The sequence below is a fragment of the Microbacterium sp. NPDC055665 genome, from assembly GCF_053618035.1.
Genome location: NZ_JBSHGY010000015.1, coordinates 1 through 41,657 on the forward strand (window position 1 = coordinate 1; position 41,657 = coordinate 41,657).

The 41,657-nt window shown below is 68.4% G+C and carries 44 protein-coding genes, 1 tRNA gene and 1 pseudogene; 21 read left to right on the plus strand and 25 right to left on the minus strand.

Annotated elements, in window-relative coordinates; all coding sequences use genetic code 11:
• Positions 1–37: 37 nt before the first annotated feature.
• On the minus strand, positions 38–502 hold the full coding sequence (locus tag ACWGO6_RS18270; protein ID WP_136042031.1) for a hypothetical protein: 465 nt from the start codon (positions 500–502) through the stop codon (positions 38–40).
• A gap of 66 nt (positions 503–568) precedes the next feature.
• Entirely contained in the window at positions 569–1,675 is a 1,107-nt protein-coding gene (locus ACWGO6_RS18275; protein ID WP_136042032.1) for a COX15/CtaA family protein, read from the minus strand.
• A 233-nt stretch (positions 1,676–1,908) separates the two neighbouring features.
• Here ACWGO6_RS18275 and sufB point away from each other — a divergent pair, with 233 nt between their 5' ends.
• The 7 genes from sufB to ACWGO6_RS18310 all read left to right on the plus strand — a co-directional run bounded on the left by sufB (position 1,909) and on the right by ACWGO6_RS18310 (position 8,584).
• The gene (sufB, locus tag ACWGO6_RS18280) at positions 1,909–3,327 is read left to right on the plus strand and encodes a Fe-S cluster assembly protein SufB (protein WP_136042033.1); all 1,419 of its coding nucleotides are present in this window, start codon (positions 1,909–1,911) and stop codon (positions 3,325–3,327) included.
• Positions 3,327–4,532: a Fe-S cluster assembly protein SufD gene (sufD, locus tag ACWGO6_RS18285; RefSeq protein ID WP_136042034.1), complete on the plus strand. Its 1,206-nt coding sequence runs from the start codon at positions 3,327–3,329 to the stop codon at positions 4,530–4,532. Before sufB ends, sufD begins: the two co-directional genes overlap by 1 nt.
• Positions 4,529–4,855 (plus strand): non-heme iron oxygenase ferredoxin subunit, encoded by a 327-nt coding sequence (locus tag ACWGO6_RS18290; protein WP_017830403.1) that lies wholly within the window; start codon positions 4,529–4,531, stop codon positions 4,853–4,855. The genes sufD and ACWGO6_RS18290 overlap by 4 nt, the downstream gene beginning before the upstream one ends.
• A 3-nt stretch (positions 4,856–4,858) precedes the next feature.
• Positions 4,859–5,629, plus strand: a complete 771-nt coding sequence (gene sufC / locus ACWGO6_RS18295) for a Fe-S cluster assembly ATPase SufC (RefSeq protein WP_136042035.1) — start codon at positions 4,859–4,861, stop codon at positions 5,627–5,629.
• Positions 5,630–5,638: 9 nt separating this feature from the next.
• Positions 5,639–5,968 (plus strand): metal-sulfur cluster assembly factor, encoded by a 330-nt coding sequence (locus ACWGO6_RS18300; protein WP_021200756.1) that lies wholly within the window; start codon positions 5,639–5,641, stop codon positions 5,966–5,968.
• Positions 5,969–6,062: 94 nt separating this feature from the next.
• Positions 6,063–7,217, plus strand: coding sequence for a MalY/PatB family protein (locus ACWGO6_RS18305; RefSeq protein WP_452327573.1), 1,155 nt, complete (start codon positions 6,063–6,065; stop codon positions 7,215–7,217).
• Positions 7,214–8,584, plus strand: a complete 1,371-nt coding sequence (locus ACWGO6_RS18310) for an MFS transporter (RefSeq protein WP_136042037.1) — start codon at positions 7,214–7,216, stop codon at positions 8,582–8,584. The genes ACWGO6_RS18305 and ACWGO6_RS18310 overlap by 4 nt, the downstream gene beginning before the upstream one ends.
• Here the strand turns inward: ACWGO6_RS18310 and ACWGO6_RS18315 are convergent.
• On the minus strand, positions 8,547–9,131 hold the full coding sequence (locus tag ACWGO6_RS18315) for a TetR family transcriptional regulator (RefSeq protein ID WP_136042038.1): 585 nt from the start codon (positions 9,129–9,131) through the stop codon (positions 8,547–8,549). The genes ACWGO6_RS18310 and ACWGO6_RS18315 overlap by 38 nt on opposite strands.
• A 69-nt stretch (positions 9,132–9,200) precedes the next feature.
• Here ACWGO6_RS18315 and ACWGO6_RS18320 point away from each other — a divergent pair, with 69 nt between their 5' ends.
• Together ACWGO6_RS18320 and ACWGO6_RS18325 are read left to right on the plus strand one after the other, a co-directional pair.
• A complete protein-coding gene (locus ACWGO6_RS18320) occupies positions 9,201–9,899 on the plus strand; it encodes an energy-coupling factor ABC transporter ATP-binding protein (protein WP_136042039.1) in 699 nt (232 codons plus the stop codon).
• On the plus strand, positions 9,896–10,489 hold the full coding sequence (locus ACWGO6_RS18325; protein WP_136042040.1) for an energy-coupling factor transporter transmembrane component T: 594 nt from the start codon (positions 9,896–9,898) through the stop codon (positions 10,487–10,489). The genes ACWGO6_RS18320 and ACWGO6_RS18325 overlap by 4 nt, the downstream gene beginning before the upstream one ends.
• 2 nt (positions 10,490–10,491) lie before the next feature.
• Here the strand turns inward: ACWGO6_RS18325 and ACWGO6_RS18330 are convergent, their stop codons facing one another.
• The 4 genes from ACWGO6_RS18330 to ACWGO6_RS18345 form a co-directional block, all read right to left on the minus strand.
• Positions 10,492–11,802, minus strand: a complete 1,311-nt coding sequence (locus ACWGO6_RS18330; RefSeq protein ID WP_452327574.1) for an acyltransferase family protein — start codon at positions 11,800–11,802, stop codon at positions 10,492–10,494.
• 98 nt (positions 11,803–11,900) lie between these two features.
• The gene (locus ACWGO6_RS18335; protein WP_136042042.1) at positions 11,901–12,572 is read right to left on the minus strand and encodes a response regulator; all 672 of its coding nucleotides are present in this window, start codon (positions 12,570–12,572) and stop codon (positions 11,901–11,903) included.
• Complete coding sequence (locus ACWGO6_RS18340) at positions 12,569–13,834, minus strand: sensor histidine kinase (protein WP_136042043.1); 1,266 nt, start codon at positions 13,832–13,834, stop codon at positions 12,569–12,571. Before ACWGO6_RS18340 ends, ACWGO6_RS18335 begins: the two co-directional genes overlap by 4 nt.
• A 5-nt stretch (positions 13,835–13,839) precedes the next feature.
• Positions 13,840–14,457 (minus strand): DedA family protein, encoded by a 618-nt coding sequence (locus tag ACWGO6_RS18345; RefSeq protein WP_136042044.1) that lies wholly within the window; start codon positions 14,455–14,457, stop codon positions 13,840–13,842.
• A gap of 163 nt (positions 14,458–14,620) precedes the next feature.
• Here ACWGO6_RS18345 and abc-f point away from each other — a divergent pair, with 163 nt between their 5' ends.
• The 4 genes from abc-f to ACWGO6_RS18365 are packed head-to-tail and all read left to right on the plus strand — an operon-like array spanning position 14,621 to position 18,026.
• A complete protein-coding gene (gene abc-f, locus ACWGO6_RS18350) occupies positions 14,621–16,219 on the plus strand; it encodes a ribosomal protection-like ABC-F family protein (protein WP_136042045.1) in 1,599 nt (532 codons plus the stop codon).
• A 45-nt stretch (positions 16,220–16,264) separates the two neighbouring features.
• Complete coding sequence (locus ACWGO6_RS18355; protein ID WP_452327575.1) at positions 16,265–16,933, plus strand: HAD family hydrolase; 669 nt, start codon at positions 16,265–16,267, stop codon at positions 16,931–16,933.
• Between the two features lie 44 nt (positions 16,934–16,977).
• The gene (locus ACWGO6_RS18360) at positions 16,978–17,595 is read left to right on the plus strand and encodes a pyridoxamine 5'-phosphate oxidase family protein (RefSeq protein ID WP_452327576.1); all 618 of its coding nucleotides are present in this window, start codon (positions 16,978–16,980) and stop codon (positions 17,593–17,595) included.
• The gene (locus tag ACWGO6_RS18365) at positions 17,592–18,026 is read left to right on the plus strand and encodes a cupin domain-containing protein (RefSeq protein WP_452327577.1); all 435 of its coding nucleotides are present in this window, start codon (positions 17,592–17,594) and stop codon (positions 18,024–18,026) included. The genes ACWGO6_RS18360 and ACWGO6_RS18365 overlap by 4 nt, the downstream gene beginning before the upstream one ends.
• 15 nt (positions 18,027–18,041) lie before the next feature.
• Here the strand turns inward: ACWGO6_RS18365 and ACWGO6_RS18370 are convergent, their stop codons facing one another.
• The 4 genes from ACWGO6_RS18370 to ACWGO6_RS18385 are packed head-to-tail and all read right to left on the minus strand — an operon-like array spanning position 18,042 to position 20,118.
• On the minus strand, positions 18,042–18,854 hold the full coding sequence (locus ACWGO6_RS18370; protein WP_452327578.1) for an SURF1 family cytochrome oxidase biogenesis protein: 813 nt from the start codon (positions 18,852–18,854) through the stop codon (positions 18,042–18,044).
• A complete protein-coding gene (locus ACWGO6_RS18375; protein WP_136042050.1) occupies positions 18,851–19,045 on the minus strand; it encodes a hypothetical protein in 195 nt (64 codons plus the stop codon). Before ACWGO6_RS18375 ends, ACWGO6_RS18370 begins: the two co-directional genes overlap by 4 nt.
• Entirely contained in the window at positions 19,042–19,389 is a 348-nt protein-coding gene (locus ACWGO6_RS18380) for a DUF3099 domain-containing protein (protein ID WP_136042051.1), read from the minus strand. The genes ACWGO6_RS18375 and ACWGO6_RS18380 overlap by 4 nt, the downstream gene beginning before the upstream one ends.
• A gap of 51 nt (positions 19,390–19,440) precedes the next feature.
• The gene (locus tag ACWGO6_RS18385) at positions 19,441–20,118 is read right to left on the minus strand and encodes a DUF4190 domain-containing protein (RefSeq protein ID WP_452327579.1); all 678 of its coding nucleotides are present in this window, start codon (positions 20,116–20,118) and stop codon (positions 19,441–19,443) included.
• Positions 20,119–20,282: 164 nt separating this feature from the next.
• Here ACWGO6_RS18385 and ACWGO6_RS18390 point away from each other — a divergent pair, with 164 nt between their 5' ends.
• Positions 20,283–20,993 (plus strand): beta-ketoacyl-ACP reductase, encoded by a 711-nt coding sequence (locus tag ACWGO6_RS18390; RefSeq protein ID WP_029261772.1) that lies wholly within the window; start codon positions 20,283–20,285, stop codon positions 20,991–20,993.
• 15 nt (positions 20,994–21,008) lie between these two features.
• Here ACWGO6_RS18390 and ACWGO6_RS18395 read toward each other — a convergent pair whose 3' ends face one another.
• The 4 genes and pseudogenes from ACWGO6_RS18395 to glgC form a co-directional block, all read right to left on the minus strand.
• A complete protein-coding gene (locus ACWGO6_RS18395) occupies positions 21,009–21,314 on the minus strand; it encodes an alpha/beta fold hydrolase (RefSeq protein WP_452327586.1) in 306 nt (101 codons plus the stop codon).
• Between the two features lie 92 nt (positions 21,315–21,406).
• Positions 21,407–21,703: pseudogene (locus tag ACWGO6_RS18400) on the minus strand (alpha/beta fold hydrolase); the annotation flags it as partial.
• A gap of 45 nt (positions 21,704–21,748) precedes the next feature.
• The gene (serB, locus tag ACWGO6_RS18405) at positions 21,749–22,384 is read right to left on the minus strand and encodes a phosphoserine phosphatase SerB (RefSeq protein ID WP_136042054.1); all 636 of its coding nucleotides are present in this window, start codon (positions 22,382–22,384) and stop codon (positions 21,749–21,751) included.
• Positions 22,385–22,433: 49 nt separating this feature from the next.
• Entirely contained in the window at positions 22,434–23,675 is a 1,242-nt protein-coding gene (gene glgC / locus ACWGO6_RS18410; protein WP_136042055.1) for a glucose-1-phosphate adenylyltransferase, read from the minus strand.
• Between the two features lie 46 nt (positions 23,676–23,721).
• Between glgC and glgA the strand changes: the two genes are divergently transcribed.
• The 3 genes from glgA to ACWGO6_RS18425 all read left to right on the plus strand — a co-directional run bounded on the left by glgA (position 23,722) and on the right by ACWGO6_RS18425 (position 26,058).
• Positions 23,722–24,906 (plus strand): glycogen synthase, encoded by a 1,185-nt coding sequence (gene glgA, locus ACWGO6_RS18415; RefSeq protein ID WP_136042056.1) that lies wholly within the window; start codon positions 23,722–23,724, stop codon positions 24,904–24,906.
• 17 nt (positions 24,907–24,923) lie between these two features.
• Positions 24,924–25,709: an ABC transporter ATP-binding protein gene (locus ACWGO6_RS18420; protein WP_452327580.1), complete on the plus strand. Its 786-nt coding sequence runs from the start codon at positions 24,924–24,926 to the stop codon at positions 25,707–25,709.
• A gap of 91 nt (positions 25,710–25,800) precedes the next feature.
• Positions 25,801–26,058 (plus strand): type B 50S ribosomal protein L31, encoded by a 258-nt coding sequence (locus tag ACWGO6_RS18425; protein WP_028501712.1) that lies wholly within the window; start codon positions 25,801–25,803, stop codon positions 26,056–26,058.
• 76 nt (positions 26,059–26,134) lie between these two features.
• Here the strand turns inward: ACWGO6_RS18425 and ACWGO6_RS18430 are convergent, their stop codons facing one another.
• From ACWGO6_RS18430 to ACWGO6_RS18440, 3 genes are read right to left on the minus strand one after another with little or no spacing between them, the layout of a single operon-like run.
• Positions 26,135–26,416 carry a hypothetical protein gene (locus ACWGO6_RS18430; RefSeq protein ID WP_136042058.1) on the minus strand — a complete coding sequence of 94 codons (282 nt, stop codon included), beginning with the start codon at positions 26,414–26,416 and terminating at the stop codon, positions 26,135–26,137.
• Between the two features lie 55 nt (positions 26,417–26,471).
• Positions 26,472–27,725 carry an alpha/beta fold hydrolase gene (locus ACWGO6_RS18435; protein WP_452327581.1) on the minus strand — a complete coding sequence of 418 codons (1,254 nt, stop codon included), beginning with the start codon at positions 27,723–27,725 and terminating at the stop codon, positions 26,472–26,474.
• Complete coding sequence (locus ACWGO6_RS18440) at positions 27,722–29,725, minus strand: DUF262 domain-containing protein (RefSeq protein WP_452327582.1); 2,004 nt, start codon at positions 29,723–29,725, stop codon at positions 27,722–27,724. The genes ACWGO6_RS18435 and ACWGO6_RS18440 overlap by 4 nt, the downstream gene beginning before the upstream one ends.
• A gap of 176 nt (positions 29,726–29,901) precedes the next feature.
• On the opposite strand from ACWGO6_RS18440, the gene ACWGO6_RS18445 reads away from it, so the two are divergent.
• Positions 29,902–30,675, plus strand: a complete 774-nt coding sequence (locus tag ACWGO6_RS18445) for a hypothetical protein (protein WP_136042061.1) — start codon at positions 29,902–29,904, stop codon at positions 30,673–30,675.
• 172 nt (positions 30,676–30,847) lie between these two features.
• The gene (locus tag ACWGO6_RS18450) at positions 30,848–31,351 is read left to right on the plus strand and encodes a DUF3145 domain-containing protein (protein ID WP_136042062.1); all 504 of its coding nucleotides are present in this window, start codon (positions 30,848–30,850) and stop codon (positions 31,349–31,351) included.
• Positions 31,352–31,502: 151 nt separating this feature from the next.
• Here the strand turns inward: ACWGO6_RS18450 and yczR are convergent, their stop codons facing one another.
• Positions 31,503–32,906 (minus strand): MocR-like transcription factor YczR, encoded by a 1,404-nt coding sequence (gene yczR / locus ACWGO6_RS18455; protein ID WP_452327583.1) that lies wholly within the window; start codon positions 32,904–32,906, stop codon positions 31,503–31,505.
• Between the two features lie 95 nt (positions 32,907–33,001).
• On the opposite strand from yczR, the gene yczE reads away from it, so the two are divergent.
• Positions 33,002–33,664, plus strand: coding sequence for a membrane protein YczE (gene yczE / locus ACWGO6_RS18460; RefSeq protein WP_136042064.1), 663 nt, complete (start codon positions 33,002–33,004; stop codon positions 33,662–33,664).
• Between the two features lie 93 nt (positions 33,665–33,757).
• Here the strand turns inward: yczE and ACWGO6_RS18465 are convergent, their stop codons facing one another.
• The 6 genes from ACWGO6_RS18465 to aceE all read right to left on the minus strand — a co-directional run bounded on the left by ACWGO6_RS18465 (position 33,758) and on the right by aceE (position 41,373).
• On the minus strand, positions 33,758–34,996 hold the full coding sequence (locus ACWGO6_RS18465; protein ID WP_091036792.1) for a beta-ketoacyl-[acyl-carrier-protein] synthase family protein: 1,239 nt from the start codon (positions 34,994–34,996) through the stop codon (positions 33,758–33,760).
• Between the two features lie 93 nt (positions 34,997–35,089).
• Positions 35,090–35,338 carry an acyl carrier protein gene (locus ACWGO6_RS18470; RefSeq protein ID WP_017202249.1) on the minus strand — a complete coding sequence of 83 codons (249 nt, stop codon included), beginning with the start codon at positions 35,336–35,338 and terminating at the stop codon, positions 35,090–35,092.
• Between the two features lie 68 nt (positions 35,339–35,406).
• A complete protein-coding gene (locus ACWGO6_RS18475; RefSeq protein WP_136042065.1) occupies positions 35,407–36,408 on the minus strand; it encodes a beta-ketoacyl-ACP synthase III in 1,002 nt (333 codons plus the stop codon).
• Positions 36,405–37,325 (minus strand): ACP S-malonyltransferase, encoded by a 921-nt coding sequence (locus ACWGO6_RS18480; RefSeq protein ID WP_452327584.1) that lies wholly within the window; start codon positions 37,323–37,325, stop codon positions 36,405–36,407. The genes ACWGO6_RS18475 and ACWGO6_RS18480 overlap by 4 nt, the downstream gene beginning before the upstream one ends.
• A gap of 93 nt (positions 37,326–37,418) precedes the next feature.
• Positions 37,419–38,615, minus strand: a complete 1,197-nt coding sequence (locus ACWGO6_RS18485; RefSeq protein WP_136042067.1) for a PucR family transcriptional regulator — start codon at positions 38,613–38,615, stop codon at positions 37,419–37,421.
• Positions 38,616–38,646: 31 nt separating this feature from the next.
• Positions 38,647–41,373: a pyruvate dehydrogenase (acetyl-transferring), homodimeric type gene (gene aceE / locus ACWGO6_RS18490; protein WP_452327585.1), complete on the minus strand. Its 2,727-nt coding sequence runs from the start codon at positions 41,371–41,373 to the stop codon at positions 38,647–38,649.
• A 154-nt stretch (positions 41,374–41,527) separates the two neighbouring features.
• Here aceE and ACWGO6_RS18495 point away from each other — a divergent pair.
• Positions 41,528–41,600 (plus strand) — tRNA-Val (locus tag ACWGO6_RS18495).
• The last annotated feature ends 57 nt before the right edge of the window (positions 41,601–41,657 follow it).

Here is a 41,657-nt window from a genome sequence, read left to right on the forward strand (position 1 = left end):
CCTCGGCGCCGCTCCGTCGTTCTTTCCGCTCGGAAGATCAGCGGGTGATCGTCGAGTCGTCCGGCTTCGCGTCGGAAGGGGCAGCTGCGTCGTCCGCGTCGGCGGCGGGGACCACGTCGACCGCGGCGGCCTCGGATGCCGGCGCTGCCTCGGAGGATGCGGCGGTCTCGGACGTCGGCGTCTCGGTCGGAGCCTGCTCCGGCGTCGCGGTCCAGTCGATGGCCTCGACGACGGTCGGGGCCGGGGCAGGCACGAGCGAGCGAGCGGCGACGAGCCCGAGGGTGAGCAGGATGCCGACGATTCCGGCCGCGAGGACGCCTGCGCCCACGACGACGAGCGACTGGCCGACATACACCTCGACGCCCGTGGCCGTGCCGTCGAGCAGCGTGGTCGTCATCGTCCCGATCTGACCGGAGATGAGCCATCCACCGACTGCCGTCGTGGCGAGGGACACGACCAGGAGGAGCCAGAATCCGATGCTGCGTGAGAGTGACTTGTTCATGTCATCCACGATCGCGGACGCGCTGATGAGTCGGCGATGTGCGAGCTGTGGATCGCCTGTGCGGGATCAGTCCTCGACGGGGACGGCGCGCTTCAGGTGCAGCACGACCACGGTGTAGGTCGCGGCCGAGAGAGACGCGAGCACCATGTGGATGCCGACCAGCAGCGGCGGCAGTCCTTCGCGCGCCTGCCAGACCCCGACGCCGACCTGCACCAGGATCGCGAGCACGAGCACGAGCAGCCAGCGCCGCGGTTCCAGGCGCAGCGCCCAGGCGGCGACCGTGAGGAACAGCACCAGCGCAGCCAGGATGTAGCCGGGCCACGAATGCACATGGGCGAGCACGGTCGCGTCGAAGCCGTGCCGCAGCACATCCGCGTCACCGGAGTGGGGCCCCGATCCGGTCGTCAGCACACCGAAGACGATCGTCACCGCGAGTGCGAGGCCGGTCAGGTGGGTGACGGCCGCGAACCACGCGGGAACCGCGCGCTCACGGGGCCCGCCGTCCTGCTTCAGGCGCACCAGGAACGCCGCCGTGATGCAGACGAGCAGCAGGGACGAGGTGTAGTGGAAGCCGACGATGAAGGGGTTGAGGCCGGTCAGCACGGTGATGCCGCCGACGAGCGCCTGTGCCACCACACCGATGAGCACGAGCCACGCGAGCAGGACGAGGTCGCGTCTGGCGGGAGTCGTGCGGACCGAGCGGACGGCCGCCGCGATGACGGCGATCAGGAGCACACCCAGCGCGATGGGGGAGGCCGGGAAGTGCAGGGGGGCGGCGATGGCGAACGCGGCGACGGCCGCGACGATGCCGCCGGCGGCGAACCAGAGCGCGGTGACCAGGCCGCGCTTCCCGCTGAACAGGTGCAGGACCAGCAGCACGACGGCCAGCGCGATGATCCCCACCACGCCCGTCATCAGCCGGTTGCCGAACTCGATGATTCCGTGGATGCCCTGCACTTCGAGGATCGGCACAAGGGAATCGGGCGTGCACAGCGGCCAGTCCGAGCATCCGAGGCCGGAACCGGTCAGGCGCACCGCGCCGCCGGTGCCGATGATGATGGTCTCGCTGACGAAGGAGAGCCAGGCGAAGACCGTCAGCACCCGTCCCCACGGAGCAGAACGGGGTGGAGCCGTCCGCGTCGGAGTGGAGGCGGGGATCGTCGTCTCGGGCATTAGTCCTCCGGACCGCGCTGGAACCGGCGGGCATGGCCCGTCTGTCAGGCGGAACCTGTAGAATCGGATTGTTGCGATGAGCGCTGACAGCGCTGCAGCATCGTCAACAGTTTAGGCGCGATGGAAGCGCCGGTGATGAGGGCCCACCAACGGCACCCGCTCCCGCAGACTCGACGGGGATCAGGTGTGTCGGGGCGGATGACACCGTTTGGGACCTGTGAGGAGAGTGTTGGATGTCGGATGTACTGATCGACCGCCCGGAGCTTGACGGTCTGGGGGTGTACGAATTCGGCTGGCACGATGAGGACGCCGCCGGCGCCATCGCCAAACGCGGGATCTCGGAAGAGGTCGTGCGGGGGATCTCCGCCCTCAAGAACGAACCCGAATGGATGCTGAAGACCCGTCTCAAGGGATACCAGCTCTTCGGCCGCAAGCCGATGCCGACCTGGGGTGCAGACCTCAGCGAGATCGACTTCGACAACATCAAGTACTTCGTCCGCTCCACCGAGAAGCAGGCGCAGACGTGGGAAGACCTTCCCGCCGAGATCCGCGAGACCTACGAGCGCCTCGGCATCCCCGAGGCCGAGCGCCAGCGGCTCGTGGCCGGCGTCGCGGCTCAGTACGAGTCCGAGGTCGTGTACCACCAGATCCGTGAGGACCTGGAGCAGCAGGGTGTCATCTTCATGGACACCGACACGGCGCTGCGCGAGCACCCCGAGTTCTTCGAGGAGTACTTCGGCACCGTCATCCCCGCCGGCGACAACAAGTTCGCGGCGCTGAACACGGCCGTCTGGTCGGGTGGCTCGTTCGTCTACGTCCCCAAGGGCGTGCACGTCGAGATTCCCCTGCAGGCATACTTCCGCATCAACACCGAGAACATGGGCCAGTTCGAGCGGACCCTGATCATCGCCGATGAGGACAGCTACGTCCACTACATCGAGGGCTGCACCGCCCCGATCTACAAGTCGGACTCGCTGCACTCGGCCGTCGTCGAGATCATCGTGAAGAAGAACGCCCGCGTTCGCTACACGACGATCCAGAACTGGTCGAACAACGTCTACAACCTGGTCACCAAGCGCGCCGTGGCATACGAGGGCGCAACCATGGAGTGGGTCGACGGCAACATCGGCTCCAAGGTGACGATGAAGTACCCGTCGATCTACCTGATGGGCGAGCACGCCAAGGGAGAGACCCTCTCGGTCGCCTTCGCCGGTCCCGGTCAGCACCAGGACGCCGGCGCGAAGATGATCCACATGGCCCCGTACACGCAGTCGTCGATCGTCTCGAAGTCGATCGCCCGCGGCGGAGGACGTGCCGGGTATCGGGGTGAGGTCCGAGTGGACGCCGCGGCTCACCACTCCGCGAACACGGTGCGCTGCGACGCCCTGCTCGTCGACACGAAGTCTCGCTCCGACACCTACCCGGCGATCGACATCCGTGTCGACGACGTGCAGCTCGGCCACGAGGCCACGGTCTCGAAGGTGAGCGAGGAGCAGCTGTTCTACCTGCAGTCCCGTGGCATGCCCGAGGACGAGGCGATGGCGATGATCGTGCGCGGCTTCATCGAGCCGATCGCGCGTGAGCTGCCGATGGAATACGCCATGGAACTGAACAAGCTCATCGAGATGGGCATGGAAGGATCGGTCGGCTAGTGACCGCCGCTACGACAGCGCCTGCCGAGGCGCAGCACACGAACGCGCACATCGACCCCGCAGCCCAGGTCGCCGCAGCCGGATTCGTCCCGGTGCAGACCCGCTCCGAGCGTCCGCACTCCTTCGATCCGTCTGACTTCGGCGCCCCCACCGGGCGCGAGGTCAACTGGAAGCACACGCCGGTCGCGCAGCTCACCTCCCTGTTCGAGGTGGCCCCGCAGAACGACGGCGTGAGCTACACGGTCGACGCAGGGGAGCAGTACATCGCCGCTCCGCTCGCGATCGGCGCCGCCCCCCGCGGCGAGGTCTTCCTTGCGGAAGACGTCACCGCCGCCGTGGCCTGGCAGGGAGCTGCTGAGGCCCTGCACGTGCGGATCCCGCGCGAGGAAGAGGTCGCCGAACCCGTCTTCGTCTCGATCGCCGGTCTCGGCGCCGATCGCCGTGCCGACGCGCACATCGTGATCGAGGCGCTCGAGCACAGCTCGGCGACGGTCGTCCTGCAGCACACCGGGTCCGCCCAGTACGCGCAGAACGTCGAGATCATCGTCCGCGACGGTGCGAAGCTCACGGTCATCAGCCTGCAGCAGTGGGCGGATGATGCGGTGCACACGGCGGCGCACCAGGCGCGGGTCGGTGCGGATGCGACCCTCAAGCACTTCGTCGTCAGCTTCGGCGGTGGCGTCGTGCGCGTCAACCCGAACGTCGAACTCGCAGGCGCCGGCTCCGAGGGCTACCTCTACGGCCTCTCCTACGCCGACGCCGGGCAGCACCTCGAGAGCCAGGTCTACCTGCACCACAAGGGACCGCACACCAAGGGCGACGTCCTCTACAAGGGTGCGCTGCAGGGTCAGGGGGCGCACAGCGTCTGGATCGGCGACGTGCTGATCGGAGCCGACGCCACGGGCACCGACTCCTACGAGGCGAACCGCAACCTGGTCCTCACCGAGGGCGCCCGCGCCGACTCGATCCCGAACCTCGAGATCGAGACGGGCGACATCCTCGGAGCCGGGCACGCCAGTGCCACGGGTCGTTTCGACGACGAGCAGCTGTTCTACCTGCAGGCGCGCGGTATCACCGAGGAGGAGGCGCGGCGACTCGTCGTGCTCGGCTTCCTCACCGACATCGTGCAGCGCCTCGGCATCCCCGCCCTCGAGACCGAGCTCCTGGCGGCGATCGAGGCGGAGCTGGCCGAGGTGAGTGCATGACCGCCGAACGCGTCTGCGGAGTCGCCGACCTCGAACAGGACATGCCGTTGCGTGTCGACCCGGGCGGCGTGCCGATCACGGTGATCAAGGACGGCGAGGGAGTCATCCACGCCATCGGCGACACCTGCACCCACGGCGACATCTCGCTGTCCGAAGGCTTCGTCGAGGGCGACACGGTGGAGTGCTGGGCACACGGCTCCGCCTTCTCGCTGCTCACCGGCAAGCCCCAGAATCTCCCCGCATATGAGCCGGTCCCGGTCTACGTCGTCCAGATCGACGGCGACGACGTGCTCATCGATCCGACTGTGATTAAGGAAGTTTGAAGAATGTCTGTTCTCGAGATCCGCGACCTGCATGTGACGGTCGAGACCGATGCGGGGACCACCCCGATCCTCAACGGAATCAACCTCACCATGAACACCGGTGAGACCCACGCCATCATGGGCCCCAACGGCTCGGGCAAGTCGACACTGGCCTACACGATCGCCGGTCACCCGAAGTACACGGTGACCTCCGGTTCCATCACGTTCGACGGCCAGGACGTCCTGGAGATGACGGTCGACGAGCGCGCCCGCGCAGGGCTCTTCCTCGCCATGCAGTACCCGGTCGAGATCCCCGGCGTGACGGTGACGAACTTCCTCCGCACGGCGAAGACCGCACTCGACGGCGAAGCGCCGGCGATCCGCGGCTGGACCAAGGACGTCAAGGCGGCCATGTCGAACCTGCGCATGGACCCGAAGTTCGCCCAGCGCAACGTCAACGAGGGCTTCTCCGGCGGTGAGAAGAAGCGCCACGAGATCCTGCAGCTCGAGGTGCTGAAGCCGAAGTTCGCGATCCTCGACGAGACCGACTCCGGTCTCGATGTCGACGCGCTCAAGATCGTCTCCGAGGGCGTCAACCGCGCGAAGGAGTCCACCGGACTCGGCGTGCTCCTGATCACGCACTACACCCGCATCCTCCGCTACATCCGCCCCGACTTCGTCCACGTGGTCGTCGCGGGCAAGATCGTCGAAGAGGGCGGCCCCGAGCTCGCAGACCGGCTGGAGAACGAGGGATACGACCGTTTCCTCGACCCTGCAGCCCCCATCGAGGCGTAGGCTGATCGCATGACAGCGACCCTCACGGACGAGAAGTACGATGCGGTCACCGAGGCTCTCAAGGACGTCATGGACCCCGAGCTCGGGATCAATGTCGTCGACCTCGGCCTCATCTACGACCTCGCCTGGGATGACGAGAACGATGCTCTCGTCATCCACATGACGCTGACCAGCGCGGGCTGCCCGCTCACCGACGTGCTGGAGGACCAGACCGCTCAGGCTCTGGACAGTGTGGTCGACCGCTTCCGGATCAACTGGGTGTGGATGCCACCGTGGGGTCCGGAGCGGATCACGGACGACGGGCGCGACATGATGCGCGCGCTCGGCTTCGCCATCTGACGCGCGCCAGATCGCTGCCGCAAGGCGGCACGACGATGCGCGCGTCGGAACGGATGACACGTCGACGGCGCGTGTCGGGACCTCGGGAGGTCGAATGCTTCAGGTGAAGGCCCTGCCTCTGGCGGAGCTTCGCGAGCGCAGCAGCGAGAAGTGGCGCGAGTACCCGGCCGATGTGCTTCCGCTGTTCGTCGCCGAGACCGACTTCCCGCTCGCGCCGGCGATCTCCGCCGCGCTGCGGCGCGCCGTGGAGATCGGTGATACCGGGTATGTCGCATCGCGGACGCCGCTCGCCGAGTCGTTCGCTGCTTTCGCGAACCGCCGCTATGGCTGGCTGCCCGACCCCGCGAGAATGCGGAGCACCGCGGACGTGAGCATGGGGATCGTGGAGATCCTCCGCCGCGTGACCCAGCCGGGGGAGCGCATCGTCGTGACCCCTCCGGTGTATCCGCCGTTCTACGACCTGGTCGCCGAAGCCGGCGCAGAAGTGGAGCGAGTTCCGCTGCGTGACACGGGAACACGCTGGGAGCTCGACCTCGACGGCATCCGTGCTGCCTTCGAGGACGGAGCGACGGCGATCCTGCTCTGCAACCCGCACAATCCGACCGGCACGGTGCATGACCGCGACACCCTCGCCGCTCTGGCCGAACTGGCGGATGAGTTCGGTGCGACCGTCGTCTCGGACGAGATCCATGCACCGCTCGCCCAGCCGGGGACCGGATTCACTCCGTTCCTCGCGGTGAGCGATGCGGCCGAACGCGTCGGCTATGCGGTCGTCAGCGCCAGCAAGGCCTTCAACCTCGCGGGTCTGAAGTGCGCCCTCATGGTCACCGCCGACGACGCGACGACCGAGGTCGTGCGTGGACTGCCCGTCGAGGTGGAGTGGCGCACCGGACAGTTCGGTCTGCTCGCTGCCGTGGCGGCGTTCTCGGAAGAGAGCGACCCCTGGCTCGACGGGCTGCTGCGCTCGCTCGATGAGAACCGTGTGCTGCTCGAGGACCTGCTGGCCGCGCACCTCCCGGGTGCCCGCTATCGCATCCCGGACGCCGGCTACCTCGCGTGGATCGACCTCTCCGCACTCGGCTGGGGCGGCAACCCCGCACGACGCATCCTGCGCGATGCGAAAGTCGCCCTGCACTTCGGACCTGCCTTCGGCGCCGAGGGTGCGGGTCACGTGCGCCTGAACTTCGGCACCAGCCCGGAGATCATCACCGAGGCGATCGAGCGCATCGCGGCACTCGTGGGTCGATGACGACTCCGGCAGACGCCGCGACGATCTGGGACCGCCAACGCATCTGGGTGACGCTCGGCGCGGTCGCACTGATCTTCCTCGCCGCCGTCGAGGCGCTCGCGGTGACGACGGTGATGCCGATCGTCAGCGAGGCGCTGCACGGCGAGGCCCTCTACGCCGTGGCATTCGCCGGCACCCTGGCGACGAGTGTGATCGGCATGGTCGCCACGGGCGCATGGTCGGACACCCGCGGACCGCGCGGGGCCCTGTACGTCGCCGTCACGCTCTTCATCCTGGGTCTGCTGATCTCGGGCTTCGCGGTGACGATGGACCAGTTCCTGATCGGTCGGCTCGTTCAGGGCCTGGGTGCCGGCGGACAGACGGTCGCGCTCTACGTCGTCGTCGCGAGGCTGTATCCGCCGCACCTGCACGGGCGCATCTTCGCTGCCTTCGCCGCGGCCTGGGTCGTGCCGTCGATGGTGGGGCCGTTCCTCGCCGGTGCCGTCGCCGAGTATCTGGACTGGCGGTGGGCGTTCCTCGGTGTCGCCGTGCTGACGGCGGCCGCCTTCGTCATGATCGCGGTCCGACTGCGCGGTGTCGATCTCGGAGGAGGCGAGCCGCAGGACCGGCGCGCGCTCGTCGTCCGGCTGGTGCTGGCGGTGGTAGTGGCGGTGCTCGCCGTCGTGGTCGGCTTCTCGGCGAAGCTGGCGCCCTCGATCGGGTGGCCCGTGGCGATCGGCGCCGTGCTGGCGATCGGCTTCGCGGTACTCCCGTTGCTGCCGCGACGCACCCTCCGGGCGGGCCGGGGACTGCCGAGCGTGGTGCTCATGCGCGGTATCGCGGCGGGCGCGTTCTTCGCGGCCGAGGCCTACATCCCATACCTGCTGATGAAGAAGTTCGACTTCAGTGCAACGTGGGCGGGGGTTGCTCTCATGCTCGCCGCGCTGGCGTGGGCGGGAGCCTCGGCGCTGCAGGGACGGTTCGGTGAGCGGCTGGGGAACCACCGCATCACAGTGATCAGTCTCGGCTCACTGCTCGTCGCGATGCTGTGCGTTCTCGTCGCCGCGCTCTTCGACGTCTCAGCGGCCGTCGTGGTGCTCGGCTGGGCGTTCGCCGGCGGCGGGATGGGACTGCTCTATCCGCGATTGACCGTCCTCACGCTCGCGTACTCGGACGAGACGAATCAGGGATTCAATTCCTCCGCGCTGTCCATCTCGGACGCCACGGGCTCAGCCGTCGCCATCGCGCTGGCCGGGCTCGCGGTGGCATCCCTCGGAGGTGAGGCAGGTGCGTTCGGTGCGGTGTTCGCGTTCTGCATCGGGCTCGTCGTGCTCGCGTCGGTCCCGGGCCTCAGGCTCGGACACGCGGCGGAGTCGCCGGTGCGGTGAGTGTTCCCGCGAGCGCAGAGACCCCGAGGTCGAAGGTGCGATCGAGTCCGGCCGTGACGTCGATCTCGTCTGCGCGAGGGAGGGCGCCGTGGCTGTCGGCATGCATGCGCTGCTGCACGAGCGTGGCGTGGCCGAGGACGAAGTGCAGGATCGCCGCGCCCCGGTCCTCGGCGTCGGTCGCACCCTGCGTGCGCAATGCTGCGGTGAGCACCGACTGCGCGTGTGACGAACCGAGTTGCAGGGCATACGTGCTGAGCACCAGCTCGGCGCCGTCGCGGTAGGCGAAGAGGGCATCGCGGATGCTTCGTGCTGTGATGAGCACGTCGGCACTGCCCTGAGGGATCGAGGATGTGATCCGGTCGGCGAGTTCGGCGAGGAGCTCCTGCTTGCTGGAGAAGTGCCAGTAGAGGGCGCTGGGCTGCACATCCAGCCGGGCCGCGATGCGTCGCATCGAGAGATCGGCGAGCCCGACCTCGTCGAGGAGAGCGAGCGCGCTCCGGGCGACGCTGTCACGGTCGTGTCGTGCCTGATTCGTCTCCGGACTCATCCTCCGATTATAGTGAACGACGTTCAGGTGAACGGTGTTCAGGTCGCGTCTCGCTCGGAGGGATCCCGCATGGCAATCACCCGCGAGGCAGGTATCGGGACGATCGCCGTGGATGCGGTCTCGGTGCTGCTCGACGGACGCCCTGTGCTGCGAGATGTCTCCGTGGCCCTGACGGCTCCGACGATCGCGGTGATCGGTGCGAACGGGTCGGGGAAGTCCACGTTCGCCCGGCTGCTGAACGGACTCATCCCCCCGAGCACGGGGAAAGTGGCGGTGCACGGTCTCGACACGGTGCGCGATCGTGCCGCCCTGCGTCGCCGGGTCGGATTCGTGTTCACGAACCCGGATGCGCAGATCCTCATGCCCACCCCGGCCGAAGACCTCGCGCTGTCTCTGCGTGGTCGGAGGAAGGCGGAGGTCGCCCACCGCGTCAGAGACACCCTCGCTGCCCACGGGCTGGCAGAGCACGCCGATGTGCCCGCATCCAGCCTCTCGGGAGGCCAGAAGCAGATGCTCGCCCTGGCCGCCGTGCTGATCGCCGAACCTCAGCTCATCGTCGCCGACGAGCCGACCACACTCCTCGACCTGCGCAATTCTCGGCGCATCGGCGACCTGCTTCTCGCGCAACCGACTCAGGTCGTCCTGGTGACGCATGACCTCGAGCTGGCCGGGCGGTGCGAGACCGCGATTCTGTTCGAGGAGGGGCGAGTCGCGGCCGCCGGAGAGTCGTCCGCCGTGATCGCCGCATATCGTCGAGCGTGCGGATGATCGCGCTCTACCGTCCGGGGAGCAGCATCCTCCATCGCGCGCCGGCCGGGCTCAAGCTCGCGGCGCTGGCGGTCGGCGCACTCCTCTTATCGCTGTATCCCCATGACGCGGCGAGCATCGCCCTCTCGCTCCTGGGTGTTCTCGCGATCTACGGGCTCGGGGCGATGCCCATCCGTGTGCCGTTGCTCGAGGTCTGGCGTCTGCGCTGGCTCATCCTCGTGCTCGCTCTGGCGCTCGTGATCTTCGTCTCGCCTCTCGCCGCGTGGATCAGCACCGGGCGCGTCGTGGCGATACTCCTGCTGGCGAGCCTGCTGACGCTCACGACCCGGATGGCGGATCTCGTGGCGGTGATGCAGCGGATCGTGCGGCCGCTCCGTCGATTCGGTCTCGATCCCGCCGCGGTGGCGCTGACGATCTCACTCACGATCACGACGATCCCCGTGATCGCCGGATTCGCTGATCGCGTGCGGGACGCTGCACGGGCTCGCGGTGTACGGTTGGGCGTGCGTGGGGTCGTGCCGCTGCTCGTCCTCTCCCTGCGGCACGCCGACGAGGTCGGCGACGCGCTGGCGGCACGGGGCCTGGGCTGACCCTACGCGGGAACAAGGGTGCGCGCGCCGACAGGCGGCAGCGGCATCGTGCGCGACGAGAGCCGGAGCGCCGCGAGGATCAGGGCGACCGCGATCAGGGCCGTCGCGACGGACGTGCCCAGCACCAGGAGCATCACGACGCCGATCAGCCCGCTCAGTGCTCCGACGACGAGCCGCGGCACGGAACCGGTGGCCTGCGGCGCCGGCTGCGACTCGAACCGGGTGAAGGCAACGGCGACGACCGCGGACAACGCGAGCGCCATCGCGAGCCAGAGCGGGCGGCCCGCCCACCAGTCCGCGCTGTCGAGCGTCGGCAGCGCCACACCGGTGACGAGGGCGTAGACGGCGGTGGCGCCGGCCATCACCAGCAGGACGGGCATGTGCCACAGGTAGATCGTCATCGTGCGCACCGTCACGAACGCCGTGAACGCGGCGACACGCGGCCGACGGCTGAACCGCTCGATGCGTTCGCGGTGCAGGGAGAGCAGGCTGGTGTGCGCGACGCCGACGAGGAGGAGGGCCGCGGTCGGCGGGTTGATGTTCGCGATCAGATCGGGGGAGTAGACCCCGGTCAGGAACGTCGCGACGAGCAGGAGCAGAGCGGCGATGCCCGCTGCCGCACGCACGCGGCGGCTGAGACGCCCGATGCGTCCGTCGGCGAGGAAGAACCCGAGCTGCTGCAAGGTCATCCACACGAAGGCGAGATTCAGGAAGCCGAGTCCTTCGAGCCCGGTCGCGGCGCGCAGCACGTCGACGGCGATCGACGCGGTGACGAGAACGCCGATCGTGCGGTACGGGGCGCGCTCGTGGGCGGCGGCGAGTGCGGGCAGCAGCGCCTGGCACAGCAGGAAGACGCCGAGGAACCAGAGCGGCTGTCCGTACCGGAAACCCGCGGTCGCGATCAGATCGGCAGGCACGCCGAAGACCGTGAGCAGCGCCAGTCCGATGCCGACGATGGCGATCGTGAAGACGGCGGGTCGCAGCAGACGATGCAGTCGTCCGGCCACGAAGCCGACGGCGGTCCCGCCGCGCTCCCGCATCCGTCGGTAGGCGAGGAGTCCCGAGAAGCCTCCGATCACGAAGAACAGCGGCATCACCTGCAGGAGCCAGCTGAGCGGCGCGATCCACGCTGTGCCGTCGCTGGCGTTCGTGAAGACGGGACCGGACGCGTCCACGGTGACGCCCACCATGATCGAGTGGAGCAGGACGACGCCCAGGACGCAGAGCGCCCGGACGAAGTCGATCCCGGTGTCGCGGGACGCGCGTTGCGGAGGCGCGATGATGCCGGCAGTGGGTGCCTGGACGGTGGTCATGAGTCCTCCTCGGGAGCGGTGTCCCAGGAGACTATGGACGCGGTGTCCGCGGGTGCATCACCCTCGGGTGCCGTTACGACCCCCTACGAGGGTGTGAGTCAGGAAGACGGCTCGACGAGTCCGGTGTCGTAGGCGAGGATCACGGCGTGCACGCGGTCGCGCAGATTCAGCTTGGCGAGCACCTTGCCGACGTGCGTCTTGACGGTCTGCTCCGCGATGAACAGGTCGGCGGCGATCTCGGTGTTGGAGCGCCCCTTCCCGATCAGGACCAGCACTTCGCGCTCGCGGTCGGTGAGCTCGGCGAGGGCGGTAGCCGAGCGAGGTGCGCGGGGCCTGCGACCGGCGAACTGCTCGATCATGCGTCGGGTGACGCTCGGCGCGAGGAGTGCATCCCCGTCCGCCACGACGCGAACCGCGTGCACGAGCTCCTCGGGCAGCGCGTCTTTCAGCAGGAATCCGCTGGCGCCGGCCTCGAGGGCGTCGTACACGTAGTCGTCGATGTCGAACGTGGTGAGCATCAGGATCCGGGGGACATGGGCGGCCGGATACGACGGACCGAGAATCCGCCGAGTGGCTTCGATCCCGTCGAGTTCCGGCATGCGCACGTCCATCAAGATCACGTCCGGATCCAGACGCGCCGCCAGGGTGACGGCTTCGGCGCCGTTCGCCGCTTGACCGGCCACCCGGATCCCGTCATGGGCATCGAGCAGTGCGGCGAAACCCGCACGCACCATGGCCTGGTCATCGGCGATGAGGACGCTGATCGTCACGGATTCTCCTTGTCGAGCGAAGTGGCCGTCTCTGCGCCGGAGTCGTCGGCGCTCAGGGGGAGCACGGCCTCCACATCCCAGCCGCCATCGGATGCGGGGCCGGCCGAGAGGCTGCCGCCCAGGATCTCGGCACGCTCGCGCATGCCACGCAACCCGTAGCCGCCGCCGGGGCCGTCGGAGGCACGGGGCGGCGCTCCGTTGTGCACCTGGATGCGGATGCTGCGAGCCTCCGCATGCAGCCGTACGGCGATGCGCGCACCGGGAGCATGTCGCACCGCGTTGCTCAGCGCCTCCTGGACGATGCGGAATGCGGCGATCTGCACCGAGGGCGTCGCGGCGGCAGCGGCTTCCCCACCCTCGAGCACGAGGCCGACCTCGACGCCGGCTCGGCGGATGGTGTCGACCAGCGCCGGGATGTCGTCGATGCCCTGCTGGGGAGCGAGTTCGGCGGTCTGATCCTCGGTGCGCAGCACGCCGAGCATGCGCCGCATCTCGGTCAGCGAGCTGCGGGCGGTCGCGGCGATGTCATCGAACTCGGCGGTCGCCGCGTCGCCGAGCTCCGGGATGCGGTACTTGGCGGTCGACGCCTGCACCTGGATCACGGACATGCTGTGCGCGACCACGTCGTGCAGCTCCCTCGCGATCCGCGTGCGTTCCTCCACGAGCGCACGACGGGCTTCCTCGAGAGCGCTGTGCTCCTTCTCGCGCGTCAGTTCGGCCGCGACGCGCACACGACCGGCGACGAGCGCGGCGATGAGGAAGGTCGCGGAGGCCACCGCGGTCGTGACGATGAGGTCGGCGGTGGCGCTGGCGGAGGACGCGGGCACGGCCACCATGTCGGGGCGGAGCATGGGCGCCAGCAGGGAGGCGATCGCTCCGAGGATCAGTGCGAAGGCTCCGAGTCGAGCGCCGTGGAGGAACGTGACCACGCCGACGAAGAGGGCGAACGTGAGGAGTGCGGGGACGGACCAGGGCCACGGCGACTGGATCGCGAGTTCCGGCACGACCGTGAGCGGCAGGATGAGCGCCCCCGCGGTGAACAGCCCGATGGCCCATACCGGGCGGCTGATCGCGAGAAAGGGCGAGAAGCACAGCACCGCGCCGAGGATGAACGACAGCGGCAGTGGAGTGCCGGACAGGATGGTCTGGAGCGGCACGAGGATCGAGTACAACGCCACGACCGCCCCACCCAGCGCCCAGAGGGCGAAGGTGCGGCGGCTGATCCGTTGGCGCAACGGTGTGCGCTGTCGTCGGCGTGCCATGCCTGTCATCCTGCCAGTTGCGGCTCGGGTGCGCGGCGGCGCCGGGCCGCGGCGATGCGGTCGATCACGAAGCCGATCACCAGTGCGATGACGATGCCGAGACCGGCGCTGAGCAGTGGCTGGTCCTTGATCCAGGCGCCGGCGAGCAGACCGATCGCCAGGCTGAAGATGCTCCAGCTCGCGCCGGCGATCAGGCTCAGAGGCAGGAAGCGCCGCCACGGGAACCCGAGCGCCCCGGCGGACATGTTGACGGCCACGCGTCCGACCGGGATGTAGCGGGCCCCGAGGATGAGGGTGGCGCTGCGCCGATCGAGGGCCTGCTGCGCGTACGCGAACGTCGCAGCCACGCGGGGGCGCCTCATCCAGGCGAAGCGGGTGGTGCCGAGACTGCGGCCGATCACGAACGCGATGTTGTCGCCGATCGTCGCGCCGATCGCGGCGACTGCGCCCAGGAGCAGGAGGTTCCCGTCGCCCGTCGATGCGGCGACGGCCGCGGCCGCGACGAGCACCGTCTCGCTCGGCACCGGCGGGAAGAAGCCGTCGATCACGGTGACCGCGAACAGGACCAGGTACAGCCATGGGGAGGCGATGGCCTGCATGATGAGCTCGTTGAGGATGTCCACTCCTGCACGCTATGCAGCGCGTACCCGAGCGGTCATCCCTCTGCGGTATCGCCCGCCTCACTCTCCGGGCTGATCTTGCTGACCGCAGCTCCCCGCCACGGCGCTTATACTGGGAGGCTGGCCGATCGGCCGAACACCCTCCTTGAAAGAACGGACGTCCGCTGTGCTTGCCGTGCACGACCTCGAGATCCGCGTTGGCGCGCGCCTGCTGATGGAGAACGTCTCGTTCCGCGTCGCCGACGGAGACAAGATCGGACTCGTCGGCCGCAACGGGGCCGGGAAGACCACGCTCACCAAGGTGCTCGCCGGTGATGTCCTGCCCTCCGGCGGCAGCGTGACGCGCTCCGGCGAGCTCGGCTACCTGCCGCAGGACCCGCGCTCCGGCAACCCTGAAGACCTCGCGCGCACGCGCATCCTCGACGCCCGTGGACTGGGACAGCTGAACCTCGGGATGACCGAGGCGGCACTCGCGATGGGCTCGGACGATCCCGCCGTCGCCGACAAGGCGATGAAGCGCTACGCCCGCCTCACCGAGCAGTTCGAGGCTCAGGGGGGATATGCGGCAGAGGCCGAAGCAGCCTCCATCGCGAACAACCTCTCACTCCCGGACCGCATCCTCGACCAGCCGCTGTCGACGCTCTCCGGCGGTCAGCGTCGCCGCATCGAGCTCGCCCGCATCCTCTTCTCCGACGCCGAGACGATGATCCTCGACGAGCCCACCAACCACCTCGACGCGGACAGCGTCGTGTGGCTGCGGGAGTTCCTCAAGGGCTACAAGGGCGGACTGATCGTCATCAGCCACGATGTCGAGCTGGTCGGCGAGACCGTGAACCGCGTGTTCTACCTGGACGCGAACCGCCAGATCATCGACACGTACAACATGAACTGGAAGAACTACCTGCGCCAGCGGGTGGCCGACGAGGAGCGCCGCAAGAAGGAGCGAGCCAACGCCGAGAAGAAGGCGACGACCCTGCAGTTGCAGGCCGCGCGCTTCGGCGCCAAGGCCTCCAAGGCCGCGGCGGCCCACCAGATGATCGCGCGCGCCGAGAAGCTGCTCGCCGGACTCGACGAGGTCCGTCAGGAAGACCGGGTCGCGAAGCTGCGCTTCCCGAAGCCTGCGCCCTGCGGCAAGACCCCGATGATGGCGAGCGGCCTGTCGAAGTCGTACGGTTCGCTCGAGATCTTCACCGATGTCGACCTCGCCATCGACCGCGGCTCCAAGGTCGTCGTGCTCGGCCTCAACGGCGCCGGCAAGACCACTCTGCTGCGCATGCTCGCGGGCGTCGACAAGCCCGACACCGGGCAGCTCGAGCCGGGCCACGGCCTCAAGGTCGGCTACTACGCGCAGGAGCACGAGAACCTCGACGTGACCCGCTCGGTGCTGGAGAACATGGTCTCGGCCGCGCCCCACATCACCGAGACCGAGGCGCGCAAGGTGCTCGGCTCGTTCCTGTTCACCGGCGACGACGTGCTGAAGCCGGCGGGAGTCCTGTCCGGTGGCGAGAAGACGCGTCTGTCGCTCGCGACGCTCGTCGTCTCCTCGGCGAACCTGCTGCTGCTCGATGAGCCCACCAACAACCTCGACCCCGCCTCGCGCGAGGAGATCCTCGGTGCCCTCGCGCACTACGAGGGTGCTGTCGTCCTCGTCTCCCACGATCCTGGCGCGGTGCAGTCGCTCAACCCCGAGCGCGTGCTGATCCTGCCCGACGGCGTCGAAGACATCTGGAGCCAGGAGTACCAGGACCTCATCGAGCTCGCCTAGCAGGGGGCGCGGGCGCGTGTCGGTGACCCGTTGTAGCGTGACGGCATGAGTATGGGTCACATCCGCGCCGTGTGCTGGGACTGGAACGGCACACTGCTCGACGACGCGGAGATCTGCCGTCAGGTGATGAACGCCGTGCTCGAGGAGCACGGTCTCGATCCTCTGACCGATGAGCACACGTACCGATCGGTGTTCCGGTTCCCGATCCGCGACTTCTACGGCTCCGTCGGACTCGGCGACGACAGGTTCGTAGCGGCCGCGACGACCTACCTCGACCTGCTGGCGTCGCGCGTCGGCGAGGCGCCGCTCCACGCCGAAGCGCGTGCCACACTCGCGGCGCTCCACGAACGCGGCATCCGCCAGGTCCTCGCGTCGGCGACCCTTCCCGATGCGTTGGCGCAGCAGATGGCCCCGTACGGTCTGGTCGATGCCTTCGAGGACGTCCTGTCGATCGACGACCCGTATCGAGCGTCGAAGCACGACGTCATCGCGCGGTGGCTGACGGCATCCGGCCTCCCGCCGAGCGAAGTGCTCATCATCGGCGACACCAATCACGACCGGGAGATCGCCGACGATCTCGGCACGGAGTTCGTCCACTTCGACGGCGGACACCAGAACTGGTCCGGCGACACCCGTCGGATCGCGACGCTCGGCGAGCTGCTCTACCTGCTGACCCCGATCGCCGATCATCGCGCACTGAGGGAACTCGCCTGAACGATCCGGCGCGTGACCGCTGGTCCCGTGGCATAGTCGGGAGCATGTCGACAGAGCGGGATCTCCTTTCGTCAGAGCTCAGCCGGTGGCTCCGGGCTCAGCCCGCGCTCACCGGCGCGGCTCCGCAACTGGTACTCGCCGATCTTCCTGACGATCCGGTGTTGCTCTTCCTCGACTGGATCGGGACGGCCGCCGGCGCAGGCGTTCCCGAGCCGCACGCCGCCACCCTGGCGACGGTCGATGACGACGGCGTGCCGGATGCGCGCACACTCATCCTCAAAGACGTCGATGAGCGTGGATGGGCCTTCGCCGGACCACGGTCGTCTCGAAAGGCTGCGCAGATCGCCGCGCAACCTGCGGCGGCGTTGAACTTCTGGTGGCAGCCGCTCGTGCGGGCGGTGCGGGTCCGCGGACGGGTCCAAGAGGGGTCAGCCGCGGAGAGCGCAGCAGACCTCGCCGCGCGCTCCGCGGCCGCCCGTGAGGGTGTCAGACCAGGGGAATGGGTCCTCTGGCGGATCATTGCCGCACGAGTCGAGTTCTGGCAGGGATCGCCCGAACGCGATCACACGCGGATCGTCTACGAGCGCACGGAGACGGGGTGGACTTGCGTGGTGACCGGGCGAGGGGCCGACAGGCGAGAGAATGTGAAGGAGCCCGCATGAGCGGTTATCAGGTGGTCGAGATCGGAGCGCTCGATCAGTGGCGCACGCACCACGGCGGATTCGATGCGGCGCGGTCGCGGGATGGTCGCCGAGTCGTCGACCATGAGTTGACCATGCAGTACATCGGCATGACCGCGAATGCGCTCGAGCCCGGCGAAGAGGCCGGCTACTGGCACGTGCACCGGAAGATCGAAGAGGTGTACGTATTCCTCGACGGTCGTGGCCAGATGGGGCTGGATGACGACGTCGTCGAGGTGGGACCGGGGACGGTGATCCGAGTGGGGCAGGGAGTCGCTCGCACCTGGCGTGCGCGGCCGGACAGCATCGGCGAGCTGCGGTGGCTGTGCATCCGCGCGGGCGGCGAGGAGCTGCCCCGCCTGCCGGACGACAGCTCGCGATTGCCCGAGCGGCCGATGCCCTGGATGGATTGACGCGGGAACCGTCGGTCAGCGGACGTCGAGCAGCTCGTCCTCGACGTCGGCGTCGTGGTCCTTGCGCCGCGGAGCCTTCACGGGGGCCGGCGCGCCTTCGACCTCCTCGCGGTGCTTCACGATCTCGGTACGGATGATGTAGCCGATGAAGATGAACCCCATCAGCGCGAACAGGATCCACTGGATCGCGTAGGAGAGGTGGGGGCCCGGGTCGTCGGCGGGGGAGTCGAAGCCACCCAGCGCGCCGGATCCGGCCGGCTCCTCGGACACGACGCGGCCGTAGGCGCTGGTGATCACATCCCCGTCGGTCAGCGCGGCGATCGAGGGCAGATGGATGGTCGGCACCTGTCCTTCCGGCGCGCCGCGACCGGATGCGGGCAGCTGTTCTCCGGGCCGCAGGCGCACCGTCACCTCGGCCTCGCCCGGCGGCGGCGACGGCACCGAGTCGGGCTCAGCACCCTCGCCCGGCGCCACCCAGCCGCGATCCACGATGAACACGCGTCCATCGGCGTCGCGGAACGGCACCAGAACCTCGAAGGCGCTCGTCCCGCCGTGCGGGCGGTTGCGCACCAGGAGCTGCTGGTCGGCGAGGTACTCGCCCTGCAACGTGACGGGGCGCCATTCGTCGGAGGGATCGAGTGCACCGTCCTCGCCGATGACATCGGCCAGCGGAACGGGATCCGCGTCGTAGTTCTGCTCGACGAGTTCGATCTGCGCGGCCCGGGTCTCGTTCCGCTCGAACTGCCAGTTCGAGAGGAACACGCACGCGATCGCGAAGCCGATCGCGATGAGCACATACACCGCCCAGCGGGTCAGACGCCGGCTCATGCGGGAACACCGTCGCGGACGATCACCGGGAAGTCCCGTGCGGCCAGGTAGTCGCGGAGGAAGTCGACGTGCTCGTCACAGGCCAACCAGACCTTCTCGCGGTCGGCGGCATGGATGCGAGGATTTCGCCACACCACCTGTCTGGTCGCCGCGCTCCGGCAGCCGGCGCGCGAGCACTCGAGGTCTGTCATCGCTCTTTCGGGCCTTCGTGGATCGTGAACACCTGAGGAGCGGATGGCTCGGACTCGATCGGGGCGGGCTCCGGAGCCTCCAACTCGCGCAGGGGGGACTCGGCTGTGGTCTCGTTGCTGTCGCTTCCGGCGTTCGCGAAGACGACGGCGATGTACGGCAGCACGGCGGCCGCGATCCCGAAGACCCAGGTGTACCAGCCGTACGGCTGCACGAGGACCATGAGCCCGAAGCACACGATGCGGATGGTCATCGTCAACGCATAACGGCGCACGCGATGATCAGCCTCATCCCGCGGAGACTGCGGCAGTGAGGTGACGGCCGGGACTTGACGCGCGTTCTTCACGATGCCTCAAGCCTACGCCGGTGCAGCCCTCCCGGCGTGCCGTTCGGTGACTCAGCTCGAGAACAGGAACGGCAGGCTGAAGGCCCCGACGAACAGGAAGCTGATGATGGTGCTGACGATCGTGAACGCGCCGATCGCGACCACCGCGTAGCCGAGGATGAGCCCGGCGATGGCGAGTCCTCGTCCTCCGATCCCCGGCTGACGCTTGATCTGCCCGAGAGCCATGTGGCCCGTGATGACGGCGGCGATCGATGCCAGCACCGGGATGATGGCCCAGATCAGGACGACCCCGGCGATGCCGCAGATGAGCGAGGCGACCGCCAGCGGGCTGGTGGGACGAGAGGCGGCGGCGGGATACGCCGGGCTAGGGTAGGCGCCGTAACCGGGCTGCACAGGCGGCGGAGCATAGCCGGGCTGAGTGGGCGCCGCCCCGTAGCCGGGCTGTACGGAGGGCGGAGCGTAGCCGGGCTGCGAAGAGGCCGGGGCGTATCCGGGCTGTGCGGGTGGGGGAGCGTATCCCGGCTGGGGCGCCGAGGGCGCTGGGGCGCCGGATGTCGGATATGCCGGAGGTGCGTAGGTCGGCGCGGCTCCCGGGTGGCTCTGCGTCGGCTGTGGGGCGGGCCGCACCGGGTCGGCGGGAAGTGCCGGAGTGGCCGCCAGCGCGGCGGGCGCGGGCGGCGGTGTCAACGGCGGCTCGCCACCGGGAGAGGGGATGCGGTTGTCGCTCACGATGAAGCCTTTCGTCTCGATCAGGGTTCCAGCAGCGTTCACGTCTGTCAAACGCCACGACGCGGCCGACCCGGGCGCCCGGAGCAGTCGGCGGCGGCATGGTGGATAGGATCGATGACGGCCCGGGACCGCGGGCCGACCGGCCAGATCAGGAGTGTCCCCCCATGAGTGCTGAGCGCGTCGTCCTCGTCACCGGCGGCAATCGCGGCATCGGCCGCGCCATCGCGGAGCGCTTCGTGCGCGACGGCTACCGCGTCGCCGTCACGGCCCGCAGCGGCGAGGGCCCGGAGGGGACTCTCACCGTCCGTGCCGACGTGACGGATGCCGCAGCTCTCGACGCGGCGTTCACCGAGGTGGAGCAGCAGCTCGGCCCGGTCGAGATCGTCGTCGCGAACGCCGGCATCACCAAGGACACGCTGCTCCTGCGCATGAGCGAAGACGATTTCGACAGCGTCGTCGCAACGAACCTCGGGGGCACCTTCCGGGTCGTCAAGCGGGCATCGAAGGGCATGCTCCGCGCACGTTTCGGCCGCATCATCCTGATCTCGAGCGTCGTCGGGCTGTACGGTTCCGCGGGGCAGGTCAACTACTCCGCTTCGAAGAGCGCGCTCGTCGGCTTCGCACGTTCGATCACCCGCGAGCTCGGCGCGCGGGGGATCACAGCCAACGTCGTCGCCCCGGGGTTCATCGAGACCGACATGACGGCGGAACTCCCGGAAGAGACGCAGAAGCAGTACAAGGCGAACATCCCGGCCGGACGGTTCGCCACCCCCGACGAGGTCGCGGGGGTCGTGACCTGGCTCGCGGGCGACGATGCCGGGTACATCTCCGGTGCGGTCATCCCCGTGGACGGCGGCCTCGGGATGGGGCACTGACCCCACCCTGCGGCGTCAGCGGGTGATCGCCCCGATCAGCAGTTCGGCGAGACGGTCGGGAACGGTGAACTGCGGCCAGTGAGCGGAGCCGATCCGGACGACCTCGGCGTCTTCGATCGCGCGGTACTCCTCGGCGAACGGTCCCCATTGGTCGATCATGCCCTCGAAGGTCGCCTGGTCGAGGTCTCCCATGAGCAGTGTCACCGGCACGCGGTAGCGCGCGGGGTCGGTGAGGGAGACGCCGTCGGTGGGCACTCGTGCGGGGACGCTGGATGTGAGCGGCGCCGTGCGCGCGCGTGTGGCCTCATCGAGGTCGTGCACGTCTTCGTCCTCGAAGAAATCCCAGCCGGGAAAGGGAACGACCCCGTCGACGATCGGGAACTCGCTGATCCCGTTTCCGGGCGGGGGAGGGACGGTGTCGACGAGATGACGCGGCTCACGCGGTCGGGGCGCGCATCGGCGACACCCCATGCGACGTTGCCGCCTCCGCTGTGGCCGACGACCACGACATCGCCGTCGACCTCGTCGACCGCGGCGACGGCGGCGTCGACCCAGTCGGCGATGCCGATGTCGGAGGTGACAGCCTCAGGCTCACCGAGCCCCGGCATGGTGAGAGCGTGCACGCGGTGCCCCGCCCGTTCGAGGGCGGGGATCACGTCGTCCCAGCTCGAGGCGTCGAGCCAGAGTCCGGGGATGAGGATGATGTCCATGTGCCGACGCTAGCGGCGGGGGCGGACATCCACCAGAGGCCCGGACTACGGCAGGAGTGCGATGACCTCGGACAGGTCCTGCGGTCCGATGACGAGACTCGCGGCCTCGCGGACGGCGGGCTTGGCGTTGAAGGCCAGACCGAGTCCGGCGACCGCCATCATCTGCAGGTCGTTCGCCCCGTCGCCGATCGCGATCGTCGCGTGCGGGGGCACGCCGAGTTCCGCCGCCCATTCCTGGAGCGAAGTGGCCTTGGCCGCCCCGTCGACGATGCCGCCGTCGACGCGACCGGTGAGTTCCCCGTCGGCGATCTCGAGACGGTTGGCGCGCCATCGGTCGACGCCCAGCCCCGGCGCGACGTCGTCGAGGATCTCGTGGAAGCCCCCGGATACGACTCCAACGACGCCGCCGCGGTCGTGGACGGCCGCGGTGAGCTCGTGCACTCCGGGCGTCGGTTCGATCCGTGCACGCACCCGCTCGAACGCGGCGACCGGTACGCCCTGGAGGGCGGCGACGCGGGAGCGGAGGCTCGCGGCGAAGTCGACCTCGCCGCGCATCGCCGCCTCGGTGGCCGCCTGCACCTCCGCTCGGCGACCTGCCTCATCGGCGAGCAGCTCGATCACCTCGTTGCGGATCAGGGTGGAATCGGCATCGAGGACGACGAGGAAGCGCGCGGCGGTCACCCGTCGAGCCTATCGATCACCGGTCGGTCCGACGCGCCGCGTGACGCCGTCAGCGCTCGATGAAGACGCCCTTGCCGACGACCGTGATGCCGGACTCCGTCACGGTGAAACCCCGTGCGAGGTCCCGCTCGCGGTCGACGCCCACCGTGGCCCCGTCGGCCAGCACCACGTTCTTGTCGAGGATCGCCCGGTGGATGCGCGCACCCTGCCCCACGTGGACGTGGTCGAAGACGACGGAGTCCGTGATTGTCGAACCGCCGCCGGCGAGCGTCCAGGGGCCGACCACGCTGCGCTCCAGGTGGGTGCCGGACAGCACCGACCCGAGCGAGACGATCGAGTCGATCGCGTTGCCGATGCGGCCGACCGAGTCGCGCACGAACTTCGCGGGCGGGGAATTGACCGCCTGCGAGTGGATCGGCCACTCCATGTTGTAGAGATTGAACACGGGCAGAGTCGAGATCAGGTCGCGGTGCGCGTCGAAGAACGAGTCGATGGTCCCCACATCTCGCCAGTACGAGCGATCGCGTGGCGAAGACCCGGGGACGTCGTTCTGCTTCATGTCGTAGTAGCCGGCCTCGCCGCGGTCGACGAAGTACGGGACGATGTCACCGCCCATGTCGTGTCCGGATGTCGGCGACTCGCCGTCGGCCTCGACAGCGGCGATGAGCGCGTCGGCGTCGAAGATGTAGTTGCCCATCGAGGCGAGCACCTCGTGCGGGGAGTCCTCGAGGCCGGCGATGTCGGTCGGCTTCTCCAGAAACTGCTTGATGCGCCCGGATTCGGCGTCGGCGTCGATCACCCCGAACTGCGAAGCCAGCGCGAGGGGCTGACGGATGCCGGCGACCGTCGCCTTCGCACCGGATTCGATGTGCGCCTCGAGCATCTGCCGGAAGTCCATGCGGTACACGTGGTCGGCGCCGATGACCACGACGATGTCGGGCTTCTCGTCGTTGATCAGGTTCATGCTCTGCAGGATCGCGTCGGCGGATCCGGAGAACCATCGCTTGCCGAGTCTCTGCTGCGCGGGGACCGAGGTCACGTACGAATCGAGGAGTGCCGACATGCGCCAGGTCTGCGAGATGTGCCGGTCGAGGCTGTGCGACTTGTACTGCGTCAGCACGACGATCTGCCGGAGCCCGGAGTTGATGAGGTTGGAGATCGCGAAGTCGATCAATCGGTACTGTCCGCCGAAGGGCACTGCGGGTTTCGCGCGATCCGCCGTGAGCGGCATGAGGCGCTTGCCCTCGCCGCCGGCGAGGATGATCCCGAAGACCTTCTTTGGAGCGGACATGGCTCCACCATAGATGCGTTCGCGGCCGCTGTACTAGCGTTCAGACATGCGAGTCGAAATGATCACGAAGGAGTACCCGCCCGAGGTCTACGGCGGTGCCGGAGTGCATGTCGCGGAACTCGTCGCCGCGCTTCGAGAGCACGTCGACGTGCGGGTGCGCGCGTTCGGCGCGACGCGCGACGAGCCCGATACCTTCGCCTATCGCACGCCCGCGGAGCTCGCCGGAGCCAACCCGGCGCTGCAGACTCTGGGCACGGATCTCGAGATCGTTTCCGCCATCGCCGACGCCGACCTCGTGCACAGTCACACCTGGTACGCCAACTTCGCCGGTCACCTCGCCTCGCAGCTGCACGGCATCCCGCATGTGCTCACGGCACACAGCCTGGAGCCGCTCCGTCCGTGGAAGGCCGAGCAGCTGGGCGGCGGGTACGCGATCTCCAGCGGCATCGAGCGCCTCGCGTACGAGAACGCCGCCGCTGTGATCGCGGTGAGCGCCGGCATGCGCGCCGACATCCTCCGCAGCTACCCCCAGGTCGATCCTGCGAAGGTCCGCGTGATCCACAACGGCATCGACGTCGAGCGCTGGCGTCCGGTGCAGGACGCGGCCTTCCTCCAGTCGATCGGGATGGACCCCGCGCGACCGTCGGTGGTGTTCGTCGGTCGGATCACGCGGCAGAAGGGGCTGCCGTATCTGCTGCAGGCCGCCCGACTCCTTCCGCCCGAGGTGCAGCTGGTGCTGTGTGCCGGGGCCCCGGACACCCCGGAGATCATGGCCGAGGTGCAGGAGGGAGTGCGGCTGCTGCAGGAGACGCGTGACGGCGTCATCTGGGTGGAGCGGATGCTGCCGCGCGATGAGCTGTCGGCCATTCTCACCGCCGCGACCACGTTCGTGTGCCCCTCCGTCTACGAACCGCTCGGCATCGTGAACCTCGAGGCGATGGCGTGCGGTGCTGCGGTCGTCGGCACCGCGACCGGGGGCATACCCGAGGTCGTGTCCGACGGTGTCACGGGTCGGCTCGTGCCGATCGAACAGCTGCAGGACGGCACCGGTACGCCGGTGGATCCGGAGCGCTACGTGGCGGATCTGGCTGCCGTGCTCACCGAGGTGGCCATGGATCCTGAGCGGGCACGGGCCTACGGCGAAGCCGGACGCGAGCGCGCACGGGACGACTTCAGCTGGTCTGCCATCGCGGAGACGACGCGCGCGCTCTACGCGGAGCTCACCGCCTGAGCCGATAGGCTGGAACCATGCCGAGCGCTCTGGAATTCACCGACGTCGTCGTGCGCCGTGAAGGACGCAACATCATCGATCACGTGACCTGGGAGGTCGACGACGATCAGCGATGGGTGATCCTTGGACCGAACGGGGCGGGCAAGACCACCCTCCTGCAGCTGGCCGACACACTCATGCACCCGACCTCCGGCACCGTCACCGTGCTGGGGGAGACCCTGGGTCGTACCGACGTGTTCGAGGTGCGTCCGCGCATCGGCTTCGCGTCGTCCGCCATGGCCAAGCGCGTCCCCCGTGACGAGACGGTGCTCAACACCGTGCTCACCGCGGCGTACTCGGTGCTCGGTCGCTGGAACGAGAACTATGAGGACATCGACGAGCGCCGTGCGCTCCGCGTCCTCGCGGACTGGCGCCTCGACCACCTCGCGGACCGCACGTTCGGCACGCTCAGCGACGGCGAGCAGAAGCGCGTGCAGATCGCGCGCGCCGTGATGACCGACCCGGAACTCCTGCTGCTCGACGAGCCGACGGCCTCGCTCGATCTCGGGTCGCGGGAAGAGCTGCTGGCGCTGCTCAGCGGCTACGCGTCCTCGCCGACGACGCCCGCGATGCTGATGGTGACCCACCACGTCGAGGAGATCCCGGTGGGCTTCACGCACGTGATGCTGATTCGCGACGGCGCGATCGTCGCGGCCGGACCGATCGTCGAGACGCTCACGGCCGAAGCTCTCACCGACACGTTCGGCATGCCGATCGTGCTCAGCAGTGAAGACGGCCGCTACGCCGCCCGCGCAGCATCCTGATCCAGGTCTGATAGAATCGATCCTTGGTGCTCTCCGCACCGCAGACTTCCCTCGTCCCTGGCACAATCCAGGGCAGCAACTAAGGAATCCCATGAAGACTGACATTCACCCCGAGTACAAGGCTGTCGTGTTCCGCGACCTCGGCTCGGGCGAGACGTTCCTCACCCGTTCGACCGTGACCGGCGACAAGACCATCGAGCTGGACGGCGTGGAGTACCCCGTCATCGATGTCGAGATCTCGTCCGCGTCGCACCCGTTCTACACGGGCAAGCAGCGCATCATGGACTCGGCCGGCCGCGTCGAGAAGTTCAACCAGCGCTTCAAGGGCTTCGGCGGCTCGTCCAAGTAACGACTGCCACGAAGAAGGCCCCATGCTCCTCGGAGCGTGGGGCCTTCTTCGTTCGTCTGGCGCTTGGCTGGCGGTCTCAGACGTCGATGACGATGCGACCGGCGTCGATGCGGCTCGGCGGGTCGCCGGGCGAGGGCGCCGGCGCCGTCCGCTGCGTCTGCCGGTCGCGCTCGAGCGCGGCCTCATATGCTGACGGCATCCAGATCGCATCGAAGGAGCCGCCGAACCCGCCGCCTGCGCCGTCGTACTTCTCTTCTACGGGCTTCCGGGAGAACGTGTGCGCGATGCCGAAGGCGACGAGACCCGGCCCTGCGATGAGGACGATCGCCACATAGGTCCAGCCGAACACCTCGTTCATGACGATAGCGTAAGCCAGATTCAGCGAGAGTCCATCCCCCTCAGGGTGGACATGCTCAGCGGATGCGGCGGCCCTGTGCGAGGTCGATGAGGCGCGACAGCACCGGCCCCGAGCGCAGCCCGTTATGCTCGTGCTCGCTGGTCACCCAGAGCTTCACGTCGGGGAGCAGGCGTGCCGTCTCGAGGGAGAACTCCATCGGCACGTACACGTCGTCGACGTAGACGGCGGCGGCGCCTGTCGCCCCGGACGCGGCGATCGCCTCCGCGTCGTAGATGCTCGGCCATTCGTGCTCCGCGAGCGCGAGGGTGACGTCGCGCCACGGCTGGAACGCGGGGACCGTCTCGGTCCACTCGCGCCGGATGTGCTCACCGGTGAAGAGCGTCGGGTCGTCGCGGAAGTCGGAGGGCTCCGTGCGCTCGGCCGACCATCGCGTGGCGTGGCCGTCGGCATAGCTGGACTCGTGGAACGCGAAGTACAGCGGATTGCGGCCGTCGAAGGGCATCGCGTGCATCAGGTCGTACCGGAAGGCATTGGAGGCGGGATCGCGCTCGAGCAGTGACCAGACGGTCTGCCAGCCGTCGTTCGTGCCGAGGGCCGAGCCCATCGACCGCAACCGCGATCGGGACACGACCTCGCCGTCGGGGAGCACGATGTCGCCGGCATCCGCCAGGTCGACGAGCCGTCGCATGGCGTCGCGGTGCTCCGGGAATCGACGGTAGTACCGCTCGGACGCCGTGCGCATCTTCTCGTAGCAGAGCGCATACACATCATCGGGGTGTCGCCCGATCGCGCTGAGGCCTCCCGTGATGAAGACGTCCTGCAACGAGGACGCGTCCGTCGAGAGGTAGGCCAGCGTCGTGAAACCGCCGAAGGACTGCCCGAGCACGCTCCAGGTGGCAGCACCCAGGTGTTCGCGGATCGCCTCGCAGTCACGCACGATCGAGTCGGCGCGGAGATGGGTCAGGTGCTCGGCCACGGCCTCGGCGCCGCGGGCGAGATCGTGATCGCCGACCGGGGTCGATTGCCCCGTGCCGCGCTGATCGAGGAGCACCAGGCGGTAGTGGGCGAGGGCTTCATCCAGCCAGGCCGGCGATGTCGAAGAGTGGAACGGGCGGGGAGCCTCGTGCCCCGGTCCGCCCTGCAGGAAGACCAGATAGGGGAGGGACTCACCGCCTTCGCGGGCGACCACGCGCGCGAAGATGTCGATGGTGCGGGAGTCGGCGGCGTCGTCCCAGACGAGCGGGACGGTGAGCGTGTGCTCTTCGACGGTGAGATCCAGCAGCTGGCGGACGACGGTGGTCATGGTCACATCACATTCCCGATGTAGGAGTATTTGACGAAGACCTCCGAGGCGATGCCCGACTCCTCGAGCACCCCCTGCACGGCGGTCATCATGTAGTTGGAGTCCCAGCCCATGTAGAGGAAGTGGGATTCGTCGAGCTCGTCCCACTGGCCCTTCCAGGCCATGTCCTGGTAGATCGGTCCGCCGTGGGCGGCGCAGTAGGCGAGTGCAGCGGCCCTCGTGTCGGTCCATGCGCGCCGGAAGACCCGGTTGAAGAGATACTTCACGTCGGGCACCTCCCACCGCTCACCGCGGTACTCGACGTAGTCGAACTCGCGTTCCCAGCCGGTGGGCCAGCCGCGCCGGCGCACGGCATCCAGGATCGGGGTCAGACCGTCGTCGTCGATCTCCGGAAGCGCGGGACGCGCCCAGATGCGGATCAGGTCGGACGTGAGCGCGACCGTGCGTTGCGTGATCGCGGCCGTGTTCCACGCGGCGACCTCGGACAGCTCGCGGGTCGCGGGCACCGCGCTGCGGGCGTATGCCTCTGCGCGCTTGACCGGGAACGAGGCGCCGAAAACGCGCTCGGTGAGCGGCTGCTCGAGCAGGGTCAGGTTGCCGAGAGTCGGGGCGAGCGCCCGGTGGCTGTTCTGCTCGTCCTCGGAGTAGTCGCTCCAGGGGCGCTCTCCATCGCCCGACCAGGCGTCGCCGGGGACGGTGGGCACGATGTGCTCGACGTCGAACCCGTCTACGTCGTCGACGCCCTCCAGGCGGCCGAGCACGTACGCGGGGTGGGGGAGTTCGCTGTACTTCAGCACGGCGCTCACGCGCTCGTCGGAGGGGGTGATGCGGGCGAAGGCGCGCGCGAGCGAATCACGACCCTCGCGTCGTGCCCGGCAGAGTCGGGCGATGAGCCGTTCGGCAGGAAGGTTGACCAGCGCGCGGCGGAGGTACAGGGCCTGGATCCACTCCAGCGTCTCGATGAGCTCGACGCGATCGATCACTCCCCGGGCGTGGTCGCTGTAGACGCTCATCACGAGGGGGTACGACGAGCGCCCGAAGGTGTTGACGTGTCGCAGCTGTCGCGCGATCTCGGGATCCTTCTCCCGCGAGGGATCGAGGAGGATGCCGTACACCTCGGCATAGTGGCGCCACTCGGCGGCATGCGCCTGCAGGTGTGCGACGTCGACGCGGGGGAACGACTGCCGGAACGCGCTGTACACGCCGTGCTCGCCGTTCGCGGCCACCTCGCGGCCCGTGACGAGCACGAGATAGTGCCGCCAGAAAGCGCCGATGGCCTCACCGGTGTGGCGCTCGATCGGCACCCAGAAGCGGGCTTCGACATCGACCTGCTCCGCGTGGCTGAGACCCATCAGGATGTAGTTGTGGATGAGTTCGTGGTCGCGCAGCGGCTCACCCGTCGAGTTCAGGCTCTCGAAGATCTGCTGGGCGTTCGCCTGGGCTCCGAGGGTGATCGACACGTGCTCGAGCTTCTGCAGCCCGCGCCAGATGAGCGGGACCTCATCCACGTGGATCTGGCTGCGGAAGAAGGCGTAGTTGTCGTCGAAGCGGGACTCGCGATCGGCGTCGTCCCGACGGTCGAGCACGACGGACTCGTACAGGTCGGCCCACGCATCGTGCGGACGCAGCTTGGTGCGGCCGGGTGAGTCGGCGCGGACGAGAACCCGTTCCAGCGCAGCGGCGAGAGCGGCATCGGTGTCGCGGACCGAGTGGTGCAGCGCGGCGACCAGCAGCATCAGCGTGGTGATGCGCTGCTGGCCGTCGATGAGGATCAGGTCGGAATCGGCCGATGTGCCGTCTTCGGCGGAGAGGATCGAGCCGATGAAGTGGCGATGTGCGTCGTCCTCCCGCGCGACGGCGCGGATGTCGGAGAGGAGGCGTTCGCACCCGCCGATGTCCCAGCGGTACTGCCGCTGGTAGACGGGGACGACGATGGTGGTGGTACCCGCCGCGAGCCACTCGATCGTGTTGACTGCCGTCGCCTCGACGTTGGTCGCGGTGCTCATTCTGGTGTCTCGTCCTCCCATAGCGACGGGTGCCGAGGACTCGCCGGGCGCCCCGATCAGTCTATTCGGTTATCCACGGCCGACCTCCGAAGGGCTCGCGGGCTTCGCTGTTAGGCTTGCCTAATCAGGGCCTGTTAAAACGTGCTGGCCCCCGATGAAAGGAACATGACTCGATCATGGGTTACATCAAGTCCGCTGCCCTCGAGGAAAAGGGATTCGTCGTCCTCGACAGCTACAACCAGGAGCTCGACCCCAAGGAATGGCTCGACATCGAGTACAACGACTGGAAGTCGTCGGGTGACACCCGCTTCGCGCCGCTCGCCAGCGCTTTCGGCGACATCGAGTGCAATGGGTTCTGGAACCACAAGCCGCCGCGCACCGACAAGGACGGCGTCTGGATCGACTCGCAGATCGAGAAGGCTCCGAACCTGACGCGTCGCGCACAGGAGCCCGGCGCCAACGTCGGCCGCTGCCGCGTGATCGAGCTGCAGCCGACCCCGTACGGCGAATGCCTCTACAACCTCCACCAGGACGACAACAACCGTCTGAACCCCGACGGCACCGGCTGGGTGGTCCGCGGCTTTTTCAACCTGACGGACGACAAGGACAGCTACTTCGTCCTGCGCGAGAACCGCACCGACCCGAGCATCGAGTACCGCATCGCCCTTCCGGCCGGCGCGCAGCTCATCGTCGACACGCAGCGTCTGTGGCACGCCGCAACGCACAACGGCACCGAGCCGCGCTACTGCCTCATCACGTCGTGGACCTCGGGCCCCGAGCTCGACGCGTACATCGAGAAGTACCACGGCACCGACGACGTCCCCAACTACGAGGTCGACCAGGAGACGCTCGAGTTCGGCTACGCCGAGCAGGCGCGCAAGGATGCTGCTCGCGCGGCCTACTACGCGGCGAAGGGCCAGCAGGTCAAGCAGGCCATGAGCGAGGCCTGATCCTCCTCTGATCACATCGAAGGCCCCGGTCCCCGTGACCGGGGCCTTCGTCGTGGAATCACATGCTTGTGATTTCCGTCGAACTCCGCGAGAATGGGCCCACAACCGCATATTCTCGCCACTTCGTGGTTCAGGTCGTTGGGGAAGACGCACCTGATGAAACGGAGAGATCATGGCGACGGCTTACGCACGCGGAGTGGTGTTCATCCACTCTGCGCCTCGCGCGCTCTGCCCGCACCTCGAATGGGCGGTGGGTCGCGCTATCGGGCGTGCGGTGAATTTCGACTGGACCGAGCAGCCCGTCCTCGAAGGTGCCCGGCGCGCCGAGTTCTACTGGGACGGCCCCGTCGGCACCGGTGCTGCTCTCGCGACCTCCATCCGCGGGTGGGAGCACTTGCGGTTCGAGGTGACCGAAGACCCCACGCCGCGCAGTGATGGCGGGCGCTGGCTGCACACGCCCGACCTCGGCATCCACTACGCGCAGACGGATGCCGCCGGCAACATCGTCATCGGCGAGGACCGGATCCGCTACGCGATGGAGATCGCCGCGGGGAGTGCGATCGAGTTGCAGCGCGAGCTCGACATCGCGCTGGGATCGGCCTGGGACGAGGAGCTGGAGCCGTTCCGTCATGCCAGCGACGACGCCAGGGTCGTCTGGCTGCACAAGGTCGGCTAGCCGACACCACAGACCGGGAGCGGGGGAGGCGTGAGTATCGGATGCCGGTGAATCATCCCGGACGCTGAGAAGACGTATCCCCGCTTCGCACGACGAGGACCCCGCCCCGGAAACGAGGCGGGGTCCTCGTCGCGCGGAGGTGGGCCGCCGGTCAGATGACCGCGGTGTGCTGCAACTCGTCGGTGTGGGACCGCGCGCCTCCGCGCACATCGTCCCAGGCCAGTGCCAGTCGTTGCATGGCCTCGGCTGTCCGCTCCGGCGGGAGGGTGATGGGGATGCGCAGGCGACGTTCGAGTACTCCTCCGGTGGTGAAGCGGGGGCCCGGGGGCAGGATGACACCGCGCTCACGCGCCGCGAGCGACAGTGAGGTCGAGAGTGGCGCGCCGATGTCGATCCATGCCGAGAGGCCGCCCGGGGTCGGCGGCATCCGGAAACCGGGAATTCCGGAAACGCCGCGCTCCACCGCGTCGCGTCCGGCGAGCAACCTGCGGCGGACATGAGACGTCAGCGCCGGCATGTCGTCGAGCAGTTCCACGGCGATGCACTGCTCCAGCAGGGCGGTACCCAATTCGAAGGAGGGGCGCACGGCGAGCAGTCGAGCGATCACCGAGCGTTCCGCGCGGATCCAGCCGATACGCATCCCGCCCCAGGCGATCTTCGACATCGATCCGACAGTGATGACATTCGGCCCGCTCGCGGTCATCGGCGCGGGTGTCCATCCGCGATCGATGTCGAGTTCTGCAGTCGTCTCGTCGACGATGAGGTGGGCGCCGACGTTCCGAGCCGTCGTGACGATCCGCGAGCGCTCATCGTCGGGCAGCGTCGCGCCGGTGGGGTTGTGGAAGTCGGGGATGAGGTATGCGATGTGCGGACGCGACCCGAGGAGTGTTTCGTTCAGATGGCGGGTGTCCCAGCCGTCGACGTCGACGGGCGTGGGCACCAAACGGTAGCCGTGCCGATGCAGCGCTTCGAGCGCGTGCGGGAACGTCGGCTGCTCGACCAGCGCTCGCTCGCCTCGACGTCCGATGGCCGTCAGGATCAGGTTCACCGCGTTGAGTGCCCCCGAGGTGATGATGATCTCGTCCGCGGAGGTCGGGGCTCCGCGATCGCGGAAGCGCTGCGCGACGGCCTCTCGCAGTTCGGGGAGGCCTCGCAACGAGTAGCCGCTGGTGCCGCGCAGGGCAGCGAGGCGGGGAAGGGAACGTACCGTTGCGTCATACAGTCCGGGGGTCGAATCCATCGAGGCGATCGAGAGGTCGATGGCGTCGTCATCGGGTTCCGTGCTCCCCGCATCCTGACCATGGGGGAGCATCACCCGGGTGCTTCCTCCATGTAGGCGGGAGACATACCCATCGGTCTCGAGCAGTCCGTAGGCGCGAGTGATGGTCGAACGCGAGCGCCGCAGTTCGAGCGCGAGGGCTCGTTCACTCGGCAGACGCTCGCCGACCGTGAGACGACCGTCGAGGATCAGTGCCCTGATGCGATCAGCCAGCGTCATCGCCGTCGCTCCTGCGACATTGTTCGCCCCGAGCTGCTCGACGAGTCGTGATCCCATGCCTCCATCCTGGCGCAAAGTGGTCTGATGTGCGCATGCCACTTTGCGGCGAGTGGATTCGCCTCGGAGCCGGTGCGACGGGCCAGAGTGGAAGGATGCTCCTCCGCTCTGTGTTCCTTCCTGTGGCCGCCGCCAGCCGGCGTGACCTCGTCGAGAGGCTCGTGCAGCTGCTCGTCGGCCTCTTCCTCTACGGCGTGGCGCTCGGCTTCATGGTGCGCGGCGGCATCGGGGTGGCGCCGTGGGACGTGCTGGCGCTGGGCCTCGCCGGCCAGACCGGAGTCGGATACGGCGTGATGACCGTGCTCGTCTCGATCGTGGTGCTGCTGCTGTGGATTCCGTTGCGTCAGCGGGTCGGGCTGGGGACCGTTCTGAACGCGCTCCTGGTCGGCCCCAGTGCCGATCTCGCGCTGTTCCTGATCCCGCAGCCGGCCTCGGTCTGGATCGGCGCCCCCATGTTCGTCTTCGGTCTCCTCCTCCTCGCCTTCGCGACGGGTCTCTACATCGCCGCCGACTTCGGTCCCGGTCCGCGCGACGGCCTGATGACCGGGTTGGTCCGACGCACCGGGTGGGCGGTGTGGCTCGTCCGCACGCTGATCGAAGGCGGCGTGCTGCTCGTCGGCTTCCTCCTCGGCGGTCCTGTGGGCGTCGGGACGGTGCTCTTCGCGTTCGGTGTCGGCCCGCTGATCGGGTGGTTCCTGCCGCGCATCACACGCATCCGCGAAGCGCGCTCGCGCCGGCTCGGGGCGCTGCGCGCCTGACCGCGATCGGAACCAGGTCACGGGCGATCGACGGCCTGCAGACACGAAGAGAGGCCCCCGGAATCCCGAGGGCCTCTCTTCGTGTCTGCAGCGTCAGTCCGCGCTGGCGACGACCAGCACGGCGTTGTGTCCGCCGAACCCGAACGAATTGCTGATCGCGATCTGCGGACCGTCGCCGAGCGGCGTGGCCTCGCCGGAAAGGCGGAACGGGACCGCCGGGTCGGGCTCGGTCATGTTGATGGTCGGCGGAGCGACGCGGTCGCGCAGGGCGAGCAGCGAGAAGATCGCCTCCAGGGCACCGGTACCACCGAGCAGGTGACCGGTGGAGGCCTTGGTCGCCGACACGGGAATCTCGTCGATCCGGTCGCCGAAGACCTTCTTGAGAGCGACATACTCGTTCGGGTCACCGACCGGTGTCGACGTGGCGTGCGCGTTGATGTGGGTGACCTGGTCGGCTGTGACCCCGGCCTCTTCGAGCGCCTGCGTGACGGCCCGTGCTGCGCCGTTGCCCTCGGGGTCGTTCCCAGTGATGTGGTACGCGTCGGCTGTGACTCCGCCGCCGAGCACGTAGCCGTAGATCTTGGCGCCGCGAGCCTTCGCGTGCTCCTCGGTCTCGAGGATCAGTGCGGCTGCGCCCTCGCCCATGACGAACCCGTCACGGTCGATCGCGCCGGGGCGTGACGCGTGGGCCGGGTCGTCGTTCCGACGCGACAGCGCCTGCGCCGACGCGAACGAGGCCATCGTGATCGGGTGGATCGCGGACTCGGTGCCACCGGCGATCACGACGTCGGCGAGGCCGTCCTGCAGGTGGTGGAAAGCGTGGATGATCGACTCCGTGCTGGAGGCGCACGCGCTGACGACGGTCTGCGCATAGGCGCGAGCCTCGAACTGCAGCGAGAGGTTGCCCGCAGCGGCGTTCGGCATGAGCATCGGGACCGTCAGCGGCATGACCCGTCGCGGGCCCTTCTCGCGAAGCGTGTCCCAGGCGTCCAGGAGGGTCCAGAGTCCGCCGATGCCGGTGGCGAAGTCGATGCCGAGTCGCTCGGGAGCGACTTCGGGGGAGCCGGCGTCCGCCCACGCCTCGCGGGCCGCGATGAGGGCGAACTGCGACGACGGATCGAGGCGCTTGGCCTCGTGGCGGGGGAGCACCTCTTCCGGGCGCACGATCGCCTCGGCGGCGAAGGTGACGGGCAGCTCGTACTGCTGCACCCAGTCGTGTTCGAGCGTGCGGGTGCCGGACATGCCGGCCAGCAGGTTCGTCCAGTTCTCCGGGGCCGTGCCGCCGATGGCGGACGTGGCGCCGATGCCGGTGACGACGATGCGCTTGGTCATGGGGTGTGGTTCCTTGTCGAACGTCGAAGGGGATGAGAGGGCAGGGCGGAGGATGCCACTCCCGCGCGGTGCGGGGGTGGCATCCTGCCGGGATTACTCCTGGCCCGCGACGATGAAGTTGACGGCGTCGCCGACGGTCTTCAGGTTCTTGACCTCGTCGTCGGGGATGGTGACGCCGAACTTCTCCTCGGCGTTGACGACGATCGTCATCATCGAGATGGAGTCGATGTCGAGGTCATCGGTGAACGACTTCTCGAGGGCGACCTCGGAGGCGTTGATGCCGGTCTCGTCGGTGATCAGCTCTGCGAGGCCTGCGAGGACCTCATCGTTGGTGAAAGCCATGTGGTCTTCCTCTTTCTTGCGGGTTGTATTCGGAACCGTGGAACAGTCTAGAGAAGGTCAGCGCATTCTCAGGGAAGGACGACGACCTGTGCGGCGAACACGAGTCCGGCGCCGAAGCCGATCTGCAGCGCGAGACCGCCGGAGAGCTCGGGGTGCTCGGCCATCAGACGGTGACTCGCCAGCGGGATCGATGCCGCCGAGGTGTTGCCCGTGGTCTCGATGTCGCGGGCGATCACCGTGGTCTCCGGCAGCTTCAGCTGCTTCGCGAACTCGTCGATGATGCGCATGTTCGCCTGGTGGGGGATGAAGGCCGCGATGTCGGAGGGCTCGACGCCCGCCTTGTCCAGTGCCTCGCGTGCGACCTTGGCCATCTCCCAGACGGCCCAGCGGAAGACCGTCGGGCCCTCCTGGCGCAGCGTGGGCCACGGCACCACACCGTCGCGGAAGTCGGTGAGCGTGCCGTTCATCCCGACCGCGTCGGCCTTGGAGCCGTCGGACCCCCAGACGGCGGGGGCGATGCCCGGTGTCTCGCTCGGGCCGATCAGCGCGGCCCCCGCCCCGTCGCCGAGGAGGAAGGAGATGCTCCGGTCGGTCGGGTCGACGACGTCGGAGAGCTTCTCGGTGCCGATGACCAGGGCGTAGCGGGCTGCCCCGGCCTTGATCAGCGCGTCGGCCTGGGCGATCGCATAGGCGTATCCGGCGCAGGCCGCATTGATGTCGTAGGCAGCGGCGGGGTTCGCACCGACGCGGTCGGCGACGATCGCCGAGACCGACGGGGTCTGCTTCGGGTTGCTGATGGTCGCGACGATCACCAGGTCGACCTGGTCGGCCGGCACACCCGACTTCTCGATGGCCTCGGCTGCTGCCGTGGTGGCGAGGTCGATGGCGTCGGTGCCCTTGTCGGCCCGGGCACGGGTGATGATGCCGGTGCGCTGGCGGATCCACTCGTCGCTGGAGTCGATCGGCCCGATCAGGTCTTCGTTCGGAACGGCATTCTCGCCACGGGCGGCACCGTACGAGTAGATGCGGGTGTAGGCGGGGCCGGTGACCTGGGCGAGGGTGACGCTCATGCGGCTTCTCCGTTCAGCAGCGCGACGGCTGCATCGAGGTCTTCAGGGGACTTCACTGCGACGGTCGGAACGCCGCGCAGGCTGCGCTTGGCGAGCCCGACGAGAGCACCAGCGGGCGCGAGCTCGATCACGCCGGTGACCCCGGCGTCGGAGAACGACTGCATGCACAGGTCCCAGCGCACGGGGGAGGAGACCTGGTCGACGAGATAGCTGAGCGCTTGTGTGCCGTCGGCGACAACGGAGCCGTCACGATTGGTCCACAGCGTGATGTCGGGGTTCGCGGGCGCGACGTCGGCGACCGCGTCGCGGAGGGCCGAGACCGCAGAGGCCATGTAGCGCGTGTGGAATGCACCCGCGACCTGGAGCGGGATCACGCGAGTGCCCTTGAGAGGATCCTCAGCGAGAGCCGCGAGGGCCGGAAGCGCGCCGGCGACCACGATCTGACCGCCGCCGTTGTAGTTCGCGGGGAACAGGTCGAGTTCGGCGAGCCGTGCGAGGAGCGCTTCTTCGTCGCCGCCGAGGACTGCACTCATGCCGGTCTGCTCCTGCGCCGCGGCGTCGGCCATCGCGCGACCACGGATACCGACGAGGCGCATGCCTGTCTCGGCATCGATCACGCTGCTCCCGACGAGCGCCGCGATCTCGCCCACCGAGTGTCCGGCGATTCCGTCGGCGCGCCGCCCGGCCTTCTGCACCAGGGCGTCACCGGCGATCAGGGAGGCCGCGACGATCAGCGGTTGCGCGATGCGCGTGTCGCGGATCGTGTCGGCATCCGACACCGTGCCGTGTTCGCGGAGATCGACCTCTGCGGCATCCGAGTACGCGGCGAGGCGCTCGGCCACTCCGTCGAGCTCGAGCCAAGGAGCGAGGAAACCGGGGGTCTGCGAGCCCTGACCTGGGCATACGACGACAATCACCCACCCAGTCTGTCAACGATTGCGGCGGAGCGGTGGATGATCCATCACAAGATTGCGAGAAACCCTTGTGTGTGGCGTACAGATCCGCCGGTCTCAGCGCTGCGGGCGTCGAAGCGGGACCCGTCGCCGCACCTGTTCGGCGGTCCCGATCGAGCCGAGGATCAGCGCTGTCTGCAGGATGAGCGCCTCGCGGGGACCGGTGGCATCCCACCCGATGACCTCGCTCACGCGCTTGAGTCGGTAGCGCACCGTGTTCGGGTGCACGAAGAGCTCGCGGGCCGTCGCCTCGAGGGAGCGGCCGTTGTCGAGGTAGCTCCAGAGCGTCGTGACCAGGTCTGTGGAGTGCGCCTGCAACGGACGGAAGATGCGCTCGATCAGAGTCTGCTTCGCGAGCGGGTCGCCGGCGAGGGCTCGCTCGGGGAGCAGGTCATCGGCCTCGACCGGGCGGGGAGCGCTGCGCCAGGCGCGGGCCACCGCGAAGCCGGCGAGAGCGGCGCGGGCGCTCTGACTCGCGTCGACGAGAGCCGCGACGGCAGGGCCGAGCACGACGTAGCCCGGACCGAACGACGGCTCGAGCCGGGTCGCGATCTCCTGGAACCCGAGCTCCTCTTCCTCCCCTTCGGCCCCTTCAGCGCGCGCACGCCCGAGGACGAGGACGAGTCGAGAGCCCTGCACACCGATGAGGACGTCGACGGCGAGCTTCCTGGCGGTTCGGCGGACGAGATCCACATCGAACTGCGGGGGTGTGGTGCCGACCAGGACGGCGACCTCGCCGTGGCCGTGCCAGCCGAGTGCCGCGATGCGGCTCGGCAGTTCCTCGTCGGCTTCGCCGGTGAGGATGGAGTCGACGACGAGGGCTTCGAGCCGGGCGTCCCACAGGCCGCGCGCCTCGGCGGCCCTCGCGTACACGTCGGCCGCGGCGAAGGCGACATCGCGCGAGTAGAGCAGGATCGCCTCGCGGAGATCGTTGCCTCTGCCGGCGACGCGTTCCTCGGTGACCTCGACGGTCACCCGGATCAGCTGGAGCGTCTGCTGGAGGCTGACGCTCCGCAGCAGCTCACGCGGAGCCGCAGCGAAGATATCGGCCGCGATCCATGGCGTGGAGGTGGGGTCTTCGTACCACTGGATGAACGACGTGATACCCGCCTGGGCCACCAGCCCGACCGCGGAGCGGCGGGCTGGTGGCATGTCGGCGTACCACGGGAGGGTGTCCTCCAGGCGCTTGATCGTCACCGAGGCGATGTCACCGGAGATCCGGCGCAGCCAGGTGAGCGTCGCGGCCTTGTCCATGCCGGAAGGAGAAGAACCTGTCACCGAGGGCTCAGCTTTCGCCGCCCGCGTTGCCGCTGGTTCCGGCGTTCACATCGTGCAGACGGTACTTCTCGATCGCCTGAGCCGCGAGCGAGCGGTCGACCTTGCCGTCTTCGGCGAGCGACTGCAGCGTGCGGACCACGATCGACGGGCCGTCGATCTTGAAGAAGCGACGAGCGGCTGCGCGGGTGTCCGAGAAGCCGAAGCCATCGGCGCCGAGCGTGGCGAAGCGGTTCGGGACCCACGGGCGGATCTGGTCCTGCACGGCGTGCATGAAGTCGCTGACCGCGACGACCGGACCTTCGGCGCCCTGGAGCTTCTGAGTGAGGTACGCGGTGCGCGGCTCGGCTTCGGGGTGCAGGAAGTTGTGCTCGTCGGCGGCGAGGCCGTCGCGGCGCAGCTCGGTCCAGGAGGTGACCGACCACACGTCGGCGATCACGCCCCAGTCGTTCTTCAGCAGCTCCTGGGCCTCGAGAGCCCAGGGGAGTCCGACACCCGACGCGAACAGCTGTGCGCGGTGGCCCTCGCCCTCGCCGACCGAGACGCGGTGGATGCCGCGGACGATGCCGTCCACGTCCACGTCCTCCGGCTCGGCGGGCATCACGAGAGGCTCGTTGTAGAGCGTGATGTAGTACATCACGTTCGGGTCTTCGTGGTTGCCGCCGTACATGCGCTCGAGACCGGAGCGCACGATGTGCGCGATCTCGTAGCCGTAAGCCGGGTCGTACGAGATCGTCGCCGGGTTGGTGGCGGCGAGCAGGTGCGAGTGGCCGTCGGCGTGCTGGAGGCCTTCACCGGTGAGGGTGGTGCGACCGGCGGTGGCGCCCATGATGAAGCCGCGGGCCATCTGGTCTCCGGCAGCCCACTGAGCGTCGCCCGTGCGCTGGAAGCCGAACATCGAGTAGAAGATGTAGACCGGGATGAGGGGCTCGCCATGCGTGGCGTAGGAGGTTCCGGCGGCGGTGAAGGCCGCGAGTGCGCCGGCCTCGTTGATGCCGACGTGCACGATCTGGCCCTGCGGGCTCTCCTTGTAGGCGAGGAGCAGCTCACGGTCGACCGACGTGTAGTGCTGGCCGTTCGGGTTGTAGATCTTCGCCGAGGGGAAGTACGCATCCATGCCGAACGTGCGCGCCTCGTCGGGGATGATCGGCACGATGCGGTGGCCGAAGTCCTTCGAACGCAGCAGGTCCTTGAGCAGACGGACGAACGCCATCGTGGTGGCGATCTCCTGCGTGCCGGAACCCTTCTTGGGAAGCGCATATGCGGTGTCGTCCGGCAGTGACAGGCCGACGTGCGTCGAGCGGCGCTCCGGCAGGTAGCCGCCGAGTGCCTGACGGCGCTCGAGCATGTACTGGATCGTCTCGTCCTGGGGGCCCGGGTTGTAGTACGGGGGCAGGTACGGGTTCTCTTCGAGCTGCGCGTCCGTGATCGGGATGTGCATCGCGTCGCGGAACGTCTTGAGGTTGTCCAGCGTCATCTTCTTCATCTGGTGGGTCGCGTTGCGGCCCTCGAAGTGCGGACCGAGGCCGTAGCCCTTGACGGTCTTCGCGAGGATGACGGTGGGCTTGCCCTTGTGCTCGGTCGCTGCCTTGAAGGCGGCGTAGACCTTGCGGTAGTCGTGGCCGCCGCGCTTGAGGTTCCAGATGTCGTCGTCGGAGTAGTCCTTGACGAGGGCGGCTGCGCGCTCGTCGCGGCCGAAGAAGTGCTCGCGGACGTATGCGCCGGACTCGGCCTTGTACGTCTGGTAGTCACCGTCGGGGGTGACGTTCATCAGGTTGAGCAGAGCGCCCTCGGTGTCGCGGGCGAGCAGGTCGTCCCACTCACGGCCCCAGACGACCTTGATGACGTTCCAGCCGGCGCCGCGGAAGAACGACTCCAGCTCCTGGACGATCTTGCCGTTGCCGCGCACCGGGCCGTCGAGGCGCTGCAGGTTGCAGTTGACGACGAAGGTCAGGTTGTCGAGACCCTCGTTGGCGGCGACCTGCAGCTGGCCGCGGCTCTCGACCTCGTCCATCTCGCCATCGCCCAGGAACGCCCAGACGTGCGACTGGGACGTGTCCTTGATGCCGCGGTTCTCGAGGTACTTGTTCGACATCGCCTGGTAGATCGCGTTGATCGGGCCGAGGCCCATCGACACGGTCGGGAACTGCCAGTACTCCGGCATCAGGCGCGGGTGCGGGTAGGACGGGATGCCGTGCGGCGCGTGCGACTTCTCCTGGCGGAAGCCGTCGAGCTGGTCCTCGCTCAGGCGTCCTTCGAGGAAGGAGCGGGCGTAGGTGCCGGGGGAGGCGTGACCCTGGATGAAGATCTGGTCCGCACCGCCGGGGTTGTCGGCACCCTTGAAGAAGTGGTTGAAGCCGACTTCGTACAGAGCCGCCGACGAGGCGTAGGTCGAGATGTGACCGCCGACGCCGATACCAGGGCGCTGGGCACGGTGCACCGTGATGGCGGCGTTCCACCGGATCCAGGCGCGGTAGCGGCGCTCGATCTCCTCGTCACCGGGGAACTCGGGCTCGTTCTCGGGAGCGATGGTGTTGATGTAGTCCGTCGTCGGGACCATCGGCACGCCCAGGTGCAGCTCCTTCGAGCGCTTGAGCAAGCTGAGCATGATCTCGCGGCCTCGGCCGTGCCCCTTGGCATCGACCAGCTCATCGAGGGACTGCTGCCACTCGCCGGTCTCCTCCGGATCGCTGTCGAGGGGGCCCTGGGAATAAGGATCCTGGTCGTGCACGGTCACGGGGCGAACCTTTCGTCAAGCTGGCAGGTCATGCCAAGGAAACGGGAAGCGACACGGGCAGTCTTGTCAGCTGTGCACAACGCGCGCCGCAATCAGCCTATCCCTCTTCTACGACACGGGTGCGCATCGGGTGGCCGATACACTGGGTGCACCAGGGCCTTTAGCTCAGCTGGTAGAGCGCCACGTTTACACCGTGGATGTCGTCGGTTCGATCCCGGCAGGGCCCACTGGAGTCGGCGCTTCGTCGCCGAGCTCAAGCCACTTCGCGTCCACGCCTGTCGCCA

What these genes read in the sequence shown, in the direction of transcription:
- ACWGO6_RS18270 (WP_136042031.1), bottom strand. Translation starts at nt 502, where the DNA reads ATGAACAAGTCACTCTCACGCAGCATCGGATTCTGGCTCCTCCTGGTC.
- ACWGO6_RS18275 (WP_136042032.1), bottom strand. Translation starts at nt 1,675, where the DNA reads ATGCCCGAGACGACGATCCCCGCCTCCACTCCGACGCGGACGGCTCCA.
- sufB (WP_136042033.1), top strand. Translation starts at nt 1,909, where the DNA reads ATGTCGGATGTACTGATCGACCGCCCGGAGCTTGACGGTCTGGGGGTG.
- ACWGO6_RS18290 (WP_017830403.1), top strand. Translation starts at nt 4,529, where the DNA reads ATGACCGCCGAACGCGTCTGCGGAGTCGCCGACCTCGAACAGGACATG.
- sufC (WP_136042035.1), top strand. Translation starts at nt 4,859, where the DNA reads ATGTCTGTTCTCGAGATCCGCGACCTGCATGTGACGGTCGAGACCGAT.
- ACWGO6_RS18300 (WP_021200756.1), top strand. Translation starts at nt 5,639, where the DNA reads ATGACAGCGACCCTCACGGACGAGAAGTACGATGCGGTCACCGAGGCT.
- ACWGO6_RS18305 (WP_452327573.1), top strand. Translation starts at nt 6,063, where the DNA reads ATGCTTCAGGTGAAGGCCCTGCCTCTGGCGGAGCTTCGCGAGCGCAGC.
- ACWGO6_RS18310 (WP_136042037.1), top strand. Translation starts at nt 7,214, where the DNA reads ATGACGACTCCGGCAGACGCCGCGACGATCTGGGACCGCCAACGCATC.
- ACWGO6_RS18315 (WP_136042038.1), bottom strand. Translation starts at nt 9,131, where the DNA reads ATGAGTCCGGAGACGAATCAGGCACGACACGACCGTGACAGCGTCGCC.
- ACWGO6_RS18320 (WP_136042039.1), top strand. Translation starts at nt 9,201, where the DNA reads ATGGCAATCACCCGCGAGGCAGGTATCGGGACGATCGCCGTGGATGCG.
- ACWGO6_RS18325 (WP_136042040.1), top strand. Translation starts at nt 9,896, where the DNA reads ATGATCGCGCTCTACCGTCCGGGGAGCAGCATCCTCCATCGCGCGCCG.
- ACWGO6_RS18330 (WP_452327574.1), bottom strand. Translation starts at nt 11,802, where the DNA reads ATGACCACCGTCCAGGCACCCACTGCCGGCATCATCGCGCCTCCGCAA.
- ACWGO6_RS18340 (WP_136042043.1), bottom strand. Translation starts at nt 13,834, where the DNA reads ATGGCACGCCGACGACAGCGCACACCGTTGCGCCAACGGATCAGCCGC.
- ACWGO6_RS18355 (WP_452327575.1), top strand. Translation starts at nt 16,265, where the DNA reads ATGAGTATGGGTCACATCCGCGCCGTGTGCTGGGACTGGAACGGCACA.
- ACWGO6_RS18360 (WP_452327576.1), top strand. Translation starts at nt 16,978, where the DNA reads ATGTCGACAGAGCGGGATCTCCTTTCGTCAGAGCTCAGCCGGTGGCTC.
- ACWGO6_RS18365 (WP_452327577.1), top strand. Translation starts at nt 17,592, where the DNA reads ATGAGCGGTTATCAGGTGGTCGAGATCGGAGCGCTCGATCAGTGGCGC.
- ACWGO6_RS18370 (WP_452327578.1), bottom strand. Translation starts at nt 18,854, where the DNA reads ATGAGCCGGCGTCTGACCCGCTGGGCGGTGTATGTGCTCATCGCGATC.
- ACWGO6_RS18375 (WP_136042050.1), bottom strand. Translation starts at nt 19,045, where the DNA reads ATGACAGACCTCGAGTGCTCGCGCGCCGGCTGCCGGAGCGCGGCGACC.
- ACWGO6_RS18390 (WP_029261772.1), top strand. Translation starts at nt 20,283, where the DNA reads ATGAGTGCTGAGCGCGTCGTCCTCGTCACCGGCGGCAATCGCGGCATC.
- glgC (WP_136042055.1), bottom strand. Translation starts at nt 23,675, where the DNA reads ATGTCCGCTCCAAAGAAGGTCTTCGGGATCATCCTCGCCGGCGGCGAG.
- glgA (WP_136042056.1), top strand. Translation starts at nt 23,722, where the DNA reads ATGCGAGTCGAAATGATCACGAAGGAGTACCCGCCCGAGGTCTACGGC.
- ACWGO6_RS18420 (WP_452327580.1), top strand. Translation starts at nt 24,924, where the DNA reads ATGCCGAGCGCTCTGGAATTCACCGACGTCGTCGTGCGCCGTGAAGGA.
- ACWGO6_RS18425 (WP_028501712.1), top strand. Translation starts at nt 25,801, where the DNA reads ATGAAGACTGACATTCACCCCGAGTACAAGGCTGTCGTGTTCCGCGAC.
- ACWGO6_RS18430 (WP_136042058.1), bottom strand. Translation starts at nt 26,416, where the DNA reads ATGAACGAGGTGTTCGGCTGGACCTATGTGGCGATCGTCCTCATCGCA.
- ACWGO6_RS18440 (WP_452327582.1), bottom strand. Translation starts at nt 29,725, where the DNA reads ATGAGCACCGCGACCAACGTCGAGGCGACGGCAGTCAACACGATCGAG.
- ACWGO6_RS18445 (WP_136042061.1), top strand. Translation starts at nt 29,902, where the DNA reads ATGGGTTACATCAAGTCCGCTGCCCTCGAGGAAAAGGGATTCGTCGTC.
- ACWGO6_RS18450 (WP_136042062.1), top strand. Translation starts at nt 30,848, where the DNA reads ATGGCGACGGCTTACGCACGCGGAGTGGTGTTCATCCACTCTGCGCCT.
- yczR (WP_452327583.1), bottom strand. Translation starts at nt 32,906, where the DNA reads ATGGGATCACGACTCGTCGAGCAGCTCGGGGCGAACAATGTCGCAGGA.
- yczE (WP_136042064.1), top strand. Translation starts at nt 33,002, where the DNA reads ATGCTCCTCCGCTCTGTGTTCCTTCCTGTGGCCGCCGCCAGCCGGCGT.
- ACWGO6_RS18465 (WP_091036792.1), bottom strand. Translation starts at nt 34,996, where the DNA reads ATGACCAAGCGCATCGTCGTCACCGGCATCGGCGCCACGTCCGCCATC.
- ACWGO6_RS18470 (WP_017202249.1), bottom strand. Translation starts at nt 35,338, where the DNA reads ATGGCTTTCACCAACGATGAGGTCCTCGCAGGCCTCGCAGAGCTGATC.
- ACWGO6_RS18475 (WP_136042065.1), bottom strand. Translation starts at nt 36,408, where the DNA reads ATGAGCGTCACCCTCGCCCAGGTCACCGGCCCCGCCTACACCCGCATC.
- ACWGO6_RS18485 (WP_136042067.1), bottom strand. Translation starts at nt 38,615, where the DNA reads ATGGACAAGGCCGCGACGCTCACCTGGCTGCGCCGGATCTCCGGTGAC.